The sequence below is a fragment of the Pseudoalteromonas sp. BZB3 genome, from assembly GCF_040104455.1.
In the GTDB taxonomy this organism is placed as follows: Bacteria; Pseudomonadota; Gammaproteobacteria; order Enterobacterales; family Alteromonadaceae; genus Pseudoalteromonas.
Genome location: NZ_JBECOS010000012.1, coordinates 1 through 57,671 on the forward strand (window position 1 = coordinate 1; position 57,671 = coordinate 57,671).

42 protein-coding genes (1 of these 42 running past the window's edge) are annotated in these 57,671 nt (G+C 41.0%); 17 read left to right on the forward strand and 25 right to left on the reverse strand.

The window, feature by feature from the left end; all coding sequences use genetic code 11:
* Positions 1 to 219: 219 nt before the first annotated feature.
* From ABMY35_RS13605 to ABMY35_RS13615, 3 genes are all read right to left on the reverse strand, one after another.
* A complete protein-coding gene (locus tag ABMY35_RS13605; RefSeq protein WP_349286692.1) occupies positions 220 to 666 on the reverse strand; it encodes a hypothetical protein in 447 nt (148 codons plus the stop codon).
* A 110-nt stretch (positions 667 to 776) separates the two neighbouring features.
* Positions 777 to 1,124, reverse strand: a complete 348-nt coding sequence (locus tag ABMY35_RS13610) for a hypothetical protein (protein WP_349286693.1) — start codon at positions 1,122 to 1,124, stop codon at positions 777 to 779.
* A gap of 131 nt (positions 1,125 to 1,255) precedes the next feature.
* On the reverse strand, positions 1,256 to 1,711 hold the full coding sequence (locus tag ABMY35_RS13615; RefSeq protein WP_349286694.1) for a hypothetical protein: 456 nt from the start codon (positions 1,709 to 1,711) through the stop codon (positions 1,256 to 1,258).
* Between the two features lie 663 nt (positions 1,712 to 2,374).
* On the opposite strand from ABMY35_RS13615, the gene ABMY35_RS13620 reads away from it, so the two are divergent.
* Positions 2,375 to 3,349, forward strand: coding sequence for an integron integrase (locus ABMY35_RS13620; RefSeq protein ID WP_349286695.1), 975 nt, complete (start codon positions 2,375 to 2,377; stop codon positions 3,347 to 3,349).
* A gap of 549 nt (positions 3,350 to 3,898) precedes the next feature.
* Here the strand turns inward: ABMY35_RS13620 and ABMY35_RS13625 are convergent.
* From ABMY35_RS13625 to ABMY35_RS13635, 3 genes are all read right to left on the reverse strand, one after another.
* Positions 3,899 to 6,511: a glycosyl hydrolase family 18 protein gene (locus ABMY35_RS13625; protein ID WP_349286696.1), complete on the reverse strand. Its 2,613-nt coding sequence runs from the start codon at positions 6,509 to 6,511 to the stop codon at positions 3,899 to 3,901.
* 160 nt (positions 6,512 to 6,671) lie between these two features.
* Positions 6,672 to 8,237, reverse strand: coding sequence for a lytic polysaccharide monooxygenase (locus ABMY35_RS13630; RefSeq protein WP_349286697.1), 1,566 nt, complete (start codon positions 8,235 to 8,237; stop codon positions 6,672 to 6,674).
* A gap of 70 nt (positions 8,238 to 8,307) precedes the next feature.
* Positions 8,308 to 11,466 (reverse strand): glycosyl hydrolase family 18 protein, encoded by a 3,159-nt coding sequence (locus ABMY35_RS13635; RefSeq protein WP_349286698.1) that lies wholly within the window; start codon positions 11,464 to 11,466, stop codon positions 8,308 to 8,310.
* A 710-nt stretch (positions 11,467 to 12,176) separates the two neighbouring features.
* Between ABMY35_RS13635 and ABMY35_RS13640 the strand changes: the two genes are divergently transcribed.
* Positions 12,177 to 15,065 (forward strand): Ig-like domain-containing protein, encoded by a 2,889-nt coding sequence (locus ABMY35_RS13640; RefSeq protein WP_349286699.1) that lies wholly within the window; start codon positions 12,177 to 12,179, stop codon positions 15,063 to 15,065.
* 35 nt (positions 15,066 to 15,100) lie between these two features.
* Here the strand turns inward: ABMY35_RS13640 and ABMY35_RS13645 are convergent, their stop codons facing one another.
* Positions 15,101 to 15,715 (reverse strand): substrate binding domain-containing protein, encoded by a 615-nt coding sequence (locus ABMY35_RS13645; RefSeq protein ID WP_349286906.1) that lies wholly within the window; start codon positions 15,713 to 15,715, stop codon positions 15,101 to 15,103.
* 3 nt (positions 15,716 to 15,718) lie between these two features.
* Entirely contained in the window at positions 15,719 to 15,991 is a 273-nt protein-coding gene (locus ABMY35_RS13650) for a LysR family transcriptional regulator (RefSeq protein WP_349286700.1), read from the reverse strand.
* A gap of 103 nt (positions 15,992 to 16,094) precedes the next feature.
* Between ABMY35_RS13650 and ABMY35_RS13655 the strand changes: the two genes are divergently transcribed.
* Together ABMY35_RS13655 and ABMY35_RS13660 are read left to right on the forward strand one after the other, a co-directional pair.
* Positions 16,095 to 17,261 carry an MFS transporter gene (locus ABMY35_RS13655; RefSeq protein ID WP_349286701.1) on the forward strand — a complete coding sequence of 389 codons (1,167 nt, stop codon included), beginning with the start codon at positions 16,095 to 16,097 and terminating at the stop codon, positions 17,259 to 17,261.
* Positions 17,262 to 17,267: 6 nt separating this feature from the next.
* Positions 17,268 to 17,798 (forward strand): GNAT family N-acetyltransferase, encoded by a 531-nt coding sequence (locus ABMY35_RS13660; protein ID WP_349286702.1) that lies wholly within the window; start codon positions 17,268 to 17,270, stop codon positions 17,796 to 17,798.
* 97 nt (positions 17,799 to 17,895) lie between these two features.
* Here ABMY35_RS13660 and ABMY35_RS13665 read toward each other — a convergent pair whose 3' ends face one another.
* The gene (locus tag ABMY35_RS13665; RefSeq protein ID WP_349286703.1) at positions 17,896 to 18,189 is read right to left on the reverse strand and encodes a hypothetical protein; all 294 of its coding nucleotides are present in this window, start codon (positions 18,187 to 18,189) and stop codon (positions 17,896 to 17,898) included.
* Positions 18,190 to 18,437: 248 nt separating this feature from the next.
* Here ABMY35_RS13665 and ABMY35_RS13670 point away from each other — a divergent pair, with 248 nt between their 5' ends.
* The 8 genes from ABMY35_RS13670 (at position 18,438) to ABMY35_RS13705 (ending at position 27,821) form a co-directional block, all read left to right on the forward strand.
* The gene (locus tag ABMY35_RS13670) at positions 18,438 to 19,706 is read left to right on the forward strand and encodes an HlyD family efflux transporter periplasmic adaptor subunit (protein WP_349286704.1); all 1,269 of its coding nucleotides are present in this window, start codon (positions 18,438 to 18,440) and stop codon (positions 19,704 to 19,706) included.
* A 217-nt stretch (positions 19,707 to 19,923) separates the two neighbouring features.
* A complete protein-coding gene (locus ABMY35_RS13675) occupies positions 19,924 to 20,619 on the forward strand; it encodes an ABC transporter ATP-binding protein (protein ID WP_349286705.1) in 696 nt (231 codons plus the stop codon).
* 14 nt (positions 20,620 to 20,633) lie between these two features.
* Positions 20,634 to 21,992, forward strand: coding sequence for an ABC transporter permease (locus ABMY35_RS13680; RefSeq protein WP_349286706.1), 1,359 nt, complete (start codon positions 20,634 to 20,636; stop codon positions 21,990 to 21,992).
* A 2-nt stretch (positions 21,993 to 21,994) separates the two neighbouring features.
* Positions 21,995 to 23,218: an FtsX-like permease family protein gene (locus ABMY35_RS13685; RefSeq protein WP_349286707.1), complete on the forward strand. Its 1,224-nt coding sequence runs from the start codon at positions 21,995 to 21,997 to the stop codon at positions 23,216 to 23,218.
* A 66-nt stretch (positions 23,219 to 23,284) separates the two neighbouring features.
* Positions 23,285 to 24,619 carry a sigma-54 dependent transcriptional regulator gene (locus tag ABMY35_RS13690; RefSeq protein WP_349286708.1) on the forward strand — a complete coding sequence of 445 codons (1,335 nt, stop codon included), beginning with the start codon at positions 23,285 to 23,287 and terminating at the stop codon, positions 24,617 to 24,619.
* The gene (locus tag ABMY35_RS13695; protein WP_349286709.1) at positions 24,619 to 25,938 is read left to right on the forward strand and encodes an ATP-binding protein; all 1,320 of its coding nucleotides are present in this window, start codon (positions 24,619 to 24,621) and stop codon (positions 25,936 to 25,938) included. Before ABMY35_RS13690 ends, ABMY35_RS13695 begins: the two co-directional genes overlap by 1 nt.
* Before the next feature lie 348 nt (positions 25,939 to 26,286).
* Complete coding sequence (locus tag ABMY35_RS13700; RefSeq protein WP_349286710.1) at positions 26,287 to 27,105, forward strand: lamin tail domain-containing protein; 819 nt, start codon at positions 26,287 to 26,289, stop codon at positions 27,103 to 27,105.
* Positions 27,106 to 27,200: 95 nt separating this feature from the next.
* Entirely contained in the window at positions 27,201 to 27,821 is a 621-nt protein-coding gene (locus ABMY35_RS13705) for a hypothetical protein (RefSeq protein ID WP_349286711.1), read from the forward strand.
* Positions 27,822 to 27,919: 98 nt separating this feature from the next.
* Here ABMY35_RS13705 and ABMY35_RS13710 read toward each other — a convergent pair whose 3' ends face one another.
* The 6 genes from ABMY35_RS13710 to ABMY35_RS13735 form a co-directional block, all read right to left on the reverse strand.
* A complete protein-coding gene (locus ABMY35_RS13710; protein ID WP_349286712.1) occupies positions 27,920 to 28,384 on the reverse strand; it encodes a hypothetical protein in 465 nt (154 codons plus the stop codon).
* 223 nt (positions 28,385 to 28,607) lie between these two features.
* On the reverse strand, positions 28,608 to 29,786 hold the full coding sequence (locus ABMY35_RS13715) for an AGE family epimerase/isomerase (RefSeq protein WP_349286713.1): 1,179 nt from the start codon (positions 29,784 to 29,786) through the stop codon (positions 28,608 to 28,610).
* A gap of 7 nt (positions 29,787 to 29,793) precedes the next feature.
* Positions 29,794 to 30,792, reverse strand: a complete 999-nt coding sequence (locus tag ABMY35_RS13720; protein WP_349286714.1) for a carbohydrate kinase — start codon at positions 30,790 to 30,792, stop codon at positions 29,794 to 29,796.
* A complete protein-coding gene (locus tag ABMY35_RS13725; RefSeq protein ID WP_349286715.1) occupies positions 30,789 to 31,997 on the reverse strand; it encodes a sugar MFS transporter in 1,209 nt (402 codons plus the stop codon). The genes ABMY35_RS13720 and ABMY35_RS13725 overlap by 4 nt, the downstream gene beginning before the upstream one ends.
* Before the next feature lie 2 nt (positions 31,998 to 31,999).
* Complete coding sequence (locus ABMY35_RS13730; protein WP_349286716.1) at positions 32,000 to 34,540, reverse strand: GH92 family glycosyl hydrolase; 2,541 nt, start codon at positions 34,538 to 34,540, stop codon at positions 32,000 to 32,002.
* Positions 34,541 to 34,551: 11 nt separating this feature from the next.
* On the reverse strand, positions 34,552 to 36,885 hold the full coding sequence (locus ABMY35_RS13735; RefSeq protein ID WP_349286907.1) for a GH92 family glycosyl hydrolase: 2,334 nt from the start codon (positions 36,883 to 36,885) through the stop codon (positions 34,552 to 34,554).
* 296 nt (positions 36,886 to 37,181) lie between these two features.
* Here ABMY35_RS13735 and ABMY35_RS13740 point away from each other — a divergent pair, with 296 nt between their 5' ends.
* Both ABMY35_RS13740 and ABMY35_RS13745 read left to right on the forward strand, forming a co-directional pair.
* On the forward strand, positions 37,182 to 38,177 hold the full coding sequence (locus tag ABMY35_RS13740; protein ID WP_349286717.1) for a LacI family DNA-binding transcriptional regulator: 996 nt from the start codon (positions 37,182 to 37,184) through the stop codon (positions 38,175 to 38,177).
* A gap of 302 nt (positions 38,178 to 38,479) precedes the next feature.
* Positions 38,480 to 40,048: a basic secretory protein-like protein gene (locus ABMY35_RS13745; RefSeq protein WP_349286718.1), complete on the forward strand. Its 1,569-nt coding sequence runs from the start codon at positions 38,480 to 38,482 to the stop codon at positions 40,046 to 40,048.
* A gap of 155 nt (positions 40,049 to 40,203) precedes the next feature.
* Here ABMY35_RS13745 and ABMY35_RS13750 read toward each other — a convergent pair whose 3' ends face one another.
* Positions 40,204 to 40,635 (reverse strand): GNAT family N-acetyltransferase, encoded by a 432-nt coding sequence (locus ABMY35_RS13750; protein ID WP_349286719.1) that lies wholly within the window; start codon positions 40,633 to 40,635, stop codon positions 40,204 to 40,206.
* Between the two features lie 199 nt (positions 40,636 to 40,834).
* Here ABMY35_RS13750 and ABMY35_RS13755 point away from each other — a divergent pair, with 199 nt between their 5' ends.
* Positions 40,835 to 41,917 carry an energy transducer TonB gene (locus tag ABMY35_RS13755; RefSeq protein WP_349286720.1) on the forward strand — a complete coding sequence of 361 codons (1,083 nt, stop codon included), beginning with the start codon at positions 40,835 to 40,837 and terminating at the stop codon, positions 41,915 to 41,917.
* 113 nt (positions 41,918 to 42,030) lie between these two features.
* On the opposite strand, the gene ABMY35_RS13760 is transcribed toward ABMY35_RS13755, so the two are convergent.
* The 3 genes from ABMY35_RS13760 to ABMY35_RS13770 all read right to left on the reverse strand — a co-directional run bounded on the left by ABMY35_RS13760 (position 42,031) and on the right by ABMY35_RS13770 (position 48,709).
* The gene (locus ABMY35_RS13760; protein WP_349286721.1) at positions 42,031 to 44,118 is read right to left on the reverse strand and encodes a basic secretory protein-like protein; all 2,088 of its coding nucleotides are present in this window, start codon (positions 44,116 to 44,118) and stop codon (positions 42,031 to 42,033) included.
* 21 nt (positions 44,119 to 44,139) lie between these two features.
* A complete protein-coding gene (locus tag ABMY35_RS13765; RefSeq protein ID WP_349286722.1) occupies positions 44,140 to 46,971 on the reverse strand; it encodes a TonB-dependent receptor in 2,832 nt (943 codons plus the stop codon).
* Between the two features lie 298 nt (positions 46,972 to 47,269).
* On the reverse strand, positions 47,270 to 48,709 hold the full coding sequence (locus ABMY35_RS13770; RefSeq protein WP_349286723.1) for a basic secretory protein-like protein: 1,440 nt from the start codon (positions 48,707 to 48,709) through the stop codon (positions 47,270 to 47,272).
* Positions 48,710 to 48,968: 259 nt separating this feature from the next.
* Here ABMY35_RS13770 and ABMY35_RS13775 point away from each other — a divergent pair, with 259 nt between their 5' ends.
* Positions 48,969 to 50,576 carry an ATP-binding protein gene (locus tag ABMY35_RS13775; RefSeq protein ID WP_349286724.1) on the forward strand — a complete coding sequence of 536 codons (1,608 nt, stop codon included), beginning with the start codon at positions 48,969 to 48,971 and terminating at the stop codon, positions 50,574 to 50,576.
* Positions 50,577 to 50,642: 66 nt separating this feature from the next.
* Here the strand turns inward: ABMY35_RS13775 and ABMY35_RS13780 are convergent, their stop codons facing one another.
* Positions 50,643 to 52,007: a hypothetical protein gene (locus ABMY35_RS13780; protein ID WP_349286725.1), complete on the reverse strand. Its 1,365-nt coding sequence runs from the start codon at positions 52,005 to 52,007 to the stop codon at positions 50,643 to 50,645.
* Positions 52,008 to 52,076: 69 nt separating this feature from the next.
* Positions 52,077 to 52,751 (reverse strand): chromosome partitioning protein ParA, encoded by a 675-nt coding sequence (locus tag ABMY35_RS13785; protein WP_349286726.1) that lies wholly within the window; start codon positions 52,749 to 52,751, stop codon positions 52,077 to 52,079.
* A gap of 212 nt (positions 52,752 to 52,963) precedes the next feature.
* Here ABMY35_RS13785 and ABMY35_RS13790 point away from each other — a divergent pair, with 212 nt between their 5' ends.
* The gene (locus tag ABMY35_RS13790; RefSeq protein WP_349286727.1) at positions 52,964 to 53,860 is read left to right on the forward strand and encodes a response regulator; all 897 of its coding nucleotides are present in this window, start codon (positions 52,964 to 52,966) and stop codon (positions 53,858 to 53,860) included.
* A 33-nt stretch (positions 53,861 to 53,893) separates the two neighbouring features.
* Here the strand turns inward: ABMY35_RS13790 and ABMY35_RS13795 are convergent, their stop codons facing one another.
* The 4 genes in view from ABMY35_RS13795 to ABMY35_RS13810 are tightly spaced (at most 18 nt apart) and all read right to left on the reverse strand, a layout consistent with a single transcriptional unit that may run on beyond the window.
* Positions 53,894 to 55,465, reverse strand: coding sequence for a cryptochrome/photolyase family protein (locus ABMY35_RS13795; RefSeq protein WP_349286728.1), 1,572 nt, complete (start codon positions 55,463 to 55,465; stop codon positions 53,894 to 53,896).
* Complete coding sequence (locus ABMY35_RS13800; protein ID WP_130256784.1) at positions 55,462 to 55,614, reverse strand: DUF2256 domain-containing protein; 153 nt, start codon at positions 55,612 to 55,614, stop codon at positions 55,462 to 55,464. The genes ABMY35_RS13795 and ABMY35_RS13800 overlap by 4 nt, the downstream gene beginning before the upstream one ends.
* Positions 55,615 to 55,632: 18 nt before the next feature.
* The gene (locus tag ABMY35_RS13805) at positions 55,633 to 57,096 is read right to left on the reverse strand and encodes a deoxyribodipyrimidine photo-lyase (RefSeq protein WP_349286729.1); all 1,464 of its coding nucleotides are present in this window, start codon (positions 57,094 to 57,096) and stop codon (positions 55,633 to 55,635) included.
* A gap of 3 nt (positions 57,097 to 57,099) precedes the next feature.
* Positions 57,100 to 57,671, reverse strand: partial view of a DASH family cryptochrome gene (locus tag ABMY35_RS13810; RefSeq protein WP_349286730.1) — the end only. 793 nt of this gene lie beyond the right edge of the window; 572 of the gene's 1,365 nt are visible here — the last part of the coding sequence; the start codon falls outside the window, past its right edge — the gene reads right to left on this strand; the stop codon is at positions 57,100 to 57,102.

The window sequence follows — 57,671 nt, forward strand, 5'->3', positions numbered from 1 at the left end:
TGATAACCGACGAAATTACTTTGCTTCATTCAGTGCATTAACTCGCTTACTAGAAAAACGACATAATGTTTAAAATTTAGACAGGGATCGGTGTATTTAACTTGACTGTGGGAGTCATATCAACGCCTTAATAAACGGCGGAAAATAGCAGGCTAAACTAAGCGAAGAATGAGCGCAAGCCTGCTGTTTTACGTCCACTGTTTAATTAACTTGTTAGCACTACATCGATGCCAATGTTTGAAATAGCTTTAATCTTTGCTCACCTGAAAATGTGTAGTAACTGAATTCAATCATTTTACCTCCTTTACCCTTGAGTAAAATCATTCTGGGCCACTTGTTTATTATTTGGAATCCGTTGAAATCACACCACTTAATTTGAGTTTTAGAGCCATACCTAATGTATGAAATCCCTTCATCAGTCATTTCCAAGCCGTATTCAATTACAGCACCATCTCCTCGATTAAAAACGAATAGCCAAATTGAAATAGAGGATATGATTATAAAACCGAAGAGCAACGTAAGTTGAATGCTGTCCCAATTAATTTCTCGTTCCCAAATTACAGGCAACACTAGCATAGGTAATATAACCCAGAGGTAAGTATGCACTCCTAAGTAGATTCGGTTGAAAATATTTTGATATCTAGACTGAATTAAAATAATTCGCACAGACTCTCCCTGTAGTGCTAACGCCGTGCTAAACGGCACAAAATGCTTGGCTAAAATTTGCGAGGAACGAGCACAGCCAAGCTTTTTGTGTCCGCCTTTTAAGCACTTTGTTATATGCTTTCATCTGCAACTGCTTGGTCAAACCAAACATGCTCTGACTCACCACCTAAGTTAAAACGATACCCGAATGGTAGAGCCATATATATAGCTAGTTCAGGGCGTTTTTCGATGATGTGTTCAAAGTGCACCGTAACTAATGAGCTGATATGACCGTCGTACTCATCTGTAGTTAACCACCAACCACTCATATGATTTGGTGATGGATAACGAACTCCTTCAACTGGTGTTGAGCCCTCATAAATGCCTTTAGAAATAGTAACAAGCTGAGTAGGTTCAACAGGAGCATAAATTGTTTGATAATGATCACAACATTCTTTTTGGACTGATTCAATACTCAAGATTCTTACTCCTGACTCGAAAAAGCATATAACGCTTGCCTAACCGGCGCGAAATAGCAGGCTAAAATTAGCGACGAAGGAGCGCAAGCCTGCTGTTTTGCGTCCTTTGGTTTAGGCACTTGTTATAAGTACTATTGCAGTAAGCGATCAGCTAAAAATTTAATATGGTGAATTTTTACTCCCAAGTCCTTCGTATGAACCAATACTATTTTCGCGTGCGCTGGACCTGTGTTGAAGTTTAAAGGTACTAAATAAACCACTGTGGACTTTGTGCCATTACTAAATGACGAAACAGAACTTGAGTTTTCAAGGGTTAATTGCCCAACGCTTTCTAAGTTACCTAACGAAGATACTTTGTTTAAGTAAAGCTCCCACTGCTCGGGGGTGATTGATTTGAACGCATCTTCGCTCATTAAACGTTCAAAAACAGCCTTATCCCACTTAGCTATTTCTGGCATGTTTTGCTCAATAAAAGGGATGAAAGTCTCACTAGGCTTAGCCTGATTGGCTGTATTAATTACCGCTATTCCAATAAAAAATAAGAATATACTTAGCAACCCGAAACCGATGTACTTAAAAAATTTCACTGATACCTCTGAGTACTTATAACGCTTGCCGTAAACGGCACAAAATAGCAGGCTAAAATTAGCGACGAAGGAGCACAAGCCTGCTGTTTTGTGTCCTTAGTTTAACGGCTTTGTTATACGCAATTACACTAATGCGTGATACCGTACTGGACCAGAAAGTATAAAGTACCAAACAATACTAAATTGATAAATAAGGGAAAAGCAAACAGCTCTGTTTTTTGCTGAGTTGAAAATTTATTGGTGTTAATTTTAAGGGCAAGTATAAATATTAACGCATATAAAGTTATAGGCAGAATAAGTACTGAGAACCAGTACCCTGAGAATGAAGCTAAAATATCTGCTGTATATCCAAAATGCACGATCGTGAGTGAGAACGCTATAATAGTTAGCGAGATTTTAGCTCCTATCGTAGATTTTGCACTCATACTTTCCTTTGCGTATAACAGCTTATTCTCTCCCAATTTGCCAGAATAAATACCGACAAAACGGGCTATATTACGTGTCCCAATATTCACACAAGAAAAGTCTATTGTAAACATGAGTTTAAAATGTCTAATTTTGCTCAGTTGTGAAAATTGGACAAAACGCCGTTGAATAATGTTATTGGACAAGCCCCTCATCACTGTCTATATATACAGCAATAATTTACTTTAAAGTTTACCCATGAAATCACCTTTTCTTACTATGGTGCAAGAGCACATGTACCTGCGTCGATATGCTAAACGAACCATTGAATCTTATTTAAGATGGATAGCTGCATTCATACGCTTTAATGATATGCGCCACCCAAGTGTTATGGGGAATACAGAGGTTGAACTGTTTTTAAGTCATTTAGCAAATCAGCAAAATTTGGCTCAGGGCACGCAATCTCAAGCATTAAATGCACTGTCATACTTATATAAAGAAATTTTAAGCACTCCCCTTTCGTTAAATCTGAATTTTAATAAAAGTCAAAGAGCTAGAAAGTTACCAGTGGTGCTTACAAAAGATGAAGTCGCCACTTTATTTAGAATGTGTAACACTCGCCACTATTTATCATGTGCGTTACTTTATGGCAGTGGTTTAAGACTGATGGAAGCAATGCGTCTTCGAGTTCAAGATATTGACTTCGATTACCATTGTATTCGTATTTGGGATGGTAAGGGGGGTAAAAATAGAGTCGTGACATTGGCTAAAGAATTAGTACCTTTATTGTTAACTCAGATACAGCAAGTGCGAAGCCACCTGCAACTTGATCTACAAAACCCGCTTTTTGATGGAGTATGGTTACCATATCGCCTAAGAGATAAATACCAAGGACAAAACAAAACTTTAAATTGGCAGTATTTATTTCCATCATCAAAACTCAGTCTAGATCCTGAAACCAAACATTTGAGACGCCATCACATAGACGAAAAGCAAGTACAAAGAGCGGTAAAAAAGGCAGCCCAACTTGCCGGAATCGCTAAGCAAGTCACACCACATACTTTGCGTCATTCTTTTGCGACACATCTTTTACAAAGTGGCGCTGATATCAGAACGGTTCAAGCTCAGCTCGGGCATAGCGATGTAAGAACCACACAAATTTATACTCATGTTATTCAACAAGGTGGGCAGGGAGTTGTGAGCCCAATGTCGCATTTAGCAATACCAAAATAAAAAAGCGCAGTCCTTTGCGCCTGTAAATTAAGGCAAATAACTAAATTCTTTGATTTAGCGAAAAGCTAAAAAGCTTCATGTAAAGATATGAAATGACTTTATATTTCTTGTTGGTTGCTTACTCAAATAAAAAGTTACTGACTCATAACTTTGCATATAATGAAAAGAAGAAGTTGTCAAAGTCAGCTCTTTCATTGAGGTTTTTTCACTTTTGATTAATTCAAAATGGTATGAAAATAGAGTCTTGCCATGTATTTTTCTTATGTTTTTTGTAGAAAACGGGCTTTATCAACAAACGAAAGCTTTTAAATAATTCCTGTATTTACTCGCTCTAAAGTTCAACGTTGTTGTCATTAAATGTAAGAAAAACCACTAACAACAAAGTTGTGGCTTTCTTAATAGAAATGGGGGTCCTTCCCTCTAGATGAATATCCGTGTTAGCCATCTTTGATATACAACCTGCCAAATTGACAAGCACTTACCTTAGATATGTTTCATCAATGCTGGTAGGTATAACTTGCTTCAACTTATACCCACCAGTTTCAACGATTAAAGCTTACGCCATACGCTACTGCTACCTGGTGCTTGACCTTGAGTCCACCATTGCGCTTCGTACTGCATACCTTCATGACTGACTACATCACCTGTGTTATACACAAGGTCAGCACGCCATGCGCGAACAGTTCCATCATCCGGAATTACTTCTTCCCAAACACTGCTCGTTGCAGGGTTATCACCTTTTGTCCACCAGCGAGCTTTATACTCTTTACCGTTGTATAAAACGATATCACCCGTGTTGTAAATAGTGTTAGCGTCCCATGTTGTACCACCGTTATCATCGACATTGTTTACTGTTACGCTAAATGTACGAGTTACCGTGTTCACACCGTCACTGACAGATACTGAACCTTGTACCGTTTCAGTTGCAGTAACTTCACCCGCATTTAGAGTGACTGAATTACCTGAGCCTGTAACTGTATGGCCTGGCACAACCCAAGTGTAAGTTAATGCTTGGTTTTCAGGGTCTGTCGCTGTAACAGAAAGTGCTGTAGATGTATTTTCGTCTAGTGTTACATCTGTAACTGCACCCACTTCTGGTGCTTTGTTGTCAGTAACTGGCGCTTTCACCATAACTTTAACTTGGCGGTCAACGACGTTTTTACCATCTGAAACTGATAGATTTACTGTATAAACACTGTCAGCCGTTACACTCGGTGCAACCACATCTACACTTGCGCCATTTGCAGTCAATACAAGTGCACTATCACCTGTCCAAGTAAAGCTTACTGCTTTACCTTCAGGATCTGTTGCTGTTGCGCTGATTGATACTGATTTACCAGATTCAACACTCACTTCTGAAACAACATTAACAACAGGTGCGCGGTCTACTGGTGTATCACTTGCACCTAAACCTTCGTGCATTGCATTTAGAATATCGCCATTATCAGCGTCGATTTCCCATGCGAATAAACCACCTAGATCATTAGCACGAACATATTGGCCTTTTGCTTTTACTGAACGCGGGCTATCGTAAGTAATTAATTTGCCTGTGCTACGGTTCCATACATACGCACCCTCAGCTTGGTCGTCATAGCCCACTTCAAAGCCATTCACACCTTGTTCGTTTGCACCAATCATATAAGACTTAATGCCTTTATAATCGATAACACCTGCTTCCCAAACACCTTGAGCTTTAGTGCCTGTTAACTTACCGTTGCCTGGTGCTGTCATAGGGTTGTCTGCAATTGAAGCGTTTTGCGGGTAAACACCTTCCCAACCACGACCATACATAGCTGTACCAACTACTAGCTTCTTGCTCGGTACACCTTGTTGAAGTAATAGTTTAATTGCATTGTCGATAGTATAAGCTGGGCCTTTACGAGGTTCACCTTTGTCATCTAAGCCAGTACCATTACACTCACCCGCACTGATGTGAGAACCACAGTAAAGTGCTGTTTGGTGACCAGTCACATTGTTCCAACCACCAAAGAAGTCATAAGTCATTGCGAAGATGTAGTCCATGTACTGAGCTGCTTGTTGGTAATCTACGTCTTCAATTTTGTCGTAGCCTGTACCAATCGCTGAAGATAGCTCATATTTACGGCCTGTTTGAGCTTCTAGGCCATCAAGCATTGCACGCAACTCTTTCATTAACGCCACATATGCCGCGCCATCTTCTGGGCTACCAAGATTCGCATTTGGACCACCGCCACCTGGGAATTCCCAGTCAATGTCGATACCGTCATAAAACTTCCACGTTGTTAGGAACTCTTTCATTGAGTTTACGAACACGTCACGATTTGCTTTAACAGTAAAACCATGGAATGGGTCAGATAGCGTCCAACCACCTACAGAAGGTAAGATTTTTAGGTCAGGGTTACGCTGTTTTAACGCCATTAACTGTGCATAAGTACCACGGATTGGATCTTTGCTGTCTACACCAGGTAGTGCTTTTTGAATCGCAGCCCATGGATCGTGAATAACCACTTCGTAGTCTTGTGAATCAGCACACGCTGTCTTAAGAGCACGTAAGCTGTTGCCATTTTCAATCTCACCCAAAGATGCATTTTCACCACAAATTGGAATGAATCCGTATAGAATATGCGTTAGGTTATCAGCTGGAATTTTAGTGACATCAAACTTACGACCATAGATACCCCACTCTACAAAATAAGCACCTACAACAGTGTCAGTTTGTTTTGGGTAAGTTTTATTATTTGGATCGAAATCTAATGGCAATGGCGCTAAATGACCACCGTCTGTATCAGCGATAACGATTGGTTTTGCCGCAGACTTAGAACAGCCTGTCTCATCACACAGTGCCACGCGAAGTTCATGACGGCCAGACTTAGTGTAAGGGAATGAGATGGTGCCGCCATTTGAACCTGCAGCAACAGGACCTTCGTTGACAACTTGCTCATCAAAATACACTTTATAGCTATTACCTGCAGAGCCAGACCATGCATTCCATTGAATATTGATCTGTACTTCTGACTTGGCTTTTACCAGCTTTTTATAAGAGCCAATTGCCTCTAAGTCGACTTCGACAAACGAGTAATTTTGCGGCTCCCAATTTAAGCTTGGTGTTGCCGGTGCAGCAATTGCACTGGTTGCGCTGATGGCTGCTGCTACAGCAACTGCCGAGGTTAGAAGTTTAAACATATTATAGTTCCTTCAGACTTGTTGTTAAAACCCGCCGCTTTTTAATTTAAACTCACAAATTTACCGCATTACTCCATGCACCTTCATACATTGGCGCTTTGCCTCAAACTTGATCGCTCAATTTAAAATCCTTTGGGTTGTTATATTAATAATTCGTTATTTAAAGCGCTTTCCACACGTTACTACCAGTTGGTGTGTCACCTCGTGTCCACCAGCGAGCTTGATATTGCTTTCCTTCAAAAATCACAATATCGCCACTGTTATAAGCTTGGTTGGCTTGCCACTCATTACTGTTATTGGCATCAATCAATTCCCAAGCTGTTGAACTATCGGGCGCTTCACCTTTTATCCACCATTTCGCTCGATAGTTTTTGCCTAGGTACAAAACGATATCGCCTGCTGAATAGGCTTTGTCTTTTTGCCATGTATCATCAGGGTTTGTGACTGGCACATTTTTTACGACAACGGTGAGAGGCACAGTCTTAGTAAACTCGCCATCAGAAACGCTGACTTCTCCCGCATATTCTGTATCAGCAGTCACTTCGGGCGCTTGTACCGTAATGGTTGAACCTGTACCAGTAAATGTCAGAGGTGTTGGCAGTTGCCATGAAAAGTCGAGGGTCTGCTGCTCATCATCAAAGGCATGAACATGTAGATGCGCACTGGTCTTTTCATCAAGTATTAATGTGTCTGGCGTATGCACTGTTGGTGGTGTATTTTTTGGTGCTGCAACCACTGTAAGGTTAAAGGTGTGATTTTTATCAGTCACAAACACTTGGTTTGAAAGCAGGTTTTGACTATCAAACAACACATTACCTTGTGCGTCTTTGACACCTATTTGGATTAAGTTGGCAAAGTCTAGACTCACTTGCTCAGCCAATTGTTGCTGCCAATTTGGCATATCAGCGGCAACTTTTAATTGTTGCTGAATAAGCTCTTGACCGTTCACATCAAATAAACGCAACCAAACTGTATCGCCAGCATTGGCTTCTTGCCCTTGTTTGATGAAATAACCCGCCGCATACCATTCAATTGGATTAGGATTTGTCACTCGTTCAATGGTAATGTCTGAGCAGTTATAAAAACCCTCACCCACTACATCGTTACGCTGCCAGCGACTAAATAAAATGGCTTCACCATTGAATTTCTCTGGAATGGCAACGTCCATTTCGTAATAACGCTTACCATCAGGCGCCATAAAAAACTCAACATTGCCATGCTCTTGTACAAGCTCTACATCAGCCCAATTTAGTGGCTGTGCGTGAATATCTACGCTTGGTTTAGATATATAAAATTGCCAAAAACTTGGGTTGTGAGGTGTCGTTGCGCGGTAGCGAATTTTAATGGTGCCATTAGCATTAGGTTTAACAACGGTGCGCTGCCAATCAACAGAAGGTGTGTTGATGCCTATTTTATTTATATCACCACCTGAACATAATTCACCGTCGGGCACTGCCGCTTCAACTGCCGCTTGATTTAAATAATCAGGTACATTGGCTGCAAATTCATGTAACTGTATAAACTGCACTTGCCCGCTAACTTGATAAGCTGCACGGCACGCTGCATTAGGAATATTGCTGCCATCTTTTGGCCACCAAAACCCGCCTTGCTCTTCGCAGATTGCCTGTCTAGCTTTGGGGCTATCCATGTAACCATGGGCAGAAACAGAGTCAGCAAACCCTAGGCCCATTGCCATAGCAATAGCCGATAACATTATTTTTTTCATGATAGTTCCTTGGGGCTGGCAAGCAGCCCCTTAGATTTCTGGTTAAATAATTTCTAGTTAAAGGTTTGACTTACAAAGCACACACTTTTTTCCAATCGCCGCCTTCAACTGGCTCTTTCGATGTCCACCAGTTGGCTTGGAAAACGACTTGGTTGTGTATGATGTAATCACCTGCATTGGCATGGCTTGGGTTGCCCGCCCAGTCAGTGCGTGGCCAATCTGGGTAAGTGTTAATGGTGGTTACATCAACCCCATTACATGAACCTGTTCCGGGGTCGCCGTTACCTGGGTTACCTGTATCTGGCTTAGTCGCGATTGGTAGTTTTGGATACTCACTCGCAAATGCATACGAAGCACCATCTTTTTCAATCGTGAAGTTAACCGGACCGGTAATAGGTATGTAGTAAAGTACTTGCGCATTTACCGTTTCACCCGGCTTAAATGATTCAACTGCACCGCCCCACTCATTGGTTAGTGTGATTGACGCTCGGTGGAATTCATTCTCAAAGCCACCAATATTATTACCCGCGGCATTAGAGTTATTCGTATCAATCTTGATACCTAACTTCTTCTGCGCATTCCAATCTGACTTAAAGATTGCAGAGGTAGATACTGGAATATTGAATGAAATCGTTGCACCAGATAAATCAATTTCTGAGTTGTTAGTGAACGCGAAAGTTGGACGAATTGGGTAGTTATCATCGCCAACCGGGAAGTTCTTCGCCTCAAACTTAATATCAACCGCTTTGGCTGCCGGTACAAATGCACCGTCACCTAAATGCGCACCATAAGGTGTTGATGCTTGGTTGAAGGTGTCATAAGCAAGACGCGTCATAGTGCTACCCATGAAGTACTCGCCTTTTTGCGTATCGTAGTCAAAGTCACCCGCAAGTTCCCAGAACATTACACCGCCAAGCTCTTTATTGACCACATAATCAAGCTTGGCCTTCATTGACTCTTCGTCTTCAATCGATAAGAACACTTTCTTTTCTGCATTGAATAGCCAAGGCGCAATGGCAACGCTGTCATAGTGACGCGTATAAGTACCCACCATTTTGTCTTCAGGGTTATTTACCGGATCTAGACCATAAACACCTAAGTAGCTTGGCGTAATGCCATTTTGTAAGTTTTTAACATGCCAAAGAGGGTTACTACCCGCTGGTACTTCAATGCCATCAACGGTGTCATGCCATAAGTTATCGATACCAACCGCACCATTACCGCATTTGTTCTTCTCACCAACACCTGTGCCTGGCGCACAATCAGCTTGGTTTGGTAACGCAGCACGACCCCAAAGGCCATTTTCACCACCTTGAACGTCTCTAAAACCACGGGTGTAATAAGGTAGACCGATATTGATACGACCTGCTGGTAACGCACCTCTGAAGTAAGTCGCAGCCCAATCAGTGTTTAAGTAACCAATACCTTCGAATTCTTTAGTGCCATACACATTCCACTGCGCCAGCTCAGAATCTTTACCTGTATCGTAAAGCGCTGCGTTATGACCAACATGATCGTTCCATGCACCGTGTAAGTCATAAGACATGATGTTGACAAAATCTAGGTATTTAGCAGTTTGGAATGTTTCCATACCACGCAATAAGTAACCAGAAGATGGTGATGCAATGGTGAGCATATAGTGTGTATTATCTTGCGCACTTGCCGCATCTAGTGCTTCACGAAGTTTACGCATTAACACATCGTAAGAAGCATTTAGACCTGCACGACGGGCATTACTAATTGGGAAGTCATCAGGGTGGCCTGAGTCTTTCATTGATGAAGGATATTCGTAATCAATATCTACACCATCAAAGCCATACTCACGAATGAATTTAACCGCACTTGCTACGAATGCGTCGATACCCGCATGGTTTACACTGCCATCAGCGTTAGTAGTCATGGTATAAAAACCACCGCTGTTCACACGATTACCATTTGAATCGAAGAAACCACCTGTTTCAGCCCAACCACCGACAGAGATCATCGTCTTCACATCAGGGTGTAGTTTTTTGTATTTATTTAATAAGTTGAAATGACCTTTATACGGTAAGCTTGGATCCATCTCCGCGCCTTCAACACCCGGCCAAGTCATGTTGGTAGCTGCGTTACCGGCTGCATTTGGATCGCCGATACTTAGTTCATTCGCCGCATTGACGTGTGCAAACGCATAGTTGATGTGGGTGATTTTATCCCAAGGAATGTCTTTTACTAGATAGCTTGGTTGACCGTTCGCGCCATTTCTCCAACTTGTGAAGTAACCAATTACACGACGTGGGTGATCTGCCCCCATTTTCTCACGGCCTTCTGTGTCATAAATATCACAGTAAGCAGGTTGTACACCTTGCGCTTGATATAGACCTGCTGGACGACAGTTTTCATGACCTGTAATTGGGTCACCTTTTTCTTTCACGATGTAAACACGCTCAACAGGTGTTGCTGCAAGGCCCAACTCATCTTTAGCAGTCAACGTGAATGTGTAAGTGCCCGCAACTGTTGGTGTCCAAACATATTGCTCAGTTCCTTTTGTGCTATTTACAACCACTTCGCCATTCACGGTCAGTGTTTGCGTAACCGCGTGACCATCTGCATCTGATGCACTCAGGTTAAATGTTACTTGCGAACCGACTTCTAATTCTGACGGTAGAGTCGCCGCTAAGCTGACAACCGGTGCGCGGTTCTCATTTGATTTCTTCTGAACTGTCACAGAGTGACGTGCCGACTCCGTTCGCGCACCGTCATCATCCTGTGCAATCGCATAAAATACATGCTCACCAAGCACTGCCGTCCAATTAAACTCAAATGGCGCAGCGCTAAGCGTAGTTAGTAATTGACCGTCTAAATAGACTTCAACTTGCTTAACTTGACCATCGGTATCACTGGCTTCGGCTAAAATGGCAACGCTGTCATTTTCGTTCAACAAATTGCCATTCGCAGGGCTTAATAAAGTCACTTTAGGCGCCTCGTTAACTGGTACATCTGTTTGACAGCTTCCTAACTTAGTCCACTCTTGCCACTGACCAGAGCGAAGCTTTGGTTCGGCTTTGTTCCACCAGTTAGACTCATAAGCTACTTTGTCTTGCTGAGCTTTCATGCCTGCAGTGTAAGCTTTACCAGCTTCCCACTGAGGGATATTTGTACAATCCACACTTGCAAAGGCAGGTGCGCTGAGTATCGCTAAAACCAATGCCGAAGGTTTAAAACCTGTTCGCATTAAATTCAAATCCTTCATAACTTGTTCCTGATTAAATTTATTGTATTTTTTAACTAAATTAACTTATAAGTTACATATGTACCCGTTAACGAATCGAAATCAGTCTAGAACATAAATTTAAAATTACAAAGTTTTAACATTACGATATTCGCGCGCTCAAAAAAAAAGCAAGGGTAGGGTTTAAAATGTACAAAAAGCGTTCAAATATGAAGGTTGTATGAAATTTACTATATTTTACATAAGCATATACTAAAGTCGCATGCTGAGAAATGTGTATTTCCCACAATTAGAAATATTTTATGCTGAACAAAAATCTTTACACAACCAACTCATCTTACCAGATGAAGTGAGCTCACCTAAAATAAAAAACATATATATTTCAAAGCGCTATTTTTTAATTAAGAATTTAATTTAATTAATAGCAGAGAGCCCAAAGATCTAATCCAAAATTCGAAACAAGTTAAAAATAGAGTAAAAATACAAAACTGCGTTTGAACACTCTTAAATAATGAATTGCATAATTAGCAACAATAAAAATTACAAACAATAATGAAAACGAAGTTGAGCTAAATTACCTAATTTGATAACATTAAACCGGCGGTAACATCTAGTTAAGTTCATGTGTTTACTGCTAATTATCTGTTAGGGATTTATTCACATTGACGTGCATTTCTTCTTTGTTTGCTCCAACGAATCAAATCCCCATAAATATTAATTAAGGATTTTTGGTGAAAAAAACAAACCAGGCAACATTACTGTTAGTTGCGTTATTAGGGTTGACCGCGTGTGGTGGCGGTAGCTCTAATGAAACTCAAAACGATGTAAAACAAGATCAAACCAACACGCAACCACAAAAAAAAGACATAACAATTTCAGGTAGTGTTGAGAAAGGGCCATTCGTAATTGGTTCTACAGTGACAATTAATATTCTTGATGAAAACGGCGAAAACACAGACTCTACAATTGTTACCAAAACGACTGATGACTTAGGTAACTTTGAATTCAAGGTACCAGAAGGCTCAATTATTCAAATTACCGCTGCTGGTTATTATAGAAATGAAATAACAGGTGCATTATCTGAAGGTCAATTAAGTTTAAGAAGTATTTACAAGGCAACATCAGATGAAACTCAAAGCGCTAATGTAAACTTATTAACTCACCTAACAAGTAATCGAGTATTGGAGCTTATTAAGGCTGGTGAAACTGACTTTAATAAAGCAATTTCGCAAGCTGAAGAGGAGTTCTCTACTAACTTCCAAACTGTGATCGCACGTTCAAATAATGAAAGCTTCTCTGACTTATCTATTTTTGCTGAAGCAGATTCAGATGATAATGCTTATCTACTCACGCTTTCATCAATGCTATACCAACATGCTATTGATTTAGCGGAGTCTAACAAGTCTTCTCCAGAGGCTGAATTGACTTCAATTTTAAATGTGTTAGAAAGCGACTTTGGTAATGATGGTAAAGTAGATAACACAGACAAACTTACCGCGATACAACTTACCCAAAAGCGAATTGATCCTGCTAAAGTGACGCAATATTTGATTGATTGGCTTGGAGATAATAAGCAATTCACCGTACCTGATATCAATGCGTACATAGATACTGATTTGGATGGCATCGCAAACAATAAAGATGACGATGATGATAACGATGGCATTGCCGATGAAGATGATACATCTCAGTTTGTAGCTGATTTTGTAATTGAAAATCAGAATATCTCTCTTGCCGAAGACAAAACGGTTAGTATTGAAATCGCCACTAATAATCCTCTAGGCACGGACGAGCCAATTAAGTTTGAACTCATGTCAGATGTGAGCTCCGGTTCTCTAAAAGTTGATTACCCTAACATCTCATACACGCCTGTTGAAAATTACAACGGCAAAGACGAGTTCTCGTTTAAACTTATTCAAGGAAATGTTGAAAGTAAACTTGTTACATTCTCTATTGATGTTACTGCGGTGAATGATGCGCCAGTTATTAATGGTGAGCCAGAACTGAATACCACTGCCAATGAAGAATACCGCTTTTTACCTAACATTTCAGATATTGAAAATGATTCATTAAGTGTGACGGTGGAGAACCTGCCGAGTTGGTTAACCTTAGATTCAGTAACAGGTGAACTCAAAGGCACTCCTACAAACGCTGACGCCGCTGTTTACAGTGATATAACAATGTCAGTTAATGATGGGAATTTAACAACAGACCTTCCCTCATTCTCTCTTGATGTATCCTATTCAATTCTTAATGCGCCACAAATATTTAGCCAGCAAAGCAAAGGCTCAGAGAACCATCAACAAGAAATAACTTTGAGTTGGGAAGATGTTGAGTTTGCTCAAAGCTACAATTTTGAAATTTCATTAGTTGAAGATTTTAGCGAAGTCTTAGAGACCAAAGTCTTAGACGCTAACTCAATAAGTTTGCTCAAAGAACCAAATAAGTATTATTGGAGAGTAAGTACAATAAACCCTCATGGACAAACAGGTCCAAGTAGCGAAAAACAAATTATCAATGCAGGTGTATTTGAAACTACTTTAGGCGGTAGCAGTAATGACTATGCATACGATATGATACCGGCCAGAAATGGAGGTTACTTTGTACTTGGAGCAACTCAATCACAAGACATAAATGCCGATATTGACTCCAAAGGTGATGACTGGATTATTAAACTCAACGAAAGTGGCGAAGTATCATGGCAGTACTTCCATCATGATGAGGGAAGAGAGAAGCTTACTGATATTATTGAACTTGAAGATAACTCGCTCGTAGCAATTGGCAAAAACTGGAATTCAAACAACGCTTTTATAATTAAGATTTCTCAGGAAGGTGAAGAGCTGTTGACTTATGAGCATCCTGTAGCAAGCAACTTTAACAGTCATGCATATGCGCATAACAAACTTTATGTATCTTTAAGCACTTTCCAGAAAAAAAGTGATCAAACGACTAAGGATATAAGAAGCATACACAGCTTTGATTTAACTACTGGAGAATTGTCTAGTCCTATACAGTTACCAAATATAGAAGGTCAAGATTTAACTTATTTCAGCGATATTTTCACTGACCATAATGATAACTTAGTTATTGCAGGTAATATTTACCCAACTGGTGGAGATCCGATGTATTATCTTGGTGGGGTATTCCTTATGGTATTAGATGAATCTATGAATGCAACTGTACAGTGGCACAATAGTGGTTCATATAAGCATCTAAATGCAGCTTATACAACGCAGTTGAAGAACCAAAACTACGCTATACTAGGGCAAGCACAAACTGGAGCTAGCTTAGCTGTAATAGGTTCAGACGGAACTGAATTAATTAATGATAACCTTTCACATGAGATTTCTTTTTATGGTTATGATGATGATAGTTTCGGTCAAACCGAAGATGGTACTTATTACCTCATCTCTTTTATAGATAATTATGAAATTCAATCACTTGTAGGTTTAGATAGTAATCTCACAATCACTTCTAAAGAACCCATTGGCGACGTTGATTATTATTATTCAGCCCGTGGTTTGCTAGTGAATGAAGACAATACTATTACAGTCCTGCTTAATCAAACTCTCAAAACAAGTGGTAAGTCTGATATTTTGATTAAAAGAATTAAGCCATAAATTTTAAAAAAGAGGAGGTTAATACCTCCTCTTTTTCACAACCTAAACCCTTTCATCTGCTGCTTCAAATTATCGATAAATAACCTTGTCTTCAAAGGCGTGAAGCTTGTTTTAGGATAATACGCCCATAAACGATTCACTTCGCTTTTTACATTAGGTAGAACAGGCGCTAACACGCCCATATCTAATTCTCTCTCTACATAATCTGGAGAAATGAATATTAGACCCATGCCTTGTATGGCGGCTTTCAAAATTGCATCAAGATTTTCTGAAACAAAATTATAATTGGTAAAAGAAACGAATTCTCCGTTTTCTAGTAAAATGCCGCCTTTTTGCTGGTAATAGTTATTGAGCAACATCTTATGCTGAGCTAGGTCTTCTACTGTATTAATGGATGGGTGTTTTTCTAAATAGCTAGGTGCAGCAAACACACTCATTTGATAATCAATTAAGTGCGTGCCTTTGTGCGACACAGAGTCAAACTCTTCATGATACCGAGTGATCACTAAGTCATGACTTAAATCAGGATCATTGCCTGGGATAAGCACGTTTAATTGCACCGACATTTTTGGATATTTCTGCAAGAACCGCTCTATGTTTGGCATTAATAATGAGCTGCCAACGGCTTGCGTTGCGGCAACTTTTAGCAGGCCTTAAGGCTCTTCATGGGCACTTTTTACTGACTCCAGCATGGCATCAAATTGTTCAAGCCAAGGTGCAGCATTTTGCAAAAAACCTTGTCCAGATTCGGTTAGGCTTACTTGTCGAGTGGTTCTCACAAATAAGCTGGTTGCTAATTGTTTTTCCAGCCAATCAATGCGTTTACTTACCGCTGAGGCCGAAATACCTTGCTGCTCGGCAGCCGATGTAAAGCTGTTAGTTTTGGCGACAAGTTCGAAACTATTAACTGCAGATAGCCAATCCATTTATTATTTCCTGTTAGGAATTAGTATTTTTATTATTACCCTATTTTTAAGAAAGTAAAAAGCCAGTATTTTTGTTCGCCTATCCATTATTTTAAGAAAAGTTATGTCTTCGATTGTATTTCTAGCGGTGCTATTGATGTCTTGCTCTCAGTTTGCAAGCCAGCTTTATATGCCTGTTTTGCCAGACATAGCAGCAGATCTGGCTTTAAGTTCAAGTGCCAGCCAAGCGGTGATAGTGAGTTTCTTCATCACGCTTGGGCTAACCCAGCTGATAGCTGGGCCTTTGAGAGATAAATACGGTGATAGAAAAATTCTCATTGCTGGGCAACTCATCTTAGTAACAGGCACGTTAATATGCGGCTTTGCGGAGTCAAATTGGCAATTTCTGCTAGGTCGAGTGTTTCAAGGGATAGGCTCTGCTTCGCCGGTTTTGATTAGTAGAACCTTGTTAGCACAGTATTTAACTGGCGCAAAATTAAAAAGTGCAATGGCAAGTCTTGCAATGGCGGCCTCAGTCACTGCAATCCTTTCACCTATGATTGCAGGCACACTCGCGCAACTTATCAATTGGCAGGGGTTGTCTTTTATCATGGTGATTCATTTTGCATTGGTGTTGTGGTTAGGGTTTGTGGTTTTACCTAAATCTGAAAAGAACGCAGCGCAATCAATACGTCCTAGCGCACTAGCGAGTCTTTATAAATCGCTTTTACAAGAAAAAAATTTAATTTTATTAGCCAATTTTAAATGGTTGCCTACTTACCTCTATTTGACCATTCAGCTTTATTTACCTTTTTATTTACAGGCACAGTTTCAGTTTAATACAGAGCAAATTGGCTACGCGATGATGTTACCTATGGCGGGCTTGTTAGTCGGTTCGTCTTTAGCAAAAATAATGCAAAAACGTATGAGCTATATGAAAATCGTCAAATTACTATGGCCTGCGCTGCCAATAGCTGCGTTTATTTTCGAGTTTAGCCATATAAGTGCGTTAGTTATGCTATTTGCTTACACGCTAATTATGATGGTATTTGGTGCATATTTTCCGAGTTACATGCACATCATTGGCTTACTACAACCAGAGAAAGCCGGCTCAGCTAATGCGCTAGTAGGCGCAATAGAGTTATTATTTTTCACGGCCTTAGCTTGGCTAACTAATGTTATTTTATTTAGCAGTCAACATATATTGCCCCTTATCGTACTAACTTGCTCAATTGTGCTATGGCTTTGCTGGAAAAAACTATCATTAAACCTAACCCTATGTGAGAGATAAAGATAAATGGAATTCACTACAAAAAGATTGATTATACGTCGACTTAAAGTCTCTGATTTAGAGGCAGTATTAGCACATAGAAGCGATCCATTTACTTCACGCTTTATTGGCAAGCCAGCAACCCTTGCGGATGCACAAGCGCGGATTGCGCAAGCTCAATTACCTTGGAAAGGCAAAGAAGGCGAGAGGTTAATACTTGCGATTGAGTGTAAAGAAAGCCGCCAGTTACTTGGTGAGCTGATGTTCAAGTTTGTTTCTGTCGAGCATCAATGTGGTGAAATTGGATATAGATTAGCTGGCAAGTATCAAGGTAAAGGCTATGCGTTTGAAGCCGCTAACGCTTTAATCAAAGAAGTCTTTACTCAGTTCAAACTTAACAAACTTAACGCGATTTGCGCTGTAGATAACATAGCCTCGTGGAAGCTCATGGAAAAGCTGGGGATGAAAAGAGAAGGAAGGCTCAGAAATAATTTAATGCTTCCTTCTGGCACAACAGACTGCTTTACATATGGTGTGTTAAAACATGAAATAATTTAGGCCTCTAACTTTTATTAATAATACTCTGTATCCACCTAGCTCTTTATGCCTATCACTTTTAAACCTTAGCCCTTTATCCTTTTAACTCTTTATACCCTTAACTCTTTATACCCTTAAACAAGAGCGGATAGCGTCTGATCACTTCACCGATATAGTCATCGGCCAGTATCGATTTTTCAAATTGCTCGATATCTTTGCTGGCATGGATCACCCATTCAAGACGCTCAATGGCCCTTAAAAACCCGCGTTTCAAATGCATTTGCTGCTTATATTCATCACAATTACGCGCCAATATCTCGATTTTTTCAGGATTTGCTTTCAAGGCACTCAGTACTTCCTGAATATAAGCATTGCCTTGAGGTTTCGGAGCACGTCTCACTCTATTTCTCATCACTTAACCATTAAATTAATCACATAACCACAAAGTACGGCATTGAGGCCTGTCTTGATCATAACGCATGTCCACAAATGAGAGCGGACAGTTTAACACCCGTCCGAAATCTGTCCGACTGACCGTCCGATATATATAATTAAAATTTACAAAAATACAAAAAACAAATAATTTCATAAACTTACTTGTTGGCATGCTGTTTGTAATACCTAACTATCTTTCAGATATTATTTTTAAGGCGGACAGCTGTGATCAGAGACACCCAAGGACAAGACAAGCAAGTAACACCTCGTCGAAATAGCAAAAAATGGTTATTGCTTGCATCAGGCTTACTAGCCACAACAGCATTAACGGCTTATTCAGTGCCGAAATTTAGTCAACTTTTAAGTACTGATTTAGTGGTTTCACAATCGGTGATCCAAACTGCTTTTGTTGAGCGCGGTGACATGCTCGAAGACATTCGCGTTGAGGGTAAAACACTGGCTGCAATTAATCCAGCAGTTTACGCCATTGCACCAGGTACGGTCACTTTACATGTGAAAGCGGGTGATAATATTACTCAAGGGCAAGACCTATTGAGTATTAATAGCCCTGAACTAAGAAATCAGTTACTACAGGAACAAGCAACTTTGGCGCGATTAGAGACTGAATTTAATCGTCAGAAGATCACTACAGAGCAACGCTTACTTGATACCCAGCAGCGTGCTGAACTAGCACGTGTTGACCTAGAAGCGGCATCGAGTGCTATGGAACGTGCTAATGCCAGTATCGAAAAACAAATAATCTCAAAGCTAGAGCTCGAAGAGAAAATCGTTGCATTGAAACGCGCTGAGCTCAATAAAAAGCATGCCATTGAGGCATTAAGCTTAGAGCAGAAGAGTCTTAATTTTGAACTCAAGATTGCTGAACTGGCCTTGACCCGTCAGCAACATTTAACCCAAGAACTCGAGCGTCAAGTTGCAGCTTTAACCATTCAATCACCACTTACTGGCATCGTCGGCACGGTGAACGTGCAACAAAAACAGCATGTGCAACGAGATGCAGAGCTGATGTCATTGGTTGATTTATCAGAGCTTGAAGTCGAAGCCTTTATACCTGAGAACTTAGCCGATGAACTGGCGATTGGCTTAGCCGCAAATATTCAAATCAACCAACAAACTTATCCTGCAACTCTAGTGGCTATTTCTCCCGAAGTTGAGCAAGGCCGTGTAGCAGGTCGTATTCGCTTTGACCAACAGCCAGAAAAACTTAGACAAAATCAGCGTGTCAGTGCGCAACTTATTTTGTCGCAAAAACAAGACGTCCTGAAAATTAAACGCGGCGCTTTTGTCGAAACTGGCGCAGGCAAAATTGCCTACTTAATAAACGAAGGACAAGCACAGCGTCAATCAATCAGCATTGGCGCTAAAAGTATTCATGAAGTTGAGTTAACATCGGGCGTGAAAGCTGGAGATAAGCTCATCATCTCAAGTCTTGCTGCGTTTCAAAACCAACAAAACGTCATGCTTAGTAATTAACCTGAACTCTGGATAATAAATCTATCTCCAGCGGCTACTTTCAACGTTAACTGCGTTGAATTTACTTGCAATAGGCCAGCTATTGACGCGTAAATTCGCCTTGTTATCGCTAAAAGTCTCCGGCTGCAGACTTGAAAAAGCACTTATCATATGAATATCAATACTTTAGTAAATCTCTTAACCAATGCTCAGGTTAATTAATAAAAAGGAAAATATCATGTTATCAATGCAGAACATCAGCAAAATTTATCGTACCGAGCTTATCGAAACTCACGCCTTGGTTGATGTCAACTTTGAGGTAAATGAAGGGGACTTTATCGCTGTCACTGGCCCTTCTGGGTCTGGTAAAACAACTTTCTTAAACTTAACTGGTTTGCTCGAACCTTTTGATAAAGGCCAATACTTTTTAGACGGTCAGGATGTTAGTAAATTAGACGACAGCCAACTTTCTAAAATCAGAAACGAAAAAATTGGCTTTATCTTCCAAGGTTTTAACCTGATCAGCGAATTAAACCTTTACGACAACATTGAAGTGCCTTTAATTTTTAGAGGGCTACCAAGCCATGAGCGTAAGCAACGCATCGAAAATGCCCTTGAAATGGTCGGCCTTGCTAGTCGAGGTAAACACTTTCCTGCACAATTAAGTGGTGGTCAGCAGCAACGCGTTGCAATAGCACGTGCACTTGCAGGACAACCGAGATTCTTATTAGCCGATGAGCCAACAGGCAACCTTGATACCCATATGGCGCGCCAAGTGATGGACTTACTGCAAGAGATTAACCAGCAAGGTACAACCTTACTGATGGTAACGCACGATAATGAACTGGCCCAACGCGCACATCGCAATATTCAGATTCTAGATGGTCAGTTAACCGACATTAACAAAAGCCAACTTACTGATTTAGCAGTTTAAAGTACAGGTACGACATGAAAGACTTATTTCAACTCGCCCTGCAAGGCGTTAAACAAAAAGGCAAGCTCACTATTTTAATGATAGTTAATTTGGTGATCGGTATTACATTACTTCTCACCATGAGTACCACAGTGAAGTTAAGCGGCAACAGTGTGCTAACCAACAAAGCGCCGCAAATGCATCACTTTAGCCTCAACTATATGGATAACGACTTTGAGATACGCAACCAATTTCGCTACCCGCCATTGACGTTTCAAGATGCTCAGGCACTTAAAAATGCCGATTTAGACTATAAACACCTGTCATTTAACTATGACACGCGCTTTATTTTAGAGTCAGAGCAACTCGATAGCGCACGACCTATGATTGCCACAGCATCTGCTTCAGATATCAATTACTTTAATATATTTAATGTACCTTTTATTTTCGGTGCGCCCTGGTTAGAAGCACAATCAGACAGTGACGTCATCGTAATCGATAAAAAAGTCAACGACCACTTTTTCTCAGGAGAAAACTCAGTAGGCCAAATTATCAAAGTCGATAAGCAGCCTTTAAAGATTGTCGGTGTGATGGACTTATCTCAACACAACCGTCGCATTTCAAATATGCGCTTTAGCAACCGTTATAACGATTTAGCGATAGTGCCTATGGCAACGGCTGAGAGAATGAATCTGCCTCGTGCTGGTTATATGCCTTGTCAGACAAAAGAAGAAAACCAACGCAGTGAATATCGCCAACATAATATTTCAGCACTTAAATCAGCTGAATGCGGCTACCTTCACACTTGGATTGAATTCGACCAACAAAACCACCAGCAACAACTCGCTGCTGCAACTTTGTGGGCGCGTAATTACACACAACAACAAGCAAAACTTGGCCGTTTTCCGCACGAAGAGAAGTATAAGTTGAACGATTTACAGCTACTACTGAATGAATTTACACAATTCATGCGTTGGGAAAAAGTTTATCTTCAGTTTTCTTATCTGCTATTTGCAATTTGCCTAGTGAATACGGTGGGCATTTTGCTTGCGAAGTACCAATCTAAGAACAAACTGGTTTCGCTCTATCGTGCACTTGGTGCAAGTCGCTGGTATATCGTAAAAATACATCTTATTGAAATAAGTTTAATTGCCTTCGCAGCCATTATTGCAGGTGTACTATTCGCCCACTTAGGCCTTGAACTAATGTTCCAAGTTAACATGTATCAAATGGACTATTCGGCAGATCCAAGTTTGGTCAAACACTTATTTAGTATGGATTACAGCTTTGCATTGACGTCTGGTGCGTTCATTTATGCCGCTATTTTAATTGCAGGTTTATATCCGGTTTACCGTATCAGCGGTATTTCACCAGCATCGCAGCTTAGGGGGTAATCATGTCTTTAAAACATATTCTAAAATTAATTCTGAAACAAAAAAGCATCTCGATACTAATTGTTTTCCAAGTTGCCATTACCCTAATGATCGTCAGCAATAGCGCCTTCATTAGCTATGCAACACTTCAAAACTGGTTAATTCCATCAAAACTTGAAGAAAAGCAAATCTTAAATGTGGTTACTAACGTCTATGATGAGCAAGTCGATAAAGGGCAATTAATTGAACGCGACCTAGCGGCTATTAGAGCACTACCTGAAGTTGTTTCAGCAACATATAGCGGTGAAGAAAGCGTCATTGATACACGTCGCTCCAGCAATGTTGTGTATACCGATAACCTTGATGAAAATGCCAAAGATCATTCTATTGCCCTATTTGGTGTCGACCAACAAGGCGTTGAGTCTTTAATGCTCAATATTAGCAGTGGTCGTGATTTCTACGCAAACGAGTTTGTCACAGGAGATGCCACAACCACACCAGCAAGTGTTGTGCTTATCAGCGATGATTTAGCTAAAACCCTATTCGAAGAGGCTTCGCCTTTGGGTCAAACCGTCTATTTGAATGGTTCAAAAACGCCTTATCAAGTAGTGGGGACTTTCGAAGATAAAATGCTTGGAGAAAGCGCGACTTACGAGCAAGTTTGGTATCACGGTATGGTTATTCCAGAAGCTATTTACGGCCGAAACAACGAAATAAACTATATTATTCGTGTTGCGCCTAATACCTCAGAGAAAGTATTAGAAACAATTGAGACATTACTTTATCAAGAGCCGGGACGTATCGTGTCTCGTGTCGAATTCTCTGCTCGTGCTAAAAAGCGTTTGTGGGATGGCAGAAGTAGCTTTGCTTTTGTGATGTTTGCTATCAGTGCGGTCGCCTTACTGATCACCTCATTAGGCATTATTGCGCTCGTTACCTTCTCGGTCAAAATGCGTCATAAAAACTTAGGTATTTTAAGAGCACTGGGCGCGAGTAAAAGCATGGTATTAAAAAGCCTAATCATCGAAAATTCGCTACTAGCACTGGTTGGCTTAGTAATAGGCTTCTTTTTATCTTTGTGGCTAAACATGGCACTATTACAAACACTTGGGGTACAAGGGACACCCGATATTGTCGTTGGCATACTGGTGACCTTATTTGTTTGGCTATTAACTTGCTTTGCGGCTTATTTACCCGCCAGAAAGGCAACGTTAATTGCGCCTGCGCAAGTGACTAAAGCCAGTTAAACCGATAATTAATAAAACTAAGCTAGAGAGAAATAAAACCTCTCTAGCACAAAAAAGAAAAACAATATGCAGCAAAGTAAAGTTCTGATCATCGACGACAACCCTGACATAGTAAAAGCACTCAGGATTTTATTTTTAATTAATGACATTGAGTGCGATGGCGCAACTTGCCCAGAAGAAGGTATGACGAAACTGCAACAAGGTGGTTTTGATCTCGTCATTCAAGACATGAACTTCACACGAGATACTACTTCAGGTGAAGAAGGCGAAGCACTCTACCACCGAATTCGACATTTTGACCCAGACCTTCCTATTATTCTACTCACTGCTTGGGCTAATCTTGAAATGGCCGTAGCGCTAATAAAAGATGGCGCAGCCGATTACATTGCCAAACCTTGGGAAGATCAAAAGCTTCTTACAACAGTGCAAAATTTACGAGAAAGCTATCAACTGCAACAGCAGCAACTGAGCAATCACGTTAAGCAAAGATCACGGTTTCAAAACCTTAGTGATAACTTCGATCTGGCTGGCATGGTATTCGCCGACAACAGCATGATTAACCTCGTTGAGATAGCAACTCAAGTTGCCCATTCAGATGCGCCCATCTTAATCACTGGACCAAATGGTGCAGGTAAAGAAAAAGTCGCTGAGCTTATCGTCGCCAATAGCCAATATAAAGATGCCCCCTTTATAAAAGTAAACGCGGGCGCATTACCTGCAGATTTAATCGAAGCAGAATTATTTGGTGCAGAGGCTGGCGCATATACTGGGGCAACCAAAGCCAGAGAAGGTCGCTTCGAAGCAGCCAATGGTGGCACTTTATTTTTAGATGAAATTGGCAACTTACCACTATCTGGGCAACAAAAACTGCTTAGAGTATTACAAAGTGGCGAATTTGAACGCGTTGGGAGTACCAAAACGCGTAAAGTTTCTGTACGTATTATCAGTGCAACCAATAGCAATTTGCCTCAAGCCATCGCCAACAGTGAGTTTAGAGAAGACTTATACTATCGACTCAATATGATTGAGTTAAAACTGCCCCCTCTGGCACAAAGAAAAGACGATATTCCTCTATTGGTACAATCATTTCTGGATTCAGATAAAACGCTTAGTGCCAATGCAGAACACACATTAATGGCGCACTCGTGGCCTGGTAACGTACGAGAATTACAAAATGTGCTTGGTAGAGCCGCACTACTTTGCCAAAACAATACCATTGAAAGTAAAGATTTAGGGATTACACTTTCAAAAGTGCCGGTCGAAGAGAAGGTCGAATACAGTTTGCAAGACATCCAAAGTGCACTCGATAAACATCAAGGTATTGTTGCTAAAGCAGCCCGTAGTTTAGGTCTTAGCCGTCAGGCATTTTACCGTCGTATGGAAAAGTTCGGATTAAAATAATGCAGCACAATGAGATAAGTTTATTGCACAAAACAGGCTATGCTTTATTAGCTTTTTTTGTACTGTTTTGGTTTATTTATGCTGCGGGTGAACAGTTTGGATATCAAGGCATTTGGCTAACTGGTTTAGCATTTACTTTATCATTTGTATGCTTATCAACTTTTCTCTTTTATTTTGTCAGCTTCCAACAAAAGCAGCTTGATGCTTTACATGATGGCATTAAAAGCTTCAAAGATGGCGACTTTTCTATTCGCATTCACCCAGATGGCGATAAACACCTAGCACCCATACTAGACTTATATAACGACCTTGCTCGCAACCTTACTGAGCAAAGACAGACTTTGAGCCAAAAAGAGCACTTGCTAGATAGCATTGTGCAAGCCTCACCAATGGCAATTGTGCTTTTTAACCCCTTTAAGCAGGTGGTCTATCACAATCAGCAAGCGAACGAGCTATTACAAGTTGCAGGCTCGCTAAAAGGCAAAGAGCTATATGGCTTACTTGATAACGTTAGTGCACCAATTCGCTCCTTTTTGCTTGAGCAAGGCTCTGGCATTGTCAGCTTTGAACACAATGACTTAAAACATAGTTATTATATTGCCAACCAAACCGTCACTTATAACCACCAACCCCACCAGCTGGTTTTATGCAAAGACCTATCTTTAGAAATTGGTAAAGAAGAGCTACAACTTTGGAAAAACGCCATTCGTTTAATCAGCCATGAACTCAATAACTCATTGGCCCCAATTTCTTCGCTCACATCGTCTGCAGAAGCCATTTTAGAAAAAAACTCGCACCTTGATTTACTCCCTGACATTTTGCAAACCATTAACCAAAGAGCCTCTAATTTGAACGCTTTTATCGCAAAGTATGCCGAATTTGCACGTTTGCCTAAACCTAATATCAGAAAACAAAATCTAGCAGATACACTGCAGAGCGTCCAAACACTCTATGCCTTTGAACTATTGGCTGATTTGCCATGCGAATATGCCTATTTCGATGTTTTACAGCTAGAGCAAGTTTTAATAAACCTTCTTAAAAATGCCCATGAATCTGGTTCAAATGTGTCCGATATTGGCATTAAAGTCGTTAAAGATTATGACCGGGTTCGCTTTGCTGTGGTCGACCGAGGTCAAGGGATCTCTCAAGGCAAAATCAGCCAGGTAACTTTACCGTTTTTTTCAACAAAACAAGGCGGTAGTGGACTTGGCTTGAGTATTTGTTCAGAAGTGATAAACGCACATCAAGGCCAATTAAAGATTAAAAATCGTACAAATGGTGGTGTTATGGTTGAATTTGACATTCCATTAAGATTTTAAAAACAAAATATTAAAAAACTCATAACTCATTGATAAACATCAAAATATGAATATATTCATAAAGCTATTTCTGCAAATTTGTAATGTGATGTAATAAAATTAAGCATAAAAATCGCATTAAGTAGTATAAATCTGTTTCAATCTAGGATAAATTAGTCCCCATAATGCGTTTGAAGACAGCCAAAACAGAAACTAAATTGTTCTTAAAACTTAACTCACTTCACGTATTAATTATCGAAAAGGAAGCAACCAGAACCAAAGCAAAACTACCGTCGGATCAGTGTAGTGCTAAAGTTTTAATGTATTACGACTTATGAATATATTCATAAGCGATTAAAGGAGCTAACTGTGAATTTTGAAACCAGAAAAAATATGGCCAATGAAATTTGGCAAATAGATGCTCGCTCGGCGCTCGACAAAGTGCATCAACAAATCAAAAACAATACATTAAACTCTCTGCCTAATCTTCAGAACCAGCGACATGCGCATGGTGCGATCCAATCATATTGGCACAGTTGTTTTAAGCTGATGGCGCCACTTCAAGTTCAAATTGAATACGTGAACTCTACTAGCTCAAATGAATGTGTTGAATTAAAAAATACTGGCCCAGCTATTATTGACCTTGAGAGCTGGCGCTTGGAGCTTGCCGAAACAGGCGAGACTTTGTTCACATTTCCACGTAATAGCTATATTAAACCAAGCCAAATACTTAAAATTGAACAACAGCAAAGCACTTTCATGTTTAATAAGGTTAGCCCAGTATTCAAACAGTGTGGTTGCCATATCAGATTATTAGATGCTGAAGGCAGTGTGGTTAGTGCTTGGATCAATGGCCGTAAAGCACATGAGTCAATCATTATTTCGCACATCAGCCATAATACAAACACAAACCGCAATAAAGACAAAGATCATATTGAGTTAATCAACTTAAGTACTTCTTGGGTAGATTTATCTGGCTGGATGATATGTATCAAGGATGGTCCTGAGTTTACTTTTGCTCAAATGGCAAAAATGGAGCCCTGCTCTGAGTTAAAAATTTACGCTAACCATAACGAGCCAGGTTGTTACTCATTTGACAGCTCGACTCCTATTTTTCAACAAACAACAAGCACCGTTGCATTATTAGATAAAAATAAGCAGCGTGTTAACGAATATCACTTTGCATAACTCCCTAAGCTTCATAGTGATTTTGGGGGGGCATTAGCCCCCTTTTTTTTACCATGCTATGATGCAAGCTGATAATAAAAATCGAGCTCAGGGATATGATTTTATACACACTTTTAACCATTCTACTGATTGTACTTGGCATGCTCACATTTGTACCCAAGTACCAAGATGCCATTAACCGATTTTCTACAGGTATAAATTTTTTCCTTACCTTAATTGCGACTTTATTTGGTGTGCTATTAGCTATGGCATTTGCCAATATAGAAGAAGAGCAAAAAGAAAAAGAACACGTTATTAAGCTCATGCAAGCCACGATTGCAGCCATTGAGAGTTCTCATGATTACTCTAAAGATCTGTATGAGTTTTACTTAGATCTGCCAAAGGAAGATGAAACACGTGCACACTTTTTTGATAAAAACCCTTTACCATTTCCTGATTACCTCAACACCTTTATGAGGCAAAGCCTAGTAAATAGAACACTTTCAGAAGAAACCCTGATAGATTTAAACGAGTATAAGTTTAATTTACAGAAAACAAGTAATGGCAATCAACCGCAAATTTATCTTGTGTTATTGACGTATACGATTGAGTCACTGCGTCTAGAGATTGACTATCAAAAAGGTGAAAAGTCACTGCATGAATTAGCACAAGCAATAGACAGTAACGATAGAAAATTTAATTTAGCTTTGGACAAATTAAAGAGCTCAAGTCTTTAAGCTATTCTTAACCATATAAAGATAACAGAGCGAGGGGGAAGCCCTCGCCTACATTGAAGTTTCGTTTCTCGTTTCTCGTTTCTCGTTTCTCAAGAATCTTAAATAATCACTTCAAACACGATCTTCGCTTGCTCTTGTGGCGATAGCAAGCTTTTAAGATGCTCAGCAATGTCTTTGCCACTATCATTCAAGAAAAAATCAAAGCCTGCCCCATTGCCATCGATAATAATGGAAAGCCCTTCATCAATTACGGTAACTTTTGAAATGCGTTCAATCTCAATACGTTGGCTTTTTTGAGTGCCAATAACTGTGTGTAACGATTTATTCTTTATTTTAAGCACATCGCCGTCACGACGGATCTGATTGGTTAAGGCGTTATCTTGTTTATATTTAGGATGAAAACGATAGCATTGGCCAGCGAATAAAATGGCCATACAAATCACGAGATAATCGGGCAAAACAGGCTCTTCGATACTAAAATGTCCTATCAAGAGTAAGCCAGTCAAACTGAGTACCAGCCCCATAAGTGCTTTATCTGACACTCTTAATTCTGATAATTTCAAAATAGTCCCCCGCTTATTTTTATATACACGGTATCTGATGGTGTTTTAGTGTGCAAGTCACGAATGTAAAACATAGTAAAAAAGCACCTAAGCCTTTAATGAACACCAAAGATGTTTCAATCAAAAGCAAAGATGCTTCGAGTAGGAGTCTGCACGACGCAAAAAGCGCAAAAACCTATGACTCACATGGGCAGTGTGTCATCAAATTTATAAATGTTTACTTTTAACTAAAAGAAAACTCCAGCACATCAAAACAAGCACCCAACGAGTGATAATCACATTTTGCACCCGCTTCGCTCTTTTGATTACTATATTTCTGATTCGCACCTGTCAGAACTCTGAACCAAGCGCCGAAATCATGATCTACAAAATGCTGCCAACAATAACCCCAAAGTGCGCTGTATTGTTCTAGATACTGTGGCTGTTTAGTCACATCAAACAACATAGCTGCAGCTGCAAAGCTTTCGGCTTGTACCCAGAAATACTTATCGCTGTCACAAGTTTGGTATTCAGTATCAAAGCCATACACCAAACCACCGTGGAAGGTATCCCACGCCTTGCTATAGGCCACATCAAATAAGTACTGGGCTTTTTCAACAAACTCAGGGCGCGCTTCAAAGGCATTGAGTTGTATTAGTAACTTAGCCCACTCTGTTTGGTGGCCCGGCTGGAAACCCCAAGGACGATATAGATTTTTCGGGTCGTCTTTGTTGTATTCAAGATCAGGCACTAACTCTGGTGTAAAGTGCTCATACACTAAACCTAAACTTTGCGCTGATAACTCAAAACAAAAACGATTGGCTAAATGCTGCGCTTTTTTAAGATAACGAAGTGATTGAGTCGCACCATATGCTGCGATTAACGCTTCACAAATATGCATATTGGCGTTTTGACCACGGTAGTCACACAACCTTCCATCTTCATAAATGGTATCGGCGTAGATCCCCTCTTCAGCTTGCCAAAAACGCGATTCAAGTAACTCGAATGTTTCATTTATCTTTGCATCAGAGTCAATGACACCGGCTTTATAACAATGGGCGTAACACAGCAATACGAAAGCGTAGCCGTAGGCTTGCTGTGTCATGTCTTGCGGTTGGTTGTCTTGCAAAGTCCATGCGTAAGCTTTTGAAGATTCGCGCCAATGTTGTTGCTCTACATAGCCCAAACCATGCTTTGCAATGACTAAGTAATCGTCGTTGTTTAACAGCTTTGCCGCACGACAAAAGTTAACAACCATTCGTGTGCTACTGACAAGCTGGCGAAATCCATTGTTAAATGTTGTGCCATCGTCTAAGTAGTTTTGGAAATAGCCACCAAGGTCGTTGTCGACGCAGCGGTCTTTATAAAAGTCGACGATCGATTGACTGTGTGTTGTTAAAAATTCTGAGTTATAAAAATTCACGTGTGTTTTACTCTAAAAAGGCAGCATCGTATGTGCCACTAAATTGTTCGTTAAATAAATCGCTGACTTGTTTGAAGCTTGGCAATGCAGGGAAAGCACCTTGCGTCGACACCGCAATTGCGCCTGCGCAACTGGCAAAAGCCACAGCAGCTTGAATTTGTGTTTCGCTATTCAGTAAGCTTTCAAGTTGGATGGTTTCGCTGAGCAAGTATAGAATCGCGCCAATAAAGCCATCGCCACCGGCTGTGGTATCAACCACCTGCGTTTTCGCTGGAGTCACGTGACCACGGAATTGTTTGCTTACATACTCAATCTCATCACCGCCATTGGTGATCAAAATAAGCTGACAATTTGCCGCTAAACAATCAGCTAAGTAATGCTCAGGATTATCTTGAGATAACAGCTCAAACTCTTCTTTAGCAAACTTGACGATATCGGCTTGTTTCACCACTTGGTTCACCAAGGCAATATCAATGTGCCGATCTTTCCAAAGGTTGGCGCGCAGATTCACATCAAAACATACCTGTAAGTTCAACGCTTTTGCCTGTTCAAGCACAGTTTTCGTGGTTTTAACAGCGCCAGATTCAGTCAGTGTATTACTGCACAAATGCACAAGGCTATTGTTTGAAAACCACGCCTCGCTGACTTGCTCAGGTGTGAGCAAAAGGTCAGCGCTGTCTTTTCGCATAAAGGTAAAGCTTCTGTCGCCACTTTCGTCTAGATGCACAAAGGCCAGAGGCGTAGGGGCAGTCTCGTGCTTTAAAGTAAACTGAGTATCAACACCGTAATGCGTAAGGCTGTGAATTAAAAACTCACCAAACTGATCGCTCCCCACTTGCCCGGCAAATTCCGCCCGCCCACCGAGTTTGGCCAAGGCCACCGCAGCATTGGCAGGCGCACCACCGGGAAATTGTCGATAATCGTTAATGATTAAGCCATCTTGCTCTTGGCTTTGAAACTGTAAAAAATCAATCAGCGCTTCGCCATAACATAACACCCCGCTCATGCTGCACTTACCTCTTGCGCTCGACCCTTATATTGGCTCAAAGCAAAAAATAGGATGTAGACATAAGCGAATACCGGTACTAAGAAACTTACTTGTACAGAGAATTTATCAGCGACAACCGCTTGAAGCAGTGGGAAAACCGCACCGCCAACGATGGCTTGGCATAATAAGCCCGAGCCCTTGGCTGTTAGCTGGCCTAAACCACGAATTGCTAAACTGAAAATCGTTGGGAACATGATTGAGTTAAAGAAACCAACCGCTAATACGCTCCACATTGCAACCTTGCCAGTACTAAACACAGTGACCATCAATAGCACCACCGCCATCACTGCATTTAAGGCTAATACCAAGCTAGGCGCATATTTACGCATTAAGATTGAGCCGATAAAGCGACCTATCATCGCGCCGCCCCAATAGTAAGCCACCATGTTGCCCGCTTGTTTTGTTGTCAAACCGCCTATTTCAGGGCGTTCGAAGTAATTCACTAAGAAGCCACCGATAGATACTTCTGCACCCACGTACAAGAAGATACACAGTGCGCCCATCACAAGGTGCTTTTGCTGCCAAATTGAGCCGTTCACTTCAACGTCTTTTTGCTGTTCAAAATCCAGTTTAGGCAGTTCGATAAACTTGAACGAGCAAGCCACCGTAATGGCTGCCAGTGCAATTAAGAAATAAGGTAATTGCACTTGCTCGGCTCCGGCACTGCTGCTGGTTGCCGAAAGAATAAAGAAGGTACCAAACAGTGGCCCTGCGGTATGACCTAATGAGTTAATCGCCTGTGCCAAATTCAAGCGACTGGCTGCATGCTGTGGCTCGCCTAAGCAATTAACATAAGGGTTTGCAGAGACTTGCAGCACGGTAATACCGCCTGCAAGTACAAAGAGTGCACCTAAAAATAACGCGTACTCTTTCACGCTTGCTGCAGGTATAAACAGCAAGCAGCCCAAAGCTAATGTCGATAAGCCAATGAACACACCATTGCGATAACCAAACTTCGCCACCATACGACCGGCCAATGGCGACAATAGAAAATAAGCGCCAAAGAAACAGAACTGCACCAACATAGCTTGGGTATAGCTCAGTGAAAATTCTGCTTTTAAGAATGGGATCAGAATGTCGTTTAACGCGGTAATAAAACCCCAGATAAAAAACAAACTGGTCATGGCATAAAACGCCATTTTTTGATTAATTTGTTTTGCCATGATTAATTCGCCTCAGACGTTGCTACCGAAGTAGCGGCAACAGAATAAGATGGTGGACGATGCTCAAGTGCACCACCGAACGCAGTGTTAGGCTTAGTATCTAAAGTAAACTCTAGACGCTGCGGGGTACGAATATATGATTCACCAATCCAGCTATTCAGCGTGTCTTTACCATTGATTTTTAGCCCTTTAATATAAATGTGTTCGGCGCTTGCAGCAGGCGCTTGAATGGTTAGGTTACCAATTTGTGCCTGTTCAAATGCCGGGCTTGATAACACCATGTCTGCACGACCTGGGTAGAACGGATACATGCCTAATGCTGAGAACACATACCAAGATGACATCTGACCTAAATCGTCTTGACCCGGAATACCTGACACTGAGTTATGCCAAAGTTGCTTCATAGTCTCACGTACCGTTTGCTGTGTTTTATACGCATCGCCTGTGTATAGATACATCCAAGGCGTGGCAATTGATGGCTGATTCGATACATCAGCATATTGCGCTGAATCACGATATAACACCCAAGTACCATCAGGTTTACGGAAGTGTGAATCTAAACGCTCAGACATTACCTCATCACCACCAAGAAGTTGGCTTAGCCCTTGGCCATCAAACGGTAACATCCATAAATACTGCGCTGGGCTACCTTCGACAAATAAGTGACCACTGAATGGGTCAAACGCTTCTTTCCAGCTACCATCTTTATTGCGGCCCTGAATATAGCCAAGCTCTGAGGTCGCTTTAGGGTTATAAAGGTTTTTCCAATAACCTGAACGCGTGAGCATTTCAGTGCTGTGCGCGTTTTTACCTAAGCGCGCTGCAAATTGTGACATGGCAAAATCGGCAGAGACTTGCTCTAAGGTTTCGCTCGCCCCTTCCCACGAATTAGATTGATCAGATAAGTAATTCAGCGTTAGCCACTCATCTAAGGACGGTTTTTGGCCACGACAAAAAACAGGGCAACCTACGTCTGATAAATCGTACTCTGTTGGCACTGTTGAGGCTTTGTATAAAGACTCGTACGCGCCCTCGATATCAAACTTATCCGCACCAAATGCCACAAAGTTGGCAATGGCAATCGCTGATGGGTCGCCACTCATTACCCCTGTTGGGCCATTGTTGTGCGTCCATCTGTCCCAAATACCATTAAACTGATTGGCTTGATTGAATAGCGACTGTGCGATATCACTGGCAACTTGCGGGTGCGTTAAGCTCACTAACTGCAGTTGTGAACGATACACATCCCAGCCTGAGAAGTTCGCATACTGCGCTGTTTGCTTGTCAGTGATCGTATGAACTTGTTGATCAAAACCTCGGTACTCGCCGTTCACATCACTGAAAATATTTGGGTGGAATTGACTGTGGAATAAGGCCGTATAGAAAGTCGTCAGTAAGTCCTTATCGTCAGACTTCACTTTCACGCGACTTAGCGCATCATTCCAACCCGCATAGGCTTTGTCTTTTATTTGCGCAAAGCTTTGCTTAGCTTGTTCTTTGGCAAGGTTCTCACGGGCATTGTCTAGGCTTACGTAAGAAATACCCACACGCATTGTGACAGGTTGTTTTGCTTTCACGTCTAAATCAACCCATAAACCTGAGCCTTTACCCCACTCTGGCACACCGGTTTCACCATAGCCCATACCGCCTTGGCTAGAAGTCGCATTGGCTGCTACCTTGTTATCAACATACGCACCGCTGCCTGTGATCGGCGCATCAATTTTCGCCACAAAGTGTAGCGTGTAATAATCGCGACGGTTATATTCACCTAAGTAACCGCAAAAGTTACCGCTGGTGACATAACCGCTCACCTCACCTTTTTCTAAATCCACTTGGGTAAACGCATCACCACTGCCCAGCTGAGAATAAGCCGTTCTAAAAATCAGCTTGGCTTGCTCTGGCGAGTCAAAGGTAAATTCGGCAATACCAGTACGATCGGTTGCTGATAAACGTACATCAATGCCAGAATCTAGACCAACTTGGTAATAACCAGGAATGGCAGTCTCATCATCGTGGCTAAAGTTCGCGCCATAATAGGCGTTAATTTTATCGGTCGCAGGAGAATGTTTAATGGCTTGGTTAAATGGTAAAACTGGCACATCGCCTGACGCACCTAAACACCCAGTGCCTGACAAACGGGTAAAAGAAAAGCCCTTTAAACGTGTCGCTTGCCAGTTGTAGCCGCCCGGTGAGACTGGAATACGCACATTGTCTTCATTAATGCGCTTGCTGATCCCTTCACTTTCTTTCATTAATGCTTCGGTGTAAGCATGCTCAGGACCAAAGTTGAACATACCAAATGGCTGCACCGCACCTGGCACAACGTTAGCCGCTTGACGATGGTTAAATGGACCTTTGGTACCAATAAATGGATTTACAAAACTGGCTGGATCTTGCACATATGCAACGGCTTTGCTGTTTGCTTGCTCAGCAGGCTTTGCTTGTGCATCTTCATTGCGGTTATCGCCGCAGCCGCTGAGCGCAAGGCTCAGTGAAACCGCAGGCGTAACAAGAAGCAATGAACGAGAAAATGTCTTTTTCATGCTTCTGTCTCTTATTTTAAGAAGTTGTTGTTCACTGGGTTACTCATCGACGGCGGACGTGCCGACAGTGATTGACCAAATGACTTGTTAGGCTTAACCGACATAGTGAATTCAAGCTTGCCACCGCCCATGATGTCATCATGAGTGATATAGCTGCGCTCAAGTTTTTTGCCGTTTAAGCGTACTTCTTTTACAAATTTATTCTTCTTAGAAAGACCTTTTGCAACCACAGTGAATCGCTTATTGTTTGCCAATGCTAAAGAAATTTTCGGTAATTGTGGTGCGCCTAATGCGTAAGTTAAATCGCCCGGTGATACTGGGTAAAAACCCATTGCTGAGAAGATATACCACGCCGACATTTGGCCTACATCGTCGTTACCCGCAAGACCATCAGGCTTGTCTGAAGACAGCGTATCCATGATTTGACGAATACGTGCCTGAGTACGCCACGGCTCGCCGGCATAATTATAAAGGTAGGCAATATGATGGCTTGGCTCATTACCGTGAGCGTATTGGCCAATTAGACCTGCAATGTCTTCATGCTCTTTGATTTTCTCGTACGACAGCTCAGTTTCAAATAACTCATCTAGACGCTCAACAAACTTCTTGTCGCCACCTTTTAGCTTAATTAAACCGTGTACGTCTTGTGGTACATAAAAACTGTACTGGTAGCTGTTACCTTCGGTGAATGCACCCATATATTTTGCTTCTTGCGGATCAAAGTCTGGATTCCATGAACCATCTTTCATGCGACCACGCATAAAGCGTACTTCTGGATCAAACACGTTTTTGTAGTATGTCGCACGCTCGTAGTATTCAGCCGCTGTTTTCTTATCACCAAGCGCCGTGAAGAATTGACCAATCGTATAGTCATCATATGCATACTCTAAAGTGATAGACGTTGACTCAGGTAGCACGTCTAACGGTACATAACCATATTGTTTGTATTCAGGAATGGCATCGTAATGCGGGTGGTTTGCAGTATCGATCATGGCTTTTTTAGCCAGCTCAACGTCGAAATCACGAATGCCTTTTAGATATGCATCAGCAATGACTGATACCGCGTGATAACCGATCATCGTCCACGTTTCATGGGCTTGGAACGACCAGATAGGTAACATTTTGTCATGACTCTGCTGATAATGATCAAGCATTGAAGAGATCATATCTGATACTTTATCAGGCTCAATGTAAGTCAATAGTGGATGCAGTGCACGATACGTATCCCATAGCGAGAATAGCGTGTAGTGCGTGTGGTCTTTCGCTTGGTGAATTTCACCATCAACACCACGATATTGACCGTTTACGTCTTGATATACACTCGGTGCTTGTAGTGCGTGATAAACCGACGTGAAGAACTGACGCTTTTCAGATAGCGAGCCTTCTACTTCAAACTTATCAAGTGATTTGTGCCATGTTTCATCTGCTTGCTTAACCACTTTATCGAAGTTCCAATGCGGAATTTCAGTCTTTAAGTTTTCAAGTGCATTTGATTTGCTGACCGCTGAAATACCCACTTTCACCATCAGTGGCTCGCCTTTTAGGCCTTCAAAATCTGCAACCACTTTAATGGCTTTACCTGCGGCTTCTGGGATTTTGTAGTTAACAATGGTCGATGGCTTTTTACCATTGCCTTCGGTTAAACAGCCATTACAACGGTAACGTGTGTTGTCTAGGTTAATCAGCTCGATATCGCTAAACGGCTTTGAGAACTCAATGGCAAAGTACATTTGACGATTGTTCGCCCAGCCATTAGTAGCACGATAAGCTAAGATAGTACGGTCGTCGATAACGCGCACATCACTCCAAATGACTTTGTTTTTGAAGTTATAAATGCTGTGCGTTAAATCCATTAACACGCTGCCTTTATCATGTTTTTTAAAAGTGTATTTGTGCATGCCTACGCGGGTAGTCGCTGTGAGCTCAGCATTCACCTTGTAGTCTTGTAACCAAACTTGGTAATAGCCCGGCTTTGCCGTTTCATTGTCGTGACTAAAGCGAGAACGATAACCTGCATCTGGGTTGTCAGCTTTACCCGGTTCTAACTTCACTTCGCCCGTAATTGGCATCATTAGTAAATCGCCAAGATCTGAGTGACCCGTGCCGCTAAAGTGGGTATGCGAGAAACCTACAATGGTGGTGTCGTCATAATGATAGCCCGCACAACGCTTGTAGATTTCTGGCTGTGGGTCAATGCCTCGAAATACAGAGTCGGTATCTGGGCTCAATTGCACCATACCAAAAGGTACAACTGCACCTGGGAAAGTATGGCCATCACCGCCAGTACCAATAAATGGGTCAACATATTGCGTGTTTGCTGCAACTTGTGTCGCACCTAACATCATCACACCGCCTGTGACGAGTGAGTAAGTCATGCGTTTAGCACTGTGCCACCCGTGGCTTATCGTTTTCATTGTTTGCCTCTTTTCCAAATAGCCTAAATAAATATAGATACCAATCTTTAACGATTGGTATTGGAATGAGCCGATTATCCTTTAATTTCCTATTAAAGGTAAAATGGAACGTTCCAAGAGTAATTTGAATATACTGATCGATTTGCTAGAATACAACCCATTGCGATGAAATTAATCACTGGTTGGCGCTGTTAAAAGCACAATCACATTTTATAGATAGCCAAAATTTGAAAACAAATAATACTAACAAGCAGTCTGTCACTGTACATGACGTAGCCCGTGTAGCGGGTGTTTCAAAGTCTACGGTGTCACTTGTTTTACGCGGTAGCGATAAAGCCAGCGACCGCGCAAAAGAAAAAGTACTCAAAGCCATCGAAGAAACAGGGTACGTTTATAATCGTGAAGCCGCAGCGATGCGCAGTAAGTCTTCAGATTTAGTCGCTATTGTGATCAACGACTTAACCAACCCTTATTCTGCAAATTTAGCGGTTGCGCTTGAAAAACACATTCGTGAATTGGGTTTAATGGCAACGCTCGTTAACACCAGCGAAAATGCCCTAACGCAAACGGAAATTGTAGCCAAACTGCAAGAATACCGTGTGAAAGCCTTTATTATCTGTCCAACGCCAAACACCCAAGCAAGCTGGCTCAATCAATTACAAAAGCCGCATACGCAAGTGGTCAGCATCATGCGTCAAGTAGATGGCAGCCAAGTACCTTGTGTATTACCAAACAACGAAATGGGTGCTTATAACGCGACGAAAGCGTTAATCGCACGCGGTCATAAGAACATCGCCTTTATTGGTGGTGATGCAGCAATATCGGATTACCATCAACGTTTAGCTGGGTTCAACAAAGCCGCCAAAGAGCAAGGCGACATACAAACTTGGGTGTTTAATAGCACCACAAACCGTCACGGTGGTCGACTCGCCATGTCAGAATGCTTAGCTCAAGTGCCGCAAGTTGAATCTGTGGTCTGCTTTAACGACATTGTGGCTTATGGCGTGATTGAATATCTAGCCGAGCAAAACTTAAAGCCTGGTGCTGATATCGGCGTGATCGGGTTTGATGACTTAGACGACTCTAAATTGATGAGTGTGCCACTGAGCACAGTAAAAATTGATGCCAACGATATCGCTAAAGCCGTGTGTCATATCTTGAAAAACGACACGCAAAAAGGATTAACTCAAGTCCCAGTAGCGTTAATCGAACGTAGCTCATAGTTTTTTGCAGTGCTAAAAAGCACTGCTTATCTCCTCTTATTTATTACTTTTCGATATAACCCAATCAAGTTTCATTTATTGCAACAACATAAGTTATAATCACAAATTATTAACACAGATAAACCACTAAAAAACATAAAAATGTTAATAAAAAAGCCATCAAAATGTAAATTTTACGTAAAATAAAATTTGACAAATTTCATGTCCGAGCAAACCATTAGAACGTTCCAAAAAACATCACTCAGATCTGACAATTTTTAGATCAGAATAAAATTGGAACGTTACAATTAAAGGAAGCTATTATGAACAACATCAAATTGATAAGAAAAACACCACTTGCTCTATCACTATTGTTGGCAGCTTTAACAAGCCAAGTGTATGCAAGTTCCACCACGAGTAATGACCTTACTCAATTAGATCCAAATGCCATCAGTGCATCAGCAGAAAACAGCCAATATGGCGAAACTGCGGATAAGGCGTTTGATGATAATCACTATTCCAAATGGCTCACTTTTGAGCCTACTGGGTGGATAAGCTATCAGTTCTCAACGCAGCAAGTTGTTACTGGCTATAGCATTACTTCGGCAAACGATGCACAACAGCGCGATCCGCAAGATTGGCAACTTCAAGGCTCTAACGATGGTTTAAATTGGACAGATTTAGACACCCAAACTAATCATAGCTTTGCTTCACGTTACGAGAAAAAACTATATTCGTTTAATAACCAAGACGCTTACACCTTTATTCGTTTAAATGTAACAGCAAACAATGGGGCGAATATTCTACAATTGGCCGAAATAGAGCTATTTGGTGGTTCAGTGACTCCTCCCCCTCCTACAGGAGATAAATTACCACTGCAAGATAGCCACAGCTTAAATCAAGGAAGCTGGAAACATTACGGCCCATTTAGCGTTACGGGTAAAGTAAAAGCGACGACTTCAGGCTCTGGTGATGCGGACCTATATATTGGTCTCGGTAGTCAACCAGATACAGCAAACTACACCTGTGCCAGTACTTCACCCACTGCAACTGAAAGTTGCGAAGCGCAAGGCAATAATCTCTACGTCTCTGTTTACGGCTGGTCGCAGACAAACTATCAAATCAATATCAATGAAGAAAAAGACTCAGGTGGCGGTGATGATGGACTATGGCAAAAGCCTGTTGTTGACTTTGTTGATATGAACCCAGAGACAGAGGGCTCAAGGCTGGTAAATCGTATACTTGGCAATCCAGCAAATCACATGGCACAACGCTGTATTGATGTTGCCCAAGTACTTTACACAGATCCTAGAGAGTCTTCTCGTTTTAGAAATTTGCGCTTCGAGCTTCGAGCATTGGATCCATGGGGTAATGACTTTGTTGCCTATAAAACTGGTAGAGATGGCTCTGGTGAAATGACCATTGCTGTAAGTACTCGTCACCTAGAAAGGCTGTATAGAGAAAGTGGCAATAATGATAATTCAATAAAAGATGAAATTGATGGCATTCTGTATCATGAAATAACACATGGTTATAACAACTCACCAGTAACACGTGATGGCTATGGTGATGGTGGTCCTTTTTGGGCATATACCGAAGGACTTGCAGATGCAGTACGTATTGGTGCGGGCTACCACAAAACGCGTCAGCCAGACATTGGCAATTCGAGAAGATGGTTGGGCGGATACACAACAACGGGCTTTTTCTTACACTATATAAAACAAGAAAAAGATCCACTATTCATACGTAAGTTCAATCAATCAGCAGCTGATTACCCAAATTACACTTGGTCGTTTGATCGTGTATTTACCGACTTACTGGGGGTTGGCGTAGAGCAAGCTTGGAATGATTATGTGCAGTTTATTCAATCTGGCGGCCAGCTACAGTATTAATCGAAAACGCCTAAAGCGTAAACTCCAATCAATTTAAACCAAGTGAAAACGCAAACGCCCAAAGTTATTGGCTTTGGGCGTTAATTCTGTCTTGATTTGCTAACTTTCATCGAGCTCACTTTACTTTAAATTGGTTGAATAAACTTTATTTCCCATCAGAAAGACATATGGAGAATTGGAAATGGCTTCCCCATATCATCTAAAGGTGAACGTGATACAACTTTAAACCCCATCGCTTCGTAAAAACCTACTGCTTGAGGGTTCTGTTCGTTCACACCGACCTTATTAATGGAATGACAATTCAATACGTGCTTAAATAGCGCTTTACCAATACCTTGCCCTCTATATTCATTCAAAATAAATAACATTTCTATTTTCTCTGAATGAACACCAATAAAACCGACAATTGCGCCCGCTGTATTTTTCATACAATGTAAAATAACATTCGGAAACGCTTGCTCAATGATAATTGGCTTAAAAAACGCGATATCTTCTTCACTTATAAAGTTGTGAGTTGCTCGGACTGAGTTTTCCCAAACGCTTAGCAGTTCAGCATAATCGCTGGGAAGCACATCATCTATATACATAGTTATCTCTGTAATTAATAATTATTGATTAAATTTGCTAAATAAATAGCGCTGTGCAGCCGCAAGTAGGAAGATACTATTAAAATTCAGCCTTTTAAAGCTGAAATATACAGCCATAGTTAAACTTGAACCCCATCAGGGACAAAGCTATTATGAAAACGCAATTTAGGAAATATAAAACATAGGAATAATAATAATAATGAACAAGACACTAATTGCTTTTGCTATTTTCTCCTTACTAACAACTTCAGAAAGCTTTGCATCTAACTCAAATTTAAACTCAGAATTTAATAAGCATTACCAAGCTTACAAAGCAGCTGTTCAATTAGGGGATAAAAAAGCACTCGAAAGCACAGCTCAAAAAGCCTATGACATTGGTAAAGAACTTTACGGTCAGCACGATATTAACACCATCAATCTTGCAATTAACTACGCAACATCAATGGGTAACAGCAACCCTGATAAAAAGGTCTTACTTGAAGAAATACTCAAGATTACCAAAGAGCATCATACCGACAAGCTTGATGTTGTTTTTAATATTACCCTACCACTTGCAAAGTTAAACTTTAAAGAAAATCGTCGAGAATCACTCAATAGCTTAGAAGACATTGCAGAACAAGCTGAAGCCAAACAAGACTATGAATTTGCTTCGGTTGCATATTTAGAAGCAGCCAAACTTGCAGCAAAAAATAGTAGAACAGTAGGTAAAGCTAAAAAGTTGATACGTAAAACTGATGAGATAAATAAGGCTCATTTACCTGAAACCTCAGTTCAACGTCTTTCAACAGATATCTGGGTTGCTGCTTTAGATGAAGCAAGAAATAGAAAAAGTGCTGCAATTGAACGCTTAGAGCATATTGTTAATGTGTTTGATTCTAATCTCGACTTCGACCATCCTTTTGAACTATCTGCCCATTCAAAGTTGGTTAACCTTTACGAAAAAACGCGTCAAAGTGACAAAGCCACCAAACATTGTTTAGCCATAGCGAAAATGGTGCCTTGGAAAGACTCGCAAGAACAAGAGCCACTCTATAGAGCAAATCCGCAGTACCCAAAAAATATGGCTCGTAAGATGAAAAGCGGTTGGGTACAACTGCAATTTACCGTTAGTAAGTCAGGGTTTGTTAAAGACATAGAAGTAATTGACTCTTCTGAAAAAGGCTTTATAAAAGCTTCTATTGAAGCGCTTGAACAGTGGCGTTACGCTCCAAAATTTGAAGATGGCAAACCTGTAGAAGCGGTTTCAACAGTACAGTTAGATTATGTAATTAGTAGAGGTTAAACCTTTAATTGCTGTATCTACTTTTTGCGCATATTGCCTAGCAAAATATCAAACCAAAAAAAGCAGGCCGAATGGCCTGCTTTGACTCTCACATTAATAATCTAGGGAAAATATTAATCTTGTGTCCAAATCGCGATTTCACCGATTTGCACTAATCTACCGTTGTCACCGCCAATCCCCTCTCCTTGACGCTCATTCTTAAATGAGAAACGAACGTGTTGCACATCAACTGGCTTTTCAAGTTCGTAGGTGTAAGTGGTCACCAGTTCTGGTAAGGCCGTAAATGATTGCTCATCGATTAGTGTCCATGTATCGCCATCGTTTGAACCAAATACTTGCCAGCCCGTTGGGAAGCGAATTTCGTTGTCACCAGCAGTGGCAATAGAGTATTTCGCTACATTAACCGATTGTGGTAACACAAAATCAGCATTCACTGCTTCAACTTCATTTATCGGTAAAATATCAGGAAGATACTCAGGTACCCACCAAGGTGCTTCGACAACCGCATTAAACTTCTTACGAATATCGTTATCAGCTAGGGCTTCTGGACCCTCACCCCAAATACCAATATGGCTTGCATTGGTCGTCACCGTTACACCATCAAACTGTACGGCATTATTAAAGCCTACAACTGGTGTCGGATAAGGTGGTACTTTACCAAGTGATTTGAGGTAAGTTTGGTATTCGCCAACAATCACTTCGAGGCCTCTATTATCACCAAAAATATGCTTAAATGCGGCATCAAACGACCATTCAGGTAATGCCTTTGCAGCTGCATTTAGCTCATTCATAAAATCGATATTTCGGTTCGTGTTTACTACCCACTCCAAGAAGAATGAGGTCTGGTTATACGCATCTTTATTGATGTCATCTAACCAATCAATATTTGCTCGCGCATGCTCATAGAAACCCGCTTCGATGCGAATAAAATTCGCCATCGCTTCAAGATAAGTATGATGGTCAGTGCCTTCAATGTAATCACCTGTATTTGGCACATTTTGGTAACCATGGGTCAGCTCATGCCAAAGTACACCGATTATCTCGTCACGAATAGCTTGGTCGCCTTTGCCTTCTTGATTAGCAATATGGTTAAGATCAAACATCAATTGCATGTTTTTATCTGTACCACCTTTCGCCGCTGGGAAGTCATACTCATCAGTTATAAATTCAACAGATTCAAATACGTTAATTTCGGTGACATTGTTGAATAAACGCTTAGCGATCAACTCAGAAATTCGGTGAATTTCTGCTTCTAAGTCAGGCATAACTCGCTCAAGTACCGCTTGACCTGGATGCTCAGGTTTATTCTTAGAGAATGTCACTGTAGGCTGTGGGAAACCTGCCCAAGGGCTGGCTGGATCCCAAACGCGAATGAAGTCAGTTTTAACTAGCTCAGATTCACCCTTGTCGTTCTTAGCAACTAAAGTCACAGTTTTCGCGCCCAGTTCGTTAAAACGAACAAGCGGTTTACGCTCAGTGCTGGTTGCAGGCGTGCCGCCTTCAAACGTCCATTGCCAACTTGTTGGGTTAACTAGTGAGGTATCTTCAAATACCACAAGCTCGCCCACTTCAGGCGTTAAGTTAGACGCGCCAAACGACACGATAGGCGCTTCTGCAATCACGATTAATTCAAGCTCTGCAAGCTGAGTAATATCAGCACCATAGCTGTCTGTGCCACCGTGCTCCAAGTCGAATTTAAAGTACTGATAAGCTGCTTGCTCACCTTCAAGTTCGTACGCTTTTAACTCAGCACGACCAGTAAACGCTTCATTAGCACGAGAATCGATTTCAACCCATTCCTGCTTGTCGTTTGAGCCATATACAACCCAGTTCTTAGGGTCACGTTTAGGCTCATCGTTTGCCGAAACAAAGTGGTATTTTTGCAAAGCAGTCGCTTTCGCCGCTTTAAAGATCACAGTGGCTTTTTTATCAAAGGCCAAGAATTTGCTGCTGTGATTACCGTCAATTAAATTGCCGACCTGCTCACCATCAGGAGACGTTACCCCTTCGGCCAATACAGCTTCGATTTCTGCACCTTTATCTTGTGACATATTGCGAAGTGCACTTGACCCCGCAGCTTCCGTCACTTGCGTGCTCTGCTCTGCTTCGGTTTGTGTCGAGGTAAAACCTGAGCCATCATTACAACCAACCAGAATCGCCGAAACCGACAATGCCAGTGCTGATAAAGTAAATTTATTCATGTTCGTTCCTTATTATTCTTGTTAGAACTCGTAAGTCATGCGCAATACAAACTCACGACCAATGCTGTCGTAGTTACCGCCCAAATAGAACGGATAGTTACCCATGGTTTCGTCTTGCGGTGGCATTGCATTGAGTAGATTCTTCACAGAGAAAATCAAGCGGGTGTTGTCACCAATGAATTGGCCAAAAGTTAGGTTATGACGGTACCAAGCCGGTAGCTTTTGACGCTCGCCATATGGCGCTAAGTTCCACATTTCGCCTTTATAAAGGCTCAATAGTGAGATCGAAGTATCTTCTTTTTGCCAAGTTAAACTAAAGCTTGCGGTATCGTTGAAGTCGTAATTGTTCTGATCGTCTAATATATCTTTAAGTGGATCAGCCGCTTCAATACGTTCTTTCTTCTTTAATACTTTGTTGTATTCAAACTTATAACGGAACGTTCCAAATTCAGTATCAAATAAACCACGCACGCCTAAATCAATACCGCCGTCTTGAGTTTCTGAGGCATTGATATAACCTTGACGCACTGAGTGTGGCGTATAGGCATCACCCGAGATTGGGTTGCCTAAGCGATCTGTACCTTTACCATTTTCATCATAGCGTTGAATACGGGCGGCAGTGTTTTTACACAGTTGAGAGTTTGGATCTTGAATGCCTTCGTTACACTCCCACATAGTATGAAGAATGCTGCCTGCGCTCAGTACTTTGATTTTGTCTTTAATAACGATGTCATAAAAATCAACGTTAAACGAAAGATTCTCTGAATATTCATACACAAAACCTGCTGTAAACGAGTGGCCAGTTTCTTCTTTCAAAGTCGGATCGCCCGCAGATACCGTTTCGAAGCTCGCTTGTAATGAAGCCAATTGTGGGTTCGATAAATCGACGTTTTCACAGGTCGCTGTTAGCGCATCAGTTACATAGCCTGACACCTCGCCTTGGGCAGCAAGTACTGCACACGCATCGGCGGTAATACGGTCGTTGCCAGAGCCAAAGTTTCCTGAGAAGCCTTGATAAACCGAAGACATACTCGGGCCGCGGAATGTCGTGCTATAAGCAGAACGAAGTACTAAAGATTCAACTGGTGTGTAGGTAAAACCAAGCTGATAAGTTGGCGCACCGCCTACATCAGTAATGTCGTCATAATGGTCGTAACGAACAGCCGCTTCTACATCAAATTGCTCTGTAATTGGAATTAAAAACTCCATTGCAGCAGCATAACGGTCACGTTCACCTTCGGTAATAACACCAGTTAATCCCACAAACTCTTTATTTAAAATACGCGCATCTGGCGTTGCACGTGTACCTTCATTCATCGCTTCAACATAAGCGGCAAAAGAAACGGCCCCAGCAGGTAATTCAAATAAGTCGCCTGTGATATCGGCTGTAAACGTGTTATTGAACGAGTTACCGTCGTACGTTGCCCAATCGGCAATTTGCATTGCTGTGTCTGGTGTTAACGGCGCAAACCACATTTCATAGTTAGGACGATAAACAGGCATGCCATTTACTTCACCGTATTGTTGACCCTTCAATAAACGGTTGCCCTCGTTGGTATGATGTAAATAGCGGTCATTGAAGTCATAGTTTGCACGGCTATAACCTACTGAATAGTAATAATCGCCAATCTCACCTTTAATACCCACATTGAAAGACAGTGACGTATCGTTATACGTACGACCTAAGCCATCTTCGGTATATTCTTCATCAGCAACCACTCGCCACATGTATTTAACCGGTGCACCCAGTGTACCTTCTTGGTTTTCGATATCTGGATCCCAGAATGTACCGCCATGAATTGACTCATGATGACCCCAGAAGAAAGTGTTACGACGGCCTTTTTTCTCTTGATCGATATAGAAGCCATTCGCAAATAAGCTGTGCTGATCGTTTAAGTGATATTCTGAGTTGATGTAAACACTGAATGCTTCTGACTGATTTCGAAGTAACTTATCGCTGGTTTCATCCCAACCACAGCTTGCACCATAACTATTTCGCTCAATAAAATGCTGTACAGCACGTGGATGCGGGTTTTGCTCAGAGTTACAGTACTGAGCAGAATACTGGTTTTTATACTCGGTATTGTCAGCCCAAACCGTGATTGAACGGTTTGTTTCGTGGTGTGCTTTTGGATCTGGGTTGTCCCACACACTATCATGGTAAGGTCTGTCACCTGATAGCAAAGGATCAGTATGTTTATACTCTAGTGCATAGTCGAATGTGAACTCGTCTTGTTGGAAACCACCAACAAAAGTTAAGCCTTTTTTAGCGCCCGTTCCATAAGTATCTTGACCATAATAGGCATCAACATAATGAGAATCTATGCCTTTTTTCGTGATGATATTAACAACACCCGCCATCGCATCTGAACCATAAATCGCTGATGCACCACCGGTTTGAATATCAATGCGTTCAACCATGGCTGTTGGGATCATATCAAGGTTAACAAAGTTAGTTTGACCGCCGTAAGGCATTGGGTAGTAGGCTAAACGCTTTCCGTTTACTAGGATCAGCGTGTACTCAGGGCCTAAGCCTCGCAACTTTAGCTCTTTGGCACCCGGCGTGTAAGAACCCGTTTCAACTTCACCTAAGATCTGGCCATTAGCCGCAGTCACACTACTTAACGCTTCATAAACATTAGTGAAACCACTTCTAACCATATCTGCAGATGTAATAGTTTGAATATTTGTAACACCCTCAAGTTCAGTACGCTTAATACGTGAAGACGTTACTTCAATACGTTCAACTTTTTCTTCGACCTGATTTTGCTCTGCTGCAGTTGCAGAAGCAGATATCGACAAAGACACGGCCAGTGCCAACGGCGATAGCATTAAAATTTTGTTGTTATTCATCTTAGCCTCTAAGATTTATTTTTATGGAACGTTCCACTTTTGAATTAAAAAAATACTGAAGTGAAAATCGACAAACTCACAACAGTATGGAACGTTCCAATAATTGCGCATCATTTAATCATTGTCAACAATTTAGGAGATAAAAGTTCATCTAATTGTAACTATCTATTACAAGTTATTTAACTAATATTGAAGTGTTAATACTAAATGGATATTTTGAATACATATTCAAATATAAAGAATGGTCATCATCACTTGAGAGGAAGCGATAATGACCATTTCAATAAGGAGAGATTTATTATTTAGTAAGTTCAGCTTGGTATTCTTGCCAAAGCTTTTCTACTTTTTCGCCAGTTACATATTCAATGGCAGCGGCAAAAGTCCAATCCGGTAACTCTGTCGCCGTTGCATTAAATTGATGCTCAAACGCTTCATACCGTTTACTCAACCAAGATAAAAAGAAGCCGGTATTTGTGTATCCACCTAGCCAAGTATCTGAAGGTTCTGGGCTTCGTGTCTTGTGAAAGCCTGCATTAATTCGAATTAAATCTGCAACCCCTTCAATAAACGCATGGGTCTCTTCTGGAGTGCCCGTTGCTGATTGTGGGAATAACTGATAGCCATGGGTCAGCTCATGCCAAAGCACACCAAGCAACTCGTAAGTGACCTGTTCATCTGGTTTATTGGCTAGTCGTTCGGTGATGTATTTACTGCTGAATGCGATTTCCATATTTGAATAATCACCCGCTCGGTAAGCGAGCGTATCCATCCATTTTAGTCTGAATGTAACCTGCTCAAATTCAGGTACTTCGGTGAAATTTTTATACAGCATAGGCACTAAGTCACGGGTGACTTCATTAATCGCTTGTTCGATATTTGGCAGCAATTTAATTAGTCTTTTTGCCCCCGCAGATTCAGTGTCTTCAAGCTTGACCACTACTTTAGGTAACTGTAGACCAGCCCATGGACGATGAATATCCATGGCTTTAATGACATTTTTTTGTGTGATACTGTCTGTGCCGGTGCTGTTTTTAGTCTTTAACGTAACCGAATAGCTACCCGGCTTAGTAAAGCGTGCTTTTACGTCATTGCCCACATGCTTAATTTTTGCGCCAGGTATTATCCATTCGACATCATCAGGATCATTATCACTGGTGTTTGTAATGGTGATTTCTTCATTAAGTCTAACAATGCGCTTATCAAATTCAAATGACGCTAAAGGAAGGTCGGTGGCAGCAAACAAGCCTATATCGGCTACTTGCAAATAACTATCACCCCATTGCGTTGTTCCCTGTTGTTTTAACTCAAAGCGTACGTGTTTCGCTTGCTGGCTATTTGCAACGGTGTAAGTTTTGGTTTGTGCTCTTGAATCAAAACTTTGCTCTGTTTGGGTGTCTAAGAGAAACCAATTTTTACCATCAACAGAGCCTTTTACATGCCAATGTTTAGGATCTCGAGCTGGAGCATCCCCTGCTGATGTTAAAGAATATTGATGAATTTGAAACGCGTCCTTAAAGTCAATTTGCACCCAAGTTTGCGATTTATCAGACAAAAATTTACTGTGAATTGAACTATCAAATAATTGTTCAACGGATTCGTTTTCTACAAACGCAGGATGTTGTGCCTGTACAGTAAATGACTCCTTATCTGTAACATCGTAAAGGACAATATCTTTTGCGAGTACTGCCTGCGAACACACTGCAGCTAAAAGCATTATCAAGTTATTTTTTTTAAACATAATCACATTCTTTAAGTTTCTAAATAAGACACACGATATTGGAACGTTCCACAAAAGCAAGTGTTTTGCGTTAAAAACACACACTTTTTATAATTTCCTAATAACACATACCGCTTTTAGAACATCTAAACTTCTGAAAATCTTATCAATATCTATCTCGAACTCACATCAAGATTTTTTCATAATTAGAAACAGCTTTGCCGCATCTGAAGCTTGATGCTAATGTTAATTGAGAGCTTTTATTGCATGGAAACTAAATATGAAAAGTGCCCCACTTGCCGTAAATGAAAATCTGCGCTTAAGAACCTTAGAAAGGTATAAAGTGCTTGATACAGAAGCTGAACAGTGTTTTGACGATATTACTAAATTGGCATCTGTCATTTGTAATACACCGATTTCATTGGTCAGTCTGGTTGATAACAATCGACAGTGGTTTAAGTCAAAGGTTGGCCTTGATGCAGATGAGACCAGCCGGGAAATAGCATTTTGCTCACATGCAATCTTAGAGGAACACATTTTCGAAATTGAAGATGCACGAAATGACGAGCGTTTTTTTGATAATCCTTTAGTGACCGACGGCCCTAAAATTCGCTTCTATGCTGGCGCTCCTTTATGTGCTCCAAATGGCGAAGCAATAGGCACACTTTGCGCAATCAGTGATGAACCACAAAAATTGACGAACGAGCAGCGTTTAGCACTTCAAACACTGGCTAAGCAAGTCATCGCTCAACTAGAGCTTCGGCTAAAAGTAAAACAATTGAAAGATTCAAACCGTGCAAAAGACGAGTTCTTATCAACAATAAGCCATGAGCTTCGTACTCCACTCAATGCCATTACAGGTTTTAGCGAAGTTTTAAAAGAGTCTGCCGATATAAGAGCTCTACCAAAAGAGCAATTTGAATATATACAAAACATCGAGTTTAGTAGTCATCAGTTACTAGAAATAGTCAACTCGGTGCTCAACTTAGAAAAAATTGATGCGGGAAAGATGGAACTAAAACCGCAACCAGTAAGCCTGGATAAGCTATTTCAAAGCATTATGAATATGATGGGAAGTAAAGCACAGCAGGGAGAGGTAGAACTTAATTACGATATTGATGGTGCCCTTACTTCGCGCTTTTTTAATATTGACAAAACAAAATTAACGCAAGTCATTGTAAATATTATTGGCAATGCCATTAAATTCACGCCACAAACAAAGCAGATTAATGTTCGCTTCTATTTAAATAAAGATAAATTACACATAGAAGTTGCTGATCAAGGCGTAGGTATTAGTAAATCAGACCAAGTCCTACTGTTTGATAAATTCAAACAAGTCGGTATGCAAAGAAAAGAAGGTACGGGTTTGGGTCTATGCATTTCTAAAGGGTTAGTCGAACTAATGAAAGGCAAAATTCAGTTATCGAGTACTTTTGGTAAAGGCACCTTAGTTTCAATATCACTGCCTGTTGACGAATGCGAACAGAGCTCTGAAGTTGTACCTGTTGAAGCAAAGAATTTTGAAAAAATTCATATTTGTGTTGTCGAAGACAACCCGCTTAACCAGATGTTAATTAAGGCGATGTTACAGCAACTTGGTATCCAACATACGATTTTCGAAACCGCTGAGGCACTCTTTGAAATGTCTAGTCTAAACACATTTGATATTTTCTTACTTGATATTAATTTACCAGGAATGTCTGGATTACAAGCATTAGAAAAGCTAAAAGACTTGCAATGTAAACAACCCAAAGTTGCTGTCACCGCTGATATTTTTCAAGAAAAAGAGCTAAGTTCACTTTTTGATTCGGTTATTACAAAACCCTATAAAAAGTCAGACTTAATCGGCGTTTTAAATGAGCTTGTATCTTCTCAGCTCACCTTATAAAAACAATGGATGAATCACCACAACTTGTGTGGTTGTAATAAACTGACAATTTGTATTCGCTAGAATTTAATTTATTTTTTCTATTGCAACGATTTCTGAACGATTCATAGTCACTTTGTAACGCTCTAACTGCTTGACCGAGTCTTCTCTGTTTGTGGTGTATTTTAAAACTAGATTTATCTGATAACGACGCTCAACTCCTTGCCCTGATACTTTATTGCCTTCATGGCTATAAAGTTTACCCGCGCCTTTTTTTAAATAACGGGCAAATGAGCTTAAATTAAAAGTAATTCGCTGCTGAATCTCTTCGTAGCCAGGAATAAACTCTTGCTGTTTAACCTCGTTTTTACTGCAAAAGTGCAGAAGAGTTGCTGATTGCTTGTTTTGCTGACGGCGCTTTTGAAATAAGGCGTCGACATCTTCAGGGAGCTCTTTACTTTTAATTAATTCGAACCACACGGTTTGTCGCGCTACAACTTTTTCATCCACCGAATTTTTAAAAATATTTCGCCACTTAGGCCGACCATGTTGAATTTTTCGCCAAGCCCATTGGGTGATTTCGTCTTTAAAGGTTTCACGCAGGCCATAAATGACACCTAATAAAGCAATCAAGGCGATGGTGATTTCTTGAAAATTTGAACGTGCATTTAAAACCAAATACATCACAAAGGCCATGATCACCCCTGTTACTAAACCACGAACTAAACGTTTCAGATTTAAGTTTAAATCTTGCGTCTTCTTATTGAACACCACCCCATGTTCAATCAATCGCTGTAATAACCGCATTTTATTGGTGATCCGGTTTGGATCTTCAAGTGTCACTTGTGAATTGTAATTGTGCTTTTCTCTGTAAGCGGTTTCTTCTTTACAAAACGCCAAAATTTCATTTCTTTCACTGCTAAATTCACTTGATTTAGGGCCTTTTGCTAAGAGTTTTAAAAATGCCTGCTCACTGTGCCAACTTAGATAGTTATCAGCATTCTGAAAATAAGGCTTTAACGTTTGCTCTGGTGGCTTGTAACGACGTAATTTCTTTAATAGCTTTTTAGCTTGTTCAACCAGCTCACTGGCGACAGGGTAAAACTCATCGGCTTGTTTAAGTTTTAAGGTGGCTTTTATATCTGCATCGAGTGCAATGCGAATTTGATACGAGAAAAGATTTAAATTGACTCTGTAATCGCTTTTTTCCCCTTTTTTTTGACTTATGTATCGGCTTCTGACCAGAGGTAAATGGAGTTGCTCCGAATAATAAGCACAGTGCGTTTTAATATGGGCGTTAAAAAAATCAACTTCGTTAAAAGTGTCGCTATTAATGCCCATTTCAGTGGGGATAGAAAAGTATAAATCTAGCTGGCTGGCTTCTTTGGGGAATAGTTGAGTAACAAGTTTAAAAGATAAACTTTCATCAGGGCTTAATTTGGTTTTAGTCATTGATTAAAAATCCCCTTTACTACTACACCCCTTAATTTTAGCACAACCTATTGCTTTATATATTAAAATCTAGCCAGGTTTATTAGCTTTAACCGCATCTAAATACCGACCTTCTATAAATTTCTTCTCTTTATTTAAATGCTTTATCTTAGTTTTAGCTTGCTCTAGCTCGTTTTGCAGTTCTGCAACTTCAGCAGGATCAACTTCTCCACTAGTTTGCAGTGATAACTGCTCTATCAGCTGGTTTTGTTCGTTGATCTGGCGTTTATAATTGTTCAACATAGTGGCCATTTCAGATTCATTTTGACTGGCTGGTGCCATGGGCTCGCTGATCCACTCTTCCTTTTGTGCTCGAAGTGCAACCACCTCATTTTGTAGCTTTTGATTACTACTCTGTAAGTCTTCAAAAGAAGAGGTTTTTATTTCTAGCTCTGTTTTAGCAACATTAAGCTTTTTAGCCGTAACATCTAAATCACCCTTTAATTTGCGGATAAGCTTATGAGAGCGGCTCAACTTTTTATTTAACTCATTAATAGACGCTTGTTCTTCTTTCGTTATATGGTCAGCAGTAGAAGAACGTATTTGAGCAAGTTGCTGCTCTAAACCAACCTGTACCTGTACTAACTCTGATAATGTTTTGCCATGCTGCTCAGAAAATTGACTAGCTCGTTGAACTGATTCTCGGCAAAGAGCAATAACGGCCTCATGGTCCTCGTTTGAACGCCCCTTTCCTGTTATTGACACAGCGAATTTCCTAAACTCGCGTAGGATCAATAACAAAATATAAAACCACGTAGCTAAAATAAGTAAGCCAAAGTTGAGCGCTACATATTGATAGGCCTCTAGAGGAAAAAGAGTATCCACACACATAACCTCTCTGTTATTAATGATATAAGTTTAGTTTTAATGAGAAATTCTGCCTATACTCATTAAAGTTAATTTTTTTAGGGTTAGATGTGAAAGTACTAATTGTCGATGATAGCTTAGCCACAAGAGAAATTATTAAACGCGCTCTAATGAACTATGAGTACCGTAAGCTTTTTATTCGATGTGTTGAGAGTGTTGAAAAGGCAAGAGCTGAGTTAGTCGATTGGCACCCTCACATTGTTCTCACTGATTGGTATATGCCAGAACAAACTGGCCTCGTTTTATTAGAAGAAATCCGCTTATTAAGACCTGAGCTTCCTGTCGGAATTATTTCTACAATTGATGAAAAAGAAAAGATAATACAAGCAAGAACAGCTGGTTGTAATTTCTTTTTATCTAAGCCGTTTACTGACGAACAATTACATACTCAACTACAGCCTATTATTGAAAAGCTCGAACAAATTGAGCTTGATGTAGAGCAGTCGGTACCTTTAAAAGAAGGCTTGCCACTGCCCAAGACCGAACAATTAGAAAAATTAATGCAAAAGAACATTAGCGAATGCCTTACTTTGAACCCCATTCGAGCGCAATACTTCGATGAGTCCAAAGTTCCCAGCGTTATGGTTATTTATGCAGAACGTGGAAATCAGAAAATTAGAGTAATTGGGGTTTTAGATATTTACGCTGTATGTGTATTAGCTAGTAGCTGTATGAATATAGAAAAAGAAGAAGCGCTTAAAGCAATACATGAAAACAACGTCCACCCTGATATCTTATCCGCCTGTAAAGAGGCATTAGAGAAAACTGCTTACGCATTTTTAGATAATCAGAGCCGCATGAGTTTATACGTAAGAAGTTGTAAAATCATCTCTCAACCACATCCACGCCTTGAGCAAATATTTAGCTACCCCTTAAATAGCCGCATAGACTTAAGTTGTGAACGCGAGGGCATGGCGCAAGGTAAAATGTTGATTGTGGGCGTTTGATATCATTGCTCCCACAATCAGCCATTACTTGGATTAAATATTATTAATATTTTCTAAGTAAGTGTCTGCTTGATTAAGTACAGCAGCCCTTTGCTCATCGGTTTTCTTAAGCCAGTTTTTAAATACCATGGCTGTACGCGGATTGTTGCCCAATTTTTCTTGGTTTCGATGCATAAAGTGCCAATACAGTGAATTTAATGGACATGCGTTATTACCCACTGTTTCTGTTACTTTGTAAGCACAACTAGAGCAGTAGTCACTCATTTTTTTCACATAGTTTCCACTGGCCGCATAGGCTTTAGAGCCGACAATACCCCCATCAGCAAACTGGCTCATACCACGAGTGTTTGGCATTTCTACCCATTCGATAGCATCGATATACACGCCCAAATACCAGGCATCGACTTCATCGGGGTTAATACCAGCAATCAAACAGAAATTACCTGTGATCATTAACCGCTGAATATGATGCGCATAGGCGTAGTCAAGTGATTGGCTAATTGCATGGTGCTGGCAATTCATTTTGGTATTTGCATCCCAAAACCAACTAGGCAGCGCACGCGTTGTTTCTAAGTGATTCAATGTTGCGTAGTTAGGCATATTTGCCCAGTAAACGCCTCTGACGAACTCTCTCCAACCAAGTATTTGCCTGACAAAGCCTTCAATTTGTGCCAAATTAATTTTACCATTTGATTGTTGATAGTAATGGATCGCAGTATCAACAACTTGCTTAGGCGACAATATCTTACTGTTTAGTGCAAATGAAATGCGGCTATGGTACAAGCTCCAACCCAAGTCTTCTCCTAATCCTCTAAGCTGGCCCGTCATGGCATCTTGAAAGCGGCCAAAGTTAGGCAAACATACTTCACAAAAAAAGTTCAGAAGCTCAACAGACTGCTTGCGGTTTATGGGCCAGAGTAAGGTGTTATCACCTTTACCCATAGTCTTTATATTGTGCCGTGCAATACGCTCATTTATCTCAGTAACATCATTGGCAAATAACAGAGGTTGCGGCACATTGCTTAAATCTTGTTTTTTAAGCTTTTCACGATTGTCTTTGTCGTAATTCCATTGTCCACCTTCAGGCTCGCCATTTTGCATTAAAATATCGAAACGTGCGCGCATCGTTCGGTAAAAGTGCTCTAACCTGTGTTTTTTGTTAGCTTTAAAGTATTGCCCTAGTTCTTGGTCACTGACATAAAAGTGCTCAGCTTCAAAGCCCATGTTTTGGATTTCTAGGCTTTGGCAAAACTCGCTGATTTGAGTACGAAGTCTCGCTTCATCAGCTAGCTGGTATTCAAATTGCTGAATACTGAACTTTTGAATTAAATGCGATAACAGCTCAGGCAAGCTTTTAAATTTTGCAGTGTCGTCCAAGGTTAGGTGCAAAACATGAAACCCTGCTTGCTTTAAGCCTGCTGCAAACCCTTGCATAGCAGCGAAAAACGCCTGTACTTTTTGAACGTGATGCACTGTGTAAGTGGCTTCTTGATGTAATTCGGCGATGACATACAATACTGAATCGTTTTTATCTTGATACCAACTGTGACTGGCATTGAGTTGATCACCTAAAACTAATCTGAGTGTTTGATACTGATTATTCATACCAACTCCTTATCTTGTTTGCCTTTATTGCCCGCACAGCGTTTAGAGCAATACTTCACATTTTCCCAATCTCGCTGCCACTTTTTACGCCATGTAAAAGGTCGCTCACACACTGGGCATAGTTTGGTAGGTAATTGGCTTTTCTTCATATTACTCTTCATTTTTTTCTAATCGGGTCTGACATGGCGGGCTAATAGATGACCGACTTGAGCACGAACTTCGGGGCGCTTGCGCCACTTCCACAATAAATCTTGGGCTGCTTTGTAGCTTTTTGATACATCAACAATGGGGTCAGGGTAATTTTTGCCAAGCTCAACGCCATACATAAGTTGCTCCATTGGCGAAAGCTGCCAAGGCTCATGTACGAGTGGCGCGGGAATATTGGCAAGCTCAGGCAACCAACGTTTTACAAACTCACCGTCGGGGTCTTTTTCAAGACCTTGCTTTACTGGGCTATAAATACGTATGGTATTAAAACCCGTTACCCCAGCCTGCATCTGCATTTGGCTGTAATGAATACCCGGTTCAAAATCTAAGAAAAGACTGGCCAAATAAGGGGCACCATCGCGCCAATCCACTTCGAGATGATGGCATAAGAAACTTACTAACATCGCCCGCATTCTAAAGTTGATATACCCGGTTGCAATTAAACAGCGCATGCACGCATCAACCATGGGCACACCCGTTTTACCTTGTTGCCACGCAATAAGGCGCTTGGCTGCGAGTGCTTTATCTGCGCGCGGTAAATGTGTATAGCCCAAGTTAACTGGTTCAAATTCCATCGAACTTTGACTTTCGAATTTTTGGATAAAATGACAGTGCCAATGCAATCTAGAAGTAAAAGCAACTAGGCTTCTGCGCCAACCTTTTTTTTGCCAGTGTTGTAACACCGCCTGATACGCTTGCCTTAAACTGATATTTCCCCACGCTAAATAGGGAGAGAGCCTAGAACAATGAGTTTGGCTCAATATCGGGCTCGAAACACTGTAAGCATAAGCTTGGCCACGTGTATCAAAAAAGGAATCCAAAACCTCTTTGGCAGCTTTTTCACCACCTTGTTGGTATTCTCCTGCTTCTAAAAACCATTCTGGGTGCTCGTCAATTGCCGACTTTTTTACACTGTCTGCAAATTCATTTTCAACACACCAATTAACTGCATCTAGGTCAACATCAGCAGTTGGGGCACGCATGACTTTTTGCCAATACTCGTCCCAGGTTTTACGATGTGTTAGCCCTCTAATTACGGCGCCATATGGGGTTTCATGCCAAGTAATGCAAGCATTTTCGCAGCAAGATGCAATAAATTTATCTCGCTCAAAAGTGTTGTTTAAGCCTATTTCTTGATAAGAGTAGAGTCCGGCAATGTTGTATTTATCATGCAACTCCGCAAAAGTGTGCTGCACGTCTTTAAAACTGATATAGAGCGCCCCTTCGGGTAGTCGCGCAGCTATGTCTTTTAAAGATGACAAGATAAACTGCCAGTGCCGAGGTTTATAATGCGGATCATCAAGCAGCATAGGCTCAAAGCAATACACCAACAAAACAGCATGACCTGACTGCGCGGCTTTAAGTAAAGGCTCGTGATCTGTGAGCCGTAAATCTCGTTTTAACCAAACGACTGAAATCGCCATAAACTATTGTGCACGTGTATCAACTGGCCAGTCTGCGGCATCAACCGAGTCCAGCGGTTGAAAATCTTGCTTACCAAGCCAATGATTAATAAATACATCGTTGGGGTCGTATTGCGCTTGCTGTTTTTCGATATTGAAGTGACGACCACCTCGGGGATCTGCACCCACACCAGCAATGTACTGCCAATTGCCCCAGTTAGATGCCACATCATAATCGAGTAATTGTTGCTGAAAATAAGCCGCACCATAACGCCAATCAAGACAGAGCTCGTTTACTAAACAGCTAGCCACGATTTGTCTACCTCGGTTAGACATAAACCCAGTCTGATTAAGTTGCTTCATGCATGCATTGACCAGTGGGTATGGGGTCTCGCCTTCACACCATTTTTTAAATCGTTCAGGGAAAAAGCTCGTTAATGGCTTACTATTCGCTTGCCCTTTAAATGAAAACAGACTTTCACCTTGATACAGCGCTAACCATTGAAAATACTCGCGCCATAACAACTCAAATTTAATCCAATAAGTTGATTCATTCTTGGTCACACTAGATTCATATTGCTCAACCCCATGCCACA

Excerpts from the sequence above, each read along its gene's own strand:
- ABMY35_RS13630 (WP_349286697.1), bottom strand. The coding sequence starts at position 8,237 with ATGAAAAAAATAATGTTATCGGCTATTGCTATGGCAATGGGCCTAGGG.
- ABMY35_RS13800 (WP_130256784.1), bottom strand. The coding sequence starts at position 55,614 with ATGAAGAAAAGCCAATTACCTACCAAACTATGCCCAGTGTGTGAGCGA.
- ABMY35_RS13765 (WP_349286722.1), bottom strand. The coding sequence starts at position 46,971 with ATGAATAACAACAAAATTTTAATGCTATCGCCGTTGGCACTGGCCGTG.
- ABMY35_RS13625 (WP_349286696.1), bottom strand. The coding sequence starts at position 6,511 with ATGTTTAAACTTCTAACCTCGGCAGTTGCTGTAGCAGCAGCCATCAGC.
- ABMY35_RS13685 (WP_349286707.1), top strand. The coding sequence starts at position 21,995 with ATGTCTTTAAAACATATTCTAAAATTAATTCTGAAACAAAAAAGCATC.
- ABMY35_RS13720 (WP_349286714.1), bottom strand. The coding sequence starts at position 30,792 with ATGAGCGGGGTGTTATGTTATGGCGAAGCGCTGATTGATTTTTTACAG.
- ABMY35_RS13655 (WP_349286701.1), top strand. The coding sequence starts at position 16,095 with ATGTCTTCGATTGTATTTCTAGCGGTGCTATTGATGTCTTGCTCTCAG.
- ABMY35_RS13665 (WP_349286703.1), bottom strand. The coding sequence starts at position 18,189 with ATGAGAAATAGAGTGAGACGTGCTCCGAAACCTCAAGGCAATGCTTAT.
- ABMY35_RS13770 (WP_349286723.1), bottom strand. The coding sequence starts at position 48,709 with ATGTTTAAAAAAAATAACTTGATAATGCTTTTAGCTGCAGTGTGTTCG.
- ABMY35_RS13780 (WP_349286725.1), bottom strand. The coding sequence starts at position 52,007 with ATGACTAAAACCAAATTAAGCCCTGATGAAAGTTTATCTTTTAAACTT.
- ABMY35_RS13690 (WP_349286708.1), top strand. The coding sequence starts at position 23,285 with ATGCAGCAAAGTAAAGTTCTGATCATCGACGACAACCCTGACATAGTA.
- ABMY35_RS13775 (WP_349286724.1), top strand. The coding sequence starts at position 48,969 with ATGAAAAGTGCCCCACTTGCCGTAAATGAAAATCTGCGCTTAAGAACC.
- ABMY35_RS13705 (WP_349286711.1), top strand. The coding sequence starts at position 27,201 with ATGATTTTATACACACTTTTAACCATTCTACTGATTGTACTTGGCATG.
- ABMY35_RS13650 (WP_349286700.1), bottom strand. The coding sequence starts at position 15,991 with ATGGATTGGCTATCTGCAGTTAATAGTTTCGAACTTGTCGCCAAAACT.
- ABMY35_RS13660 (WP_349286702.1), top strand. The coding sequence starts at position 17,268 with ATGGAATTCACTACAAAAAGATTGATTATACGTCGACTTAAAGTCTCT.
- ABMY35_RS13635 (WP_349286698.1), bottom strand. The coding sequence starts at position 11,466 with ATGAAGGATTTGAATTTAATGCGAACAGGTTTTAAACCTTCGGCATTG.
- ABMY35_RS13735 (WP_349286907.1), bottom strand. The coding sequence starts at position 36,885 with ATGATGTTAGGTGCGACACAAGTTGCAGCAAACACGCAATATGTTGAC.
- ABMY35_RS13755 (WP_349286720.1), top strand. The coding sequence starts at position 40,835 with ATGAACAAGACACTAATTGCTTTTGCTATTTTCTCCTTACTAACAACT.
- ABMY35_RS13675 (WP_349286705.1), top strand. The coding sequence starts at position 19,924 with ATGTTATCAATGCAGAACATCAGCAAAATTTATCGTACCGAGCTTATC.
- ABMY35_RS13805 (WP_349286729.1), bottom strand. The coding sequence starts at position 57,096 with ATGGCGATTTCAGTCGTTTGGTTAAAACGAGATTTACGGCTCACAGAT.
- ABMY35_RS13745 (WP_349286718.1), top strand. The coding sequence starts at position 38,480 with ATGAACAACATCAAATTGATAAGAAAAACACCACTTGCTCTATCACTA.
- ABMY35_RS13725 (WP_349286715.1), bottom strand. The coding sequence starts at position 31,997 with ATGGCAAAACAAATTAATCAAAAAATGGCGTTTTATGCCATGACCAGT.
- ABMY35_RS13680 (WP_349286706.1), top strand. The coding sequence starts at position 20,634 with ATGAAAGACTTATTTCAACTCGCCCTGCAAGGCGTTAAACAAAAAGGC.
- ABMY35_RS13795 (WP_349286728.1), bottom strand. The coding sequence starts at position 55,465 with ATGAATAATCAGTATCAAACACTCAGATTAGTTTTAGGTGATCAACTC.
- ABMY35_RS13695 (WP_349286709.1), top strand. The coding sequence starts at position 24,619 with ATGCAGCACAATGAGATAAGTTTATTGCACAAAACAGGCTATGCTTTA.
- ABMY35_RS13750 (WP_349286719.1), bottom strand. The coding sequence starts at position 40,635 with ATGTATATAGATGATGTGCTTCCCAGCGATTATGCTGAACTGCTAAGC.
- ABMY35_RS13760 (WP_349286721.1), bottom strand. The coding sequence starts at position 44,118 with ATGAATAAATTTACTTTATCAGCACTGGCATTGTCGGTTTCGGCGATT.
- ABMY35_RS13730 (WP_349286716.1), bottom strand. The coding sequence starts at position 34,540 with ATGAAAAAGACATTTTCTCGTTCATTGCTTCTTGTTACGCCTGCGGTT.
- ABMY35_RS13620 (WP_349286695.1), top strand. The coding sequence starts at position 2,375 with ATGAAATCACCTTTTCTTACTATGGTGCAAGAGCACATGTACCTGCGT.